At 40.3% G+C, this 57,671-nt stretch carries 57 protein-coding genes (2 of these 57 running past the window's edge); 17 read left to right on the forward strand and 40 right to left on the reverse strand.

The annotated features are described in order from the left end of the window. The 7 genes in view from GJS40_RS03680 to GJS40_RS03710 are tightly spaced (at most 47 nt apart) and all read right to left on the reverse strand, a layout consistent with a single transcriptional unit that may run on beyond the window. Positions 1-90 carry the start of a hypothetical protein gene (locus GJS40_RS03680; RefSeq protein ID WP_270896223.1) on the reverse strand. It extends 120 nt beyond the left edge of the window, so only the first 90 of its 210 coding nucleotides appear in the window; its start codon is at positions 88-90; its stop codon lies off the left edge, out of view. Between the two features lie 32 nt (positions 91-122). Continuing rightward, positions 123-1,064, reverse strand: coding sequence for a type II secretion system F family protein (locus GJS40_RS03685; protein WP_270896224.1), 942 nt, complete (start codon positions 1,062-1,064; stop codon positions 123-125). 3 nt (positions 1,065-1,067) lie between these two features. Next, complete coding sequence (locus GJS40_RS03690; RefSeq protein ID WP_270896225.1) at positions 1,068-2,000, reverse strand: type II secretion system F family protein; 933 nt, start codon at positions 1,998-2,000, stop codon at positions 1,068-1,070. Next, positions 1,997-3,334 (reverse strand): CpaF family protein, encoded by a 1,338-nt coding sequence (locus tag GJS40_RS03695; protein WP_270896226.1) that lies wholly within the window; start codon positions 3,332-3,334, stop codon positions 1,997-1,999. Before GJS40_RS03695 ends, GJS40_RS03690 begins: the two co-directional genes overlap by 4 nt. Before the next feature lie 16 nt (positions 3,335-3,350). Further along, the gene (locus GJS40_RS03700) at positions 3,351-4,463 is read right to left on the reverse strand and encodes an AAA family ATPase (RefSeq protein ID WP_270896227.1); all 1,113 of its coding nucleotides are present in this window, start codon (positions 4,461-4,463) and stop codon (positions 3,351-3,353) included. A gap of 47 nt (positions 4,464-4,510) precedes the next feature. Next, positions 4,511-5,311 carry an SAF domain-containing protein gene (locus tag GJS40_RS03705; RefSeq protein ID WP_270896229.1) on the reverse strand — a complete coding sequence of 267 codons (801 nt, stop codon included), beginning with the start codon at positions 5,309-5,311 and terminating at the stop codon, positions 4,511-4,513. Between the two features lie 38 nt (positions 5,312-5,349). Beyond that, positions 5,350-6,189, reverse strand: a complete 840-nt coding sequence (locus tag GJS40_RS03710; protein ID WP_270896231.1) for a hypothetical protein — start codon at positions 6,187-6,189, stop codon at positions 5,350-5,352. A gap of 589 nt (positions 6,190-6,778) precedes the next feature. Between GJS40_RS03710 and GJS40_RS03715 the strand changes: the two genes are divergently transcribed. Further along, on the forward strand, positions 6,779-7,768 hold the full coding sequence (locus GJS40_RS03715) for a sodium:calcium antiporter (protein ID WP_270896232.1): 990 nt from the start codon (positions 6,779-6,781) through the stop codon (positions 7,766-7,768). On the opposite strand, the gene GJS40_RS03720 is transcribed toward GJS40_RS03715, so the two are convergent. Together GJS40_RS03720 and GJS40_RS03725 are read right to left on the reverse strand one after the other, a co-directional pair. Further along, positions 7,746-8,291, reverse strand: coding sequence for a TlpA disulfide reductase family protein (locus GJS40_RS03720; protein WP_270896233.1), 546 nt, complete (start codon positions 8,289-8,291; stop codon positions 7,746-7,748). The two genes, GJS40_RS03715 and GJS40_RS03720, sit on opposite strands and share 23 nt — an antisense overlap. A 120-nt stretch (positions 8,292-8,411) precedes the next feature. After that, a complete protein-coding gene (locus tag GJS40_RS03725) occupies positions 8,412-9,542 on the reverse strand; it encodes an MGDG synthase family glycosyltransferase (RefSeq protein WP_270896235.1) in 1,131 nt (376 codons plus the stop codon). A 137-nt stretch (positions 9,543-9,679) separates the two neighbouring features. On the opposite strand from GJS40_RS03725, the gene trpS reads away from it, so the two are divergent. Next, complete coding sequence (trpS, locus tag GJS40_RS03730; protein WP_270896237.1) at positions 9,680-10,669, forward strand: tryptophan--tRNA ligase; 990 nt, start codon at positions 9,680-9,682, stop codon at positions 10,667-10,669. Positions 10,670-11,610: 941 nt separating this feature from the next. Here trpS and GJS40_RS03735 read toward each other — a convergent pair. Beyond that, positions 11,611-12,360 carry a DUF3603 family protein gene (locus GJS40_RS03735; protein WP_270896239.1) on the reverse strand — a complete coding sequence of 250 codons (750 nt, stop codon included), beginning with the start codon at positions 12,358-12,360 and terminating at the stop codon, positions 11,611-11,613. 293 nt (positions 12,361-12,653) lie between these two features. Here GJS40_RS03735 and GJS40_RS03740 point away from each other — a divergent pair, with 293 nt between their 5' ends. From GJS40_RS03740 to GJS40_RS03750, 3 genes are all read left to right on the forward strand, one after another. Next, positions 12,654-12,935, forward strand: a complete 282-nt coding sequence (locus GJS40_RS03740) for a hypothetical protein (RefSeq protein WP_270896241.1) — start codon at positions 12,654-12,656, stop codon at positions 12,933-12,935. A 21-nt stretch (positions 12,936-12,956) separates the two neighbouring features. After that, on the forward strand, positions 12,957-15,527 hold the full coding sequence (locus tag GJS40_RS03745; RefSeq protein WP_270896243.1) for a CBS domain-containing protein: 2,571 nt from the start codon (positions 12,957-12,959) through the stop codon (positions 15,525-15,527). An 87-nt stretch (positions 15,528-15,614) separates the two neighbouring features. Beyond that, positions 15,615-16,604 carry an LCP family protein gene (locus GJS40_RS03750; protein ID WP_270896244.1) on the forward strand — a complete coding sequence of 330 codons (990 nt, stop codon included), beginning with the start codon at positions 15,615-15,617 and terminating at the stop codon, positions 16,602-16,604. 47 nt (positions 16,605-16,651) lie between these two features. On the opposite strand, the gene fabF is transcribed toward GJS40_RS03750, so the two are convergent. The 12 genes from fabF to ctaG form a co-directional block, all read right to left on the reverse strand. Beyond that, a complete protein-coding gene (gene fabF / locus GJS40_RS03755) occupies positions 16,652-17,896 on the reverse strand; it encodes a beta-ketoacyl-ACP synthase II (RefSeq protein WP_270896246.1) in 1,245 nt (414 codons plus the stop codon). A 42-nt stretch (positions 17,897-17,938) separates the two neighbouring features. Then, entirely contained in the window at positions 17,939-18,874 is a 936-nt protein-coding gene (locus tag GJS40_RS03760) for a beta-ketoacyl-ACP synthase III (RefSeq protein ID WP_270896248.1), read from the reverse strand. Between the two features lie 195 nt (positions 18,875-19,069). Beyond that, on the reverse strand, positions 19,070-20,014 hold the full coding sequence (gene argF, locus GJS40_RS03765; RefSeq protein ID WP_270896250.1) for an ornithine carbamoyltransferase: 945 nt from the start codon (positions 20,012-20,014) through the stop codon (positions 19,070-19,072). Positions 20,015-20,020: 6 nt separating this feature from the next. Continuing rightward, a complete protein-coding gene (locus GJS40_RS03770; RefSeq protein WP_270896252.1) occupies positions 20,021-23,182 on the reverse strand; it encodes a carbamoyl phosphate synthase large subunit in 3,162 nt (1,053 codons plus the stop codon). Then, positions 23,175-24,230, reverse strand: a complete 1,056-nt coding sequence (locus tag GJS40_RS03775; protein ID WP_270896253.1) for a carbamoyl phosphate synthase small subunit — start codon at positions 24,228-24,230, stop codon at positions 23,175-23,177. Before GJS40_RS03775 ends, GJS40_RS03770 begins: the two co-directional genes overlap by 8 nt. 36 nt (positions 24,231-24,266) lie before the next feature. Beyond that, the gene (locus GJS40_RS03780; protein ID WP_270896255.1) at positions 24,267-25,418 is read right to left on the reverse strand and encodes an acetylornithine transaminase; all 1,152 of its coding nucleotides are present in this window, start codon (positions 25,416-25,418) and stop codon (positions 24,267-24,269) included. Further along, positions 25,418-26,206, reverse strand: coding sequence for an acetylglutamate kinase (argB, locus tag GJS40_RS03785; protein WP_270896257.1), 789 nt, complete (start codon positions 26,204-26,206; stop codon positions 25,418-25,420). Before argB ends, GJS40_RS03780 begins: the two co-directional genes overlap by 1 nt. A 21-nt stretch (positions 26,207-26,227) precedes the next feature. Beyond that, entirely contained in the window at positions 26,228-27,460 is a 1,233-nt protein-coding gene (gene argJ, locus GJS40_RS03790) for a bifunctional glutamate N-acetyltransferase/amino-acid acetyltransferase ArgJ (protein ID WP_377901832.1), read from the reverse strand. A 19-nt stretch (positions 27,461-27,479) separates the two neighbouring features. Beyond that, complete coding sequence (gene argC, locus GJS40_RS03795) at positions 27,480-28,511, reverse strand: N-acetyl-gamma-glutamyl-phosphate reductase (protein WP_270896260.1); 1,032 nt, start codon at positions 28,509-28,511, stop codon at positions 27,480-27,482. Between the two features lie 586 nt (positions 28,512-29,097). Next, positions 29,098-29,277: a hypothetical protein gene (locus GJS40_RS03800; protein ID WP_270896262.1), complete on the reverse strand. Its 180-nt coding sequence runs from the start codon at positions 29,275-29,277 to the stop codon at positions 29,098-29,100. A gap of 16 nt (positions 29,278-29,293) precedes the next feature. Continuing rightward, positions 29,294-29,905 carry an SCO family protein gene (locus GJS40_RS03805; RefSeq protein ID WP_270896264.1) on the reverse strand — a complete coding sequence of 204 codons (612 nt, stop codon included), beginning with the start codon at positions 29,903-29,905 and terminating at the stop codon, positions 29,294-29,296. Positions 29,906-29,946: 41 nt separating this feature from the next. Further along, on the reverse strand, positions 29,947-30,879 hold the full coding sequence (ctaG, locus tag GJS40_RS03810; protein ID WP_270896266.1) for a cytochrome c oxidase assembly factor CtaG: 933 nt from the start codon (positions 30,877-30,879) through the stop codon (positions 29,947-29,949). Positions 30,880-31,068: 189 nt separating this feature from the next. Here ctaG and GJS40_RS03815 point away from each other — a divergent pair, with 189 nt between their 5' ends. The 4 genes from GJS40_RS03815 to GJS40_RS03830 are packed head-to-tail and all read left to right on the forward strand — an operon-like array spanning position 31,069 to position 33,476. Then, complete coding sequence (locus GJS40_RS03815; RefSeq protein ID WP_270896268.1) at positions 31,069-31,890, forward strand: Cof-type HAD-IIB family hydrolase; 822 nt, start codon at positions 31,069-31,071, stop codon at positions 31,888-31,890. A gap of 38 nt (positions 31,891-31,928) precedes the next feature. Further along, complete coding sequence (locus GJS40_RS03820) at positions 31,929-32,381, forward strand: GNAT family N-acetyltransferase (RefSeq protein WP_270896269.1); 453 nt, start codon at positions 31,929-31,931, stop codon at positions 32,379-32,381. A gap of 60 nt (positions 32,382-32,441) precedes the next feature. Further along, positions 32,442-33,149: an AzlC family ABC transporter permease gene (locus GJS40_RS03825; protein ID WP_270896270.1), complete on the forward strand. Its 708-nt coding sequence runs from the start codon at positions 32,442-32,444 to the stop codon at positions 33,147-33,149. Positions 33,150-33,161: 12 nt separating this feature from the next. Then, complete coding sequence (locus tag GJS40_RS03830; protein ID WP_270896272.1) at positions 33,162-33,476, forward strand: AzlD domain-containing protein; 315 nt, start codon at positions 33,162-33,164, stop codon at positions 33,474-33,476. Between the two features lie 42 nt (positions 33,477-33,518). Here the strand turns inward: GJS40_RS03830 and GJS40_RS03835 are convergent, their stop codons facing one another. The 6 genes from GJS40_RS03835 to GJS40_RS03860 form a co-directional block, all read right to left on the reverse strand. Then, positions 33,519-33,974, reverse strand: coding sequence for a DUF5392 family protein (locus GJS40_RS03835; RefSeq protein ID WP_270896274.1), 456 nt, complete (start codon positions 33,972-33,974; stop codon positions 33,519-33,521). Positions 33,975-34,001: 27 nt separating this feature from the next. Then, complete coding sequence (locus GJS40_RS03840; protein WP_270896276.1) at positions 34,002-34,847, reverse strand: YitT family protein; 846 nt, start codon at positions 34,845-34,847, stop codon at positions 34,002-34,004. 21 nt (positions 34,848-34,868) lie between these two features. Beyond that, a complete protein-coding gene (locus tag GJS40_RS03845; protein ID WP_270896278.1) occupies positions 34,869-35,636 on the reverse strand; it encodes a serine aminopeptidase domain-containing protein in 768 nt (255 codons plus the stop codon). Positions 35,637-35,838: 202 nt separating this feature from the next. After that, entirely contained in the window at positions 35,839-36,711 is an 873-nt protein-coding gene (locus GJS40_RS03850) for a hypothetical protein (protein ID WP_270896280.1), read from the reverse strand. A 172-nt stretch (positions 36,712-36,883) separates the two neighbouring features. Beyond that, complete coding sequence (locus GJS40_RS03855) at positions 36,884-37,618, reverse strand: anti-sigma factor (protein WP_270896282.1); 735 nt, start codon at positions 37,616-37,618, stop codon at positions 36,884-36,886. After that, on the reverse strand, positions 37,615-38,190 hold the full coding sequence (locus GJS40_RS03860; RefSeq protein WP_270896283.1) for an RNA polymerase sigma factor: 576 nt from the start codon (positions 38,188-38,190) through the stop codon (positions 37,615-37,617). The genes GJS40_RS03855 and GJS40_RS03860 overlap by 4 nt, the downstream gene beginning before the upstream one ends. Before the next feature lie 134 nt (positions 38,191-38,324). On the opposite strand from GJS40_RS03860, the gene GJS40_RS03865 reads away from it, so the two are divergent. Genes GJS40_RS03865 through GJS40_RS03875 form a run of 3 tightly spaced genes read left to right on the forward strand, consistent with a single transcriptional unit; the run spans position 38,325 to position 41,442 of the window. Continuing rightward, positions 38,325-39,464 carry a COG1470 family protein gene (locus tag GJS40_RS03865; RefSeq protein ID WP_270896285.1) on the forward strand — a complete coding sequence of 380 codons (1,140 nt, stop codon included), beginning with the start codon at positions 38,325-38,327 and terminating at the stop codon, positions 39,462-39,464. Then, on the forward strand, positions 39,465-40,418 hold the full coding sequence (locus tag GJS40_RS03870) for an ABC transporter ATP-binding protein (protein WP_270896449.1): 954 nt from the start codon (positions 39,465-39,467) through the stop codon (positions 40,416-40,418). It begins immediately after the preceding gene. A gap of 19 nt (positions 40,419-40,437) precedes the next feature. Next, entirely contained in the window at positions 40,438-41,442 is a 1,005-nt protein-coding gene (locus tag GJS40_RS03875; protein WP_270896450.1) for an ABC transporter permease, read from the forward strand. A 131-nt stretch (positions 41,443-41,573) separates the two neighbouring features. Here GJS40_RS03875 and GJS40_RS03880 read toward each other — a convergent pair whose 3' ends face one another. From GJS40_RS03880 to GJS40_RS03895, 4 genes are all read right to left on the reverse strand, one after another. Beyond that, positions 41,574-42,056, reverse strand: coding sequence for a nucleoside deaminase (locus GJS40_RS03880; protein ID WP_270896287.1), 483 nt, complete (start codon positions 42,054-42,056; stop codon positions 41,574-41,576). A 149-nt stretch (positions 42,057-42,205) separates the two neighbouring features. Continuing rightward, on the reverse strand, positions 42,206-42,349 hold the full coding sequence (locus GJS40_RS03885) for a lmo0937 family membrane protein (protein WP_270896289.1): 144 nt from the start codon (positions 42,347-42,349) through the stop codon (positions 42,206-42,208). A 52-nt stretch (positions 42,350-42,401) separates the two neighbouring features. After that, positions 42,402-42,773 carry a rhodanese-like domain-containing protein gene (locus GJS40_RS03890; RefSeq protein WP_270896291.1) on the reverse strand — a complete coding sequence of 124 codons (372 nt, stop codon included), beginning with the start codon at positions 42,771-42,773 and terminating at the stop codon, positions 42,402-42,404. Between the two features lie 21 nt (positions 42,774-42,794). Next, positions 42,795-43,892, reverse strand: coding sequence for an AI-2E family transporter (locus tag GJS40_RS03895; protein ID WP_270896293.1), 1,098 nt, complete (start codon positions 43,890-43,892; stop codon positions 42,795-42,797). Positions 43,893-44,116: 224 nt separating this feature from the next. Here GJS40_RS03895 and GJS40_RS03900 point away from each other — a divergent pair, with 224 nt between their 5' ends. Together GJS40_RS03900 and GJS40_RS03905 are read left to right on the forward strand one after the other, a co-directional pair. Continuing rightward, a complete protein-coding gene (locus GJS40_RS03900; protein ID WP_270896295.1) occupies positions 44,117-45,241 on the forward strand; it encodes a TAXI family TRAP transporter solute-binding subunit in 1,125 nt (374 codons plus the stop codon). A 200-nt stretch (positions 45,242-45,441) separates the two neighbouring features. After that, positions 45,442-47,400 (forward strand): TRAP transporter permease, encoded by a 1,959-nt coding sequence (locus tag GJS40_RS03905; RefSeq protein ID WP_270896297.1) that lies wholly within the window; start codon positions 45,442-45,444, stop codon positions 47,398-47,400. Positions 47,401-47,449: 49 nt separating this feature from the next. Here GJS40_RS03905 and GJS40_RS03910 read toward each other — a convergent pair whose 3' ends face one another. Continuing rightward, positions 47,450-48,304 carry a MurR/RpiR family transcriptional regulator gene (locus GJS40_RS03910; protein ID WP_270896298.1) on the reverse strand — a complete coding sequence of 285 codons (855 nt, stop codon included), beginning with the start codon at positions 48,302-48,304 and terminating at the stop codon, positions 47,450-47,452. A gap of 27 nt (positions 48,305-48,331) precedes the next feature. Then, entirely contained in the window at positions 48,332-49,729 is a 1,398-nt protein-coding gene (locus GJS40_RS03915; RefSeq protein ID WP_270896300.1) for an aspartate aminotransferase family protein, read from the reverse strand. Between the two features lie 385 nt (positions 49,730-50,114). Between GJS40_RS03915 and GJS40_RS03920 the strand changes: the two genes are divergently transcribed. Next, positions 50,115-51,311, forward strand: coding sequence for a KamA family radical SAM protein (locus tag GJS40_RS03920; RefSeq protein ID WP_270896302.1), 1,197 nt, complete (start codon positions 50,115-50,117; stop codon positions 51,309-51,311). Positions 51,312-51,454: 143 nt separating this feature from the next. Next, complete coding sequence (locus tag GJS40_RS03925) at positions 51,455-52,192, forward strand: hypothetical protein (protein ID WP_270896303.1); 738 nt, start codon at positions 51,455-51,457, stop codon at positions 52,190-52,192. Between the two features lie 72 nt (positions 52,193-52,264). On the opposite strand, the gene GJS40_RS03930 is transcribed toward GJS40_RS03925, so the two are convergent. The 4 genes from GJS40_RS03930 to GJS40_RS03945 all read right to left on the reverse strand — a co-directional run bounded on the left by GJS40_RS03930 (position 52,265) and on the right by GJS40_RS03945 (position 55,986). Next, positions 52,265-53,059 carry an ABC transporter ATP-binding protein gene (locus GJS40_RS03930; protein ID WP_270896305.1) on the reverse strand — a complete coding sequence of 265 codons (795 nt, stop codon included), beginning with the start codon at positions 53,057-53,059 and terminating at the stop codon, positions 52,265-52,267. Then, on the reverse strand, positions 53,046-54,056 hold the full coding sequence (locus tag GJS40_RS03935) for an ABC transporter permease (protein WP_270896307.1): 1,011 nt from the start codon (positions 54,054-54,056) through the stop codon (positions 53,046-53,048). The genes GJS40_RS03930 and GJS40_RS03935 overlap by 14 nt, the downstream gene beginning before the upstream one ends. 189 nt (positions 54,057-54,245) lie before the next feature. Further along, entirely contained in the window at positions 54,246-55,304 is a 1,059-nt protein-coding gene (locus GJS40_RS03940; protein ID WP_270896309.1) for an ABC transporter substrate-binding protein, read from the reverse strand. Positions 55,305-55,443: 139 nt separating this feature from the next. After that, the gene (locus GJS40_RS03945; RefSeq protein ID WP_270896312.1) at positions 55,444-55,986 is read right to left on the reverse strand and encodes a hypothetical protein; all 543 of its coding nucleotides are present in this window, start codon (positions 55,984-55,986) and stop codon (positions 55,444-55,446) included. Between the two features lie 96 nt (positions 55,987-56,082). On the opposite strand from GJS40_RS03945, the gene GJS40_RS03950 reads away from it, so the two are divergent. Beyond that, the gene (locus GJS40_RS03950) at positions 56,083-56,412 is read left to right on the forward strand and encodes a tRNA-binding protein (RefSeq protein ID WP_270896313.1); all 330 of its coding nucleotides are present in this window, start codon (positions 56,083-56,085) and stop codon (positions 56,410-56,412) included. 40 nt (positions 56,413-56,452) lie between these two features. Here the strand turns inward: GJS40_RS03950 and GJS40_RS03955 are convergent, their stop codons facing one another. After that, on the reverse strand, positions 56,453-56,746 hold the full coding sequence (locus tag GJS40_RS03955) for a hypothetical protein (protein ID WP_270896314.1): 294 nt from the start codon (positions 56,744-56,746) through the stop codon (positions 56,453-56,455). A gap of 104 nt (positions 56,747-56,850) precedes the next feature. After that, positions 56,851-57,671 carry the final stretch of a B12-binding domain-containing radical SAM protein gene (locus GJS40_RS03960; protein WP_270896315.1) on the reverse strand. Its footprint extends 934 nt past the window's final position, so the window shows 821 of its 1,755 coding nt (coding positions 935-1,755); its start codon lies beyond the right edge, outside the window; it ends in the stop codon at positions 56,851-56,853.

The following is a 57,671-nucleotide window of genomic DNA, read 5'->3' on the forward strand; positions in this document are numbered from 1 at the left end:
AAGCATAATCCATTCCATAGAAACAGAACCTTTTTCATTGTTTACCATTTTTTCTACCATTGTTTTCAGTTGAACATATTGTTTCAGCATCATGAATCTCTCCTTTTATTTTTTTCATTTATTTACCTTAAAAAAATATCTAAGCCAAATGCTTCTGGGTTGTATATAAAATTGAGAAATAATAAACCAAGTACTAAAACAAAGACAGATGGTACGATGGTTAATGTCGTAATGGCGGTTACTTTCGGACTTGCTTTGGCAGCTTTTTCTTTTGCCCGAAATCCTCTTGTGCTTCGCAAATCATCTGCTTGGACACGAAATGTTCGTGAGACAGGGACGCCTAACTCACCCCCTTGTATTAGTGATTGAATCAGCATTTCCAGTTCGGGAGCATCGTTACGATAAAGCAAATTTTCATAGGCTTTCGTGCGCGGAACACCTAAATTAATTTCTCGATTAAAGCGTTCAATCTCTTCCCCAAGCGGACCGCCCATTTGTTTAGCGACTTGTACCATCGCGCCGTCTAACGATGCCCCGGCATTCAAGGACACACTGACCACATCTAAAAAATCTGGAATATCTAAACTGATCTTTTCTTGTCTTTCTTTCGCTTTAAAGTAAAGCCATATATCTGGTAAGAAAAAGGTGCTTACTGGGAATAATAGCAAGGCATACAGAGCGAAAGGAAGTCCTAAAATATAATACAGCCAGCCAAACACATATGCCGAAATTCCAATGATATACCTGAAACCATAAAAGTCTTGGAGCGTTAACTGATAAGGGTTTCCTGCTTTCAAAAGCATCCGTTCATATTGTTCATGGCGACGAACAATGGGATATTTGATAGCTGTCGGACCTAAGTAAACGGCACCTTTTAATAAAGGTATCATCATTCTTTCTTTGAAAGGCTTTTTCTTCTTTACTTTCTTCCTTCTTCCTCCCACGTATTGGTAAACGGTTTGTTTTCTTGCGATAAATAGCCAAATGTAGACAAAAGATATAAATAGACATAACAATATACACGCAATGAGTAAAATAATAATGGTAATCAGCGCTTCATTCATTTTTTACACCCTTATATCCGTTACTTTCTTGATGATGAAGGAACTGATGATTAACATCATTGCAAACACTCCTAATAAAATGAGGCCAAGCGGTGTAAAAAGCGGGTTTAAAAATCCCGGAATAAATACATTCAACATAATCGCTGTCGCAATAGGTAAAATCGGTAAAATAAAAGCAACATATTTCGACTCGGCCGTCACAGCACTCATTTCTTTATACACTCGCCCGCGCTCTTCTAACGTTTGCGCCATCATTTCCAATACTTCTGCTAAGTTTCCACCAATACGCCTTTGAATTAAGATAGTGTTCATCATGACTTTCACTTCCCGACTATCTACTCGTTCCATAAAACGATGAATGACGCGATCGAAATTGTCTCCCATGTTCAGTTGATGCGACATCGCAGTAAACTCAGGCCCTGCCGGTGCTTTTAATTCTTTCCCAGCCATCTCAATCCCTTGTTGCAACGTCAGTCCCGCTTTCACTGTATTGCTTAGCATGCGACAAATTTCCGGCAGCTGTTCATTAAAGGCAGCCGAACGTTTTTCTCTTCGTGATTTGAGATAAAAACCAGAGCCGAATCTTACAATTAAAAGAGACACTAACACATCCACCGGAAACATGAGCGCCAAAATCCAGTGACCAATCACCCACAACAATATGAAAGCAATGAATAAAATCGCCACGTATTCTGATGGTTTCAGCGGAACGGCGCTCACTTTTAATTTTTTATCAATTTCTTCTGCAAGCAATGAGTCATCAAACTGATCTCCTAATAGTAGAAAGACGCTGCGACGTTTCTGAATCGCTGGGTTCTCAAACCACTTTTCTATTCTCCTTTTAGGTTTGCGTGTTCGATAGACATTAAAAACATAATAAATGCTTAAAATGAAAGAAAAGAAAGACGCGCTGATGGTAATAAAAGAGAGTGTCAAGCGAGCTGTCCCTCCTTAAAAAATGATGGTGGCAATGTTTGTCCATAAGCAACCAAGCGTTCAGAAATTTTCGGTACATATCCGGTCGCTTGAAAGTAACCTTCGACGACTCCTTCTCTCGTCATTCCCGTTTTTTTGAATTGAAAGATGTCATTAATTTGGATTTTTCCATTTTCCTCACAAACTTCTGATATAGCTACAATTCGTCGTTTTCCGTCCATTAAACGTTCTGTTTGCACAATCATATCAATGGCACCAACAAAATAATCACGAATCACATCTACTGTTAACGATAACCCGGACATAATTACCATTGCTTCTAACCGACCTAACGCATCTTTCGGTGAGTTCGCATGTACCGTCGTCAACGACCCTTCGTGACCGGTGTTCATGGCTTGTAACATGTCTAATGCTTCTGAACCACGCACTTCTCCTACGATGATACGATCTGGTCTCATTCGAAGTGCATTCCTTACAAGATGGCGAATCGTGATTTCTCCTTCTCCTTCCATATTAGGGGGTCTTGCTTCCATTCGAACGAGGTTATCATAACTGAATTGAAGTTCAGCCATATCTTCAATCGTAACGATTCTCTCACCTTGTGGAATAGCAGAAGATAGCACATTTAATAGCGTCGTTTTACCACTTCCAGTCCCACCAGAGACGAGAATATTTGTTTTTGAAGCAACGAGTGCTTGTAAAAAATTTCCCATATCTTCTGTGAGCGTTCCGAATGTTATTAAATCTTGTAAAGAAAAAGGATCTTTATTAAACTTCCGAATCGATATGATCGGTCCGTCAATACTAACTGGTGGAATAGCAGCATTTACCCTGCTGCCATCCGGCAAACGGGCATCGACCATCGGGGAACTTTCGTCGATTCTTCGGCCAATCGGGGCAATTATTCGATCAATAATATGACGGATATGATCATCATCTTTAAAACGAACATTCGTTTTTTCTAAACGGCCATTCCTTTCGATGTAAATATCTTTCGGGCCATTGACCATAATTTCAGTAACATCATCTCTTTCGAGCAATGATTCCAACGGCCCAAACCCAACTGAATCGTAAATTAACTCTTGAATGATCCCTTCAATATCACTTCTTGGAATAATAACTTTCTCTTCATCAATCATTTGCATGACGAATCGTTCAATCGTTTTCTTTTTCTCTTGAGGCGACAAAGTAATAATTTCTTCTAAATTTGCTTCTTTAATTAAACGATCTTTGTAGTGTCTTACTAATCGATCAATATGTGTGTGATGAATGGATCTTTCCGTCTCCGTGTTCTCTTGTGAAGTGTTCATTTTTACTTGTTCTAACCAAGACACTACGACCACTTCCTTTTTATTTTGTTACGAGGGATTCGGCAAGTTGATACATGTCGATTGTCTGTTTTAGTTGTTTCGTACGACCTTTTTTCGTATAAAATGGCATCCCCATATTGATAAAAGATTGCAAACCGAAATAATCTTCTCTAATTTGTCCTATTATTTCCGCGTGAATAATGTTTTTAATGTCTTTCACAGTAAATTCATTTTTCGTATGTACTCGATTAATCAGCACATACAAATGATTGTTTGTAAGAAGTTGCAAGCGTTCAAGAAAAGCTTTTACTTGTTTAAATCCCCTGATTGCCAAAGCATCCGTCGTGAGGGGATAAAACACTTTCGAACTCATTTCTATTGCTGTATATGTATGAATGTTAAAAGAAGATGGCGCATCCACAATGACATAGTCATAGTACTCTTGGCATATTTGTAAAATTTTTCTCACTAACTCTTGAGAGACAATTTCTGCTTTCTCCGGATCTTTTGGACCGGTCAACACTTCTAGTTCTGTCTGTTCTTGCAACGTTGTTACATTTTGAATATGGTGGATGGACAATTCGTCGATAACCGGCAACAAATCGGCATAATTTCGCACGGGCTCTAATGCCATCAACGTTTCCACCCCACCAATTTGTGCATTGAAGTCAATCAGAATGACTTTTTTTTCAAACTGTGTCTTCAAACATTGCGCAAGCATCGATGAAAGGACCGTTTTTCCACTCCCCCCATTCGCGCTATAGAATGTGTATACTTTTCCGCCATGGAGAGTACTATCTGCTATTTTTCGTTTTTCTTCTTTTTGTTTGCGACCTTCCACAATGAGATATTCCAATTTATCTATTTCTTCAGGAAGAACGATGATATCTTTGATTCCTTGCTGCATCCACTGACGTGCAATATCAAAAGCACGTTCTTCTAAAATACCGATACAATTTGTTGTATGATCAATGAGCGAGTAATCCATCTTATCAGCGATATCTTGTCCAATAAAGACAAAGTGAGAAAATGGTATGTCTGTAATCGGGGAGCGTAATACCTCAACATGTATCTCATTTTTCTCAAGGAAAGGGATCAGTTGATGTTCAATGCTTTCTTTATCGGTTATAATCGTTGCATTCAATTGCTTCACGCATGGCTCTTCCTTTCTCATGGAAAAGGTAATCATTGACCTTTTTCTTATTCATCTTCCTTGTCATCATCATTACGTTCATCTTTCTTTGAGTTTTTCTCTTCTTCGTCTCGATCTTCCTTATCATCATCTCGGGAAGATTTTTCCTCTTTATTTTCTTCATCGGCATTTTTCTTCGATGAATCTTTTTCTTCTTTCGTTTCTTCTTTATCTTTCGTTACTTCTACTTCTGCCTGATTTGCGAGAAGTACACGAATTTGATTGGCTGTATTTTGAAAGTGAATAAGCTCTTCTGCTTCTTCAATCGGTAAAGATACTTTAATGCTTGCTTCCTTATCATCCTCGTCTTCCTCCGGTTCCACCCGTTGTACGACATCCACGCCATCGAACATACGAACAGTACGCGTTTCGGACCTTTTGCTTTGATAAGACACGATAATATCCACTTGGTCCCCTTCCACCACGGTTTGGTCCATCACGACATTTTCTGTCGCATTCAACCAAACAATGCGGTGATCTTCAGGTACGTCAACGGTGGAGCGTAAAATATTTTTTGTAATTAAATCTCCTTTTTTTACCGGAACAATGCTGACAGTAGACACTAATTCTTGCTCATCTTGTACATAAGAGGAGATTTCCGTAGAGGCTGGTATGTTTTCCCACGTAATCATACTTTCATCTAAAGGAGTGTACGTTTGGATATCTTCTTTTGCTACGGCAACTTGTATCGTTTCCCCTAAGGAAGCTTGAGCATTGCGTATTTCATTAAGTAAAAGGGTGGCCGCTAATATCGCCAATATAAAAGCTAATGCTAAAAAAATCATCGCTTTTCTTTTCGCGTCAAGCATGATTGTCATCTCCATTGATTATTCATTAATTTTGGCCTTTACAGTGGTACCATTTTTTCCTTTTGCGACAGGGTCGCTTGGAAAGAAGGGCTGGACGAGGCCGATGGAAGAAAAAGTTGAATGTAAGGGACGTGAGCAGGAAAACTGCTATCGTGTAAGATCACGTGCCGAATCAACCCATCTGGAGAGTGAGAGAACTCAACCCCTTTCGTGATCATCCAAATATATTTATTTTTCCCAATTTTCGAAAGTGTGTCTTTCCAAAGAACAGAGAATGAATCTTTTCCTTCCAGCACTATTTGACCGGATGGAGAAATATATACTTGGTGAAAAACATCTTTTCGTGGTTGTCGATAAATTTTGTGACGTTTTTTTCGGGATAACACGGACTTCACATTCGTTGAGATGAGCCAACTGGATGCATTTCTTAACCAAGACTTTACTACCTGTCTAAATCGTTCATACGTCATTTCAGGAGCTGTCACCACGTGTTGATGTTGGTCCAGTTGATCAATTAAGAAACATGTTTCCGCAAGATTCGTAGTTACTGGTAATGGGTACAGTCGGTTATCAGGTAATAACACATTGCGTAACCGTCGAATTTTTTCATAAGCAGTGCATGACGGATCATAAAAATAAACAATCAAATTCTCCGTATTCTGGTCATCGAACTGGGTAAAATAATCAATCTCTTCTTGCAGCGTCCTGTCGACAATGTTTACATCTTTATGAAAAAATAGACTGCGCCGCTTTTCTATATATTCATTTAATCGTTCTTTCCTTTTTTTCAATTTCGCTAATTTTATCGCAATTTTCAAATTCGTATGTAAAAAATGATCTTCCGTTAGACCCGTTGTTTCATCTATCACAAGCAACAATGTTACCCACTCCATCATTTATTCTGAGCAAAAATATACGCCCATCCACTTTACAATACATGTATATCATAGGATATTTTTCCTCACAACTTTTTCCTTTTCGCAAAATCCCCATCGTTTCCCACTTTCTGACCTTGGACCGAGATATGTTTTCCTACAAACTTACATTTATTTCTAACTACGTTTTTCAGCGCAAAACGCTTATTTTTCAAGAAATGTCCTTTTTACAACGCTATTTTTCCAAAAAAAGAAAACCAAAAGAAAGCGTTATCTTTGCTCACTTCCTAGGTCTTACGTATCTTTTTAAAAATGTGACTATTTTTTGTCGATTTTTTTTGAACACATGTCCCTACTTTTTTCATTTTTTATTGACCCCTTTTCTTTCCCATGATATGATTTGAGTGACAAAAAAGGGGAGTAGCGACCAATAGGACAAACGAGTCGTCATGACAGTGCGCTCGTGCACTCGGTTCGTTTGGCTTTTTAAAAAGCACGCAAGACCTTTTTATGAGAAAAATGCACGATGGTGTTTTTTTCTCATAAAAAGGTCTTTTTTTGTGCATACGATGATAGAAGGAGGATGTTATAGATGGTGTTCTTCATTTTTTTTATGGCAGCGCTAGTGACGGTATTTGCTGCGGTGAAACTGTCTACTTATGCCGATGTTATCAGCATGAAATCAACGTGGGGAGGCATGATGGTAGGAACGATTTTACTTGCTGGAGCGACATCGCTTCCAGAAGTGACGACCAGTTTGACAGCAGTCGTTATTGATAATCCGGACATTGCGATCGGAAATGTACTTGGCAGTTATTTATTTAATTTATTTATTCTTGCTGTTTTTGACGTATATTATCGCAAAAAAATGCTCTTTACGAAAACTCATTTCTCTCACATTTATTCCGCACTCCTAGGGATTTGTTTAGTGATTCTTGTCATTTTGAGCTTTATTCTTCCTCTGCAATGGTCACTATTTCGAGTTGGAATGGAATCATACCTTATTATCTTGTTTTACGGAATCGGTATATATATGTTAAATAAAACCGGTGGAGAACAATTGAACGATGAAAAGGAAGTTTTTTCGGATGCTGCGAAAAGTGTCTCTCTAAAAAGAGCGCAAATTGGCTTTGTGATCGCGGCAATCATCACTTTATTAGCCGGAAGTACGCTAGCCATTAGTGGGGATCAAATTGCGTTGCTAACAGGAATCGGTTCAACGTTTATCGGTAGTTTTCTTATCGCTGCTTCCACTTCTTTACCAGAAGCAGTAGCCGTACTCATTGCTCTCCAACTAAAAAATCCAAACCTTGCTGTCGGTTCGATTCTAGGTAGTAACGCATTTAATATGTTAATTATTTCCCTTTCCGATGCAGCTTATTTGCAAGGTGCAATCCTTCAATTCGTCGAAGAAAGTCATGTAGTCAGCGCTCTTTCTGTTTGTCTATTGGCTGTTATTGTTATGATTTCTATTTTACTCGGTCAAAAAAATGTGCTCAAACGCCTCTATATTCTTCCATCAATTATACTCATTATTTTATATTTTGTTACTTCCTATATCATTTTTGTTGGGTTGCCATAGCTGCATTTTTCAACCGATCGGGAGAAACGGGGCCATAGAACGTTTCGTGAATCGTTCCATCAGTATCAAGAATAAATGTGGCGGGAACACCAATCAATTCAAATGCAGCCATTGCTTCTCCCGTTTCATCATAAAAGACAGGAAAAGTTACTTTTGCAGATTGTACGAAAGATTGCACATCACTTTTTCTTCTTTCTTCGGTTGTCGCATTAATCGCAATCATTTGAAGCTGATCTTTTTCCTTATGATAAAATGCTGTCAATGTCGGCATCGTTTCTGCACAAACTTCACACCAACTTGCAAAGAAAGTAACAATAAGTGGGCGTTCCATCCATTGAGAAAGGGTGTATGTTTCTTCATCTAACCCAGTAAGTGTCAATTTTTCTATCGGTACGGTTTCATTGGAAGGAGTTGTTGTTGGCACAACATTTGTCGCTCTGTTTGCAGATTGATAAAATAAACCAGTAAGAACGATGAGACCACACATTGTTAAAAACATGAGTCTTCTTTTGAAATAGTGCATTGTTTGACTCCTTTCCTTGATATTGAGGTGCAAGTGATGATAAAGTTCCTTCAATACACGAGTTTAATGGGTGTTTTCATCATAGTTTGTTTTATTTTTTTATCAAGACAGTATCCTTTTCTAGCTGATTGGCCCTTGCTGGTAATTCTTTTTATCACTATCTGTCTTTGGGCGGGATATTTGGGGGTGAAACATCGCCAGTGAAGCATCATATTTCGACAAAGCAATAATACGTTCCGCTCCGTGAGAAGGGATGAAAACCTTCATTCGTTTTTTTAATTTCATACGCTCAGATGGATGGTGTAACAATCTTTCCGTCCAGTAGTACAATTCATTCACATTTTTGGCCCAATACGCTATTTTTTCCTGGCGCAACAATTGGGCATTTCCTTCTTCATGACCAGGTAATGGCTTGTAAAAAATGGTAGGTATTTCAGCAGCAATTGCTTCTGCAGCCGTCATTCCTCCTGCTTTACTAATTAATACATCCGCAATTTTTAAAAACTCTTTAAATTCTTTCATAAAAGGGTACAAATACATATCGTGCCCTTTTCTTGTTCGTTTCTCCATTTTTCTCCTTACTGCTCCTATGAATAAAACAGTGGATGGGATGGATAGCGTAGCAAGAACCCTCTCCACTTCTTGGAAAGGAAACATCTTTTCCCCTCCCCCACTGACAATAACAATCGGTTTAGATGGATTCCAACCGTATTTGAAACAATATTCTTTCTTGGACAGCGGTTTTTCTTTCATATCAATGGGCATTCCGGTGGAGTAAATGCGTGCTTGCTTGTGAAAAAAACTCATTGCATGATCGTTAGGAACAAAACGAACGTTGATGGCAGGATGATGTAATAGAGGAGATTGCCAAAAATCCGTAGCTACGTGGAATAATGGAACGGACGCATTCGTTATACTTTTAATTTCACCACCAATCGCACTAAGTAATGGATGAACAGAGAGAATCATATCAGCATCCATCACTTGTTCATACGTAGAGCGAAGGAGAAAAGGAAAATAGTCATACAAAAAAGGGTGTTTCTTTTTTATCAATTTACGCCAATAAGCGGGATGATAAAGAACCATCCATTTATACATCCGTTTTAATTGTTTGAACAATCGTTCCGAATACATTTCTAGTGGATGGTAAATGCGTACGTCATCCCCTTCTTTTACTGCATGTTTTGCCAATACGCGAGCTGCTTCATTATGTCCATTTCCGATGGACATCGAAACGATATGAATACGCATTATCATTCTCCTCTAGTTCCTTTTCCATGATTGTATGCAGAAAAAGCCTCGGACATGCTTTCGTGACCTTATTTTCAATCTTTGTTATTATGGGGTAACATAAGAGAAGAAGTGAAAAAGAAAGGAATGGGGATGCAATGAAAACTGTTTTTTCCGGTATTCAACCTAGTGGAACGTTAACGCTGGGAAACTATTTAGGAGCGCTGAAACATTTTGTAACTTTACAAGAAGAGCATGAATGTTTTTTCTGTATCGTCGACCAGCATGCCATTACGGTACCACAAGACAAAATGACGTTACGGAAAAATATTCGGAGCTTAGCTGCTCTTTATTTGGCTGCGGGAATTGACCCGGCAAAATCCACCTTATTTATTCAATCGGAGGTGCCAGCGCATGCACAACTTGGGTGGATGATGCAATGTATCTCTTACATTGGTGAATTAGAAAGAATGACTCAATTTAAAGATAAATCTTCTGGCAAAAAAGCAGTGTCAGCAGCTTTACTTACATATCCGCCTTTAATGGCCGCAGACATATTATTGTATAATGCAGATATTGTCCCTGTAGGAGAAGATCAAAAACAACATTTAGAATTAACGCGTGACTTGGCAGAACGATTTAACAGACAATATAATGACATTTTTACTGTCCCTACGCCAGAAATCCCAAAAGTAGGGGCTCGTATTATGTCCCTGCAACAACCGACAAAGAAAATGAGCAAGTCAGATGCTAATACGAAATCTTATATTTCCATGCTCGATGATGAAAAAACAATCTTGAAAAAGTTTAAAAGCGCAGTGACTGACTCTGAAAACGTCATTCGTTTTGATCGGGAAAATAAACCAGGGATTTCGAATTTAATGTCGATTTATTCACTGACGAGTGGCAAAAGCTTAACAGATATTGAAGAGGAATTTCGTGGCGTCGGTTACGGAGATTTTAAACAAGCTGTCGGTGAATCTGTAGTACGGGCGTTAGCGCCCGTCCAAGAACGATATTATGAACTGATTGATTCCGATGAATTAGATGATATTTTAGACGAAGGAAGAGAACGAGCTCAAAAAGTAGCGACAAAAACGTTAAAAAAAGCGGAACGAGCCATGGGACTCGGGCGAAAAAGAAGATAACATGTTACTAGCCAAAAAATGGTTCCAAGCTCTAAAATTTGCTTGGAACCATTTTTGTATAGTTTTTTCCTTTCCTCTATGGATGATTGTTTCTGACGGAATATTACCTTAAGTGGACCGCCAGAAGCGTATTTCTTTGTGCCTCTTATGGAAGAACGTGAGTAGCACAAATGAGCCTCCAAAAATCTGAACGCTATCCGCCGGTGATAAGCAGGACGGCAGGTTTGACGCAAGGGAAAGTTTCCGGGAGGAATTCCCGCATAAAACGTCATGGGACCGTTCGATGGGATTTTCATGCGAAGTTTAGTCGTATGGACCTTTATGCGACACTTCATTGCATCGTGTACGTGATAACTCGTCGTATGAAACATGATGCGGCCTGTTTTTGTCCTAATTTCTTCCATTTCCAGCCTTCATACGACCATTGCATCGCTGTTTGACAAAATGAAGCGTCGTATGAATCGTTCATGGGACGCTTTATCTTCTTTTTTAACGCGTCATTAGTCGTATGAAAGATACAATCGCTCCAAATCACCTAAATATTTTTTCGACCACTCCTGGTCAGATTGTACGAAAAAAAGTCGTATAAACTTGTCATGCGACACTTTTTTCATCCATATCATGAAAAATTGTTCTCTTCACTTTCACACAATAAAAAAAGAGACTCACCAAGTTTTGGTGAGTGCCTCTCTTTTGACTCTTTTATTTGTTACTATTTAGCAGTATTAATAACCTTTCTGCTTTCTCCACACTTTTCCTACAAAAACTGCAATTCCAATTGTACCTACCGCCCATACAATCGTCAAAATTTGCATTAACACGTGAATGAATCCATCAAGCATGTTGTCCACCTGCCCCATTTTCATTTACTCAATCCTATTATAGGTAAGTTTTTTCCTTGTGTAAAGAACGGTTCGTTACAATTTCAACAATTGTCACGATTATTTCACTTCTTCTTCATGGTGAAGATTCCAAATCTTTTCATAAAAAGGTTGTCCTTTAATCATTTTTTTACATAGTTCGTAATGGGAAGGGGTCCATCCTTCTTTCACATCTTCATACAATTTTTGCCATGCTGTTTCTTTATCCAATGATTGAATCGCTTCGTATTTTGCTGGGTTCCATTCGGTATACCAGTACCGGACTTCTGCAGCTTGACCTGAAGTTTTTAACTGATCAAGCACCATAAATAACAGTTGCTTCAATTTCCGTTCTTTTCTAGTTAAACCATACATATATTTCGGATGGGGCGAAAGGATATGGTATTCTTTCGGCGGTACCGCCTCTTCTAAATCAAATATGTTGTCGTCTGATTCTTCCTCCATCGTTTCTTGTACGAGTCGCTCATGTTTAGGGGAAAGCCGACTTTTTCTCGTTGGGGAAGTAAAACCTAATGTATCTACGGCAAGAATTCGCATACCATCATACATAATAAAGCAGTAATCTAACGTCACTTTCGTCATGTTTTTTCTTAATGAGCTTTTACGATACACATGAGTTAATAACGGTGCAGGAATTTCCTCCATTCGGTTTTCAATGTAGTCAAATAAACGCTCTGTCACTTGCACAATTTCCACTTCATCTAACACTTCTATGCGATCTTCTGATGTCCACTCATGAAAAGGACAAACATTGTACCCGTTTTCTTCTCCTTCAAACCAATTGATCCAAATATCACGAACCCGGGCCACGTTCTTACCCTCCTTCGTTAACCATTAGTATCCATCAGTATAGTCAGCCTCTAACTGTTTTATTCTTCCTCTCTTTGCATTTTTTCTCGAATCTCGCATGAAAACGATGTAAAAACAAAGCAATCCGTGTTTCTCACCTATTTTTTGTTATATACTGGAGAAGGAAGAAACCTTTTTACTTACTTAGGTGCGAAGACGTTGGAAGGAATTCGGACAGAAGCCCGGGTTTGCTTCTATGACATTCGCCATCGGACTCTTTTTCTAATGATCAATGTAGGTTGGTGTTATTCACGATGACAACACATCGAGAAAGAATGCAAAAGGAATTTTATCGTCAAATGGAATCCTATGACAAACTGGTCACTGCGTTAAACGAACAAGCTCGTCATTTAGGAAATGAAACGTATTTCACCCACTTACGACTGTATAAAGAGCAAAAAGATCAAATTGAAGACATCATGCGCTATTTTGATGAAATTGGCGTTGATGCGAAAAATAATACAACAGAAATGATTTTGACGATTGCTTTAAAAGAATTTCATCGTCAGATCATGCACATCAAAAACAGCGACTAGCTACTGGAAAGGAGTCTATCCATGGATATCATCCTTACCCATAACCATATGGATTTCGATGCTCTCAGTTCCCTCGTCGCTGCTTCTAAATTGCACGAGGAAGCAGCTATGGTTCTACCAAAACAACAAAACGACCAAGTGCAACAATTTTTAGCGATTTACCGGGATAGTTTCCCTTTTCTCACTGAAAATGAAGTAAATTGGGAAGATGTCCATCATGTCATATTAACGGACGTCAACACGTTAAGAAGAACCGTCGCTCATCAAAAGAACGTTTCTCCTACTACAATCACCGTATACGACCACCACCCTCTCTCTCAAGACGAACGGGACGATAACATTACCTATTTTATTGAACCCGTCGGTGCGGCAACGACCATTCTTTTAGAAAAAATCATCGAGCAAAATATTGAGATTACCGCCATTGAAGCGACTTTATTTGCACTTGGTTTATATAGTGATACCGGTTCTTTTACATACCCAAGTACGACGGCGCGGGATTTTCAAGCAGCTCTATTTTTAATGGAGCAAGGTATGCAATTGGAGATTGTTCAACGATTTTTTGATGAAACGTTGTCGGCATCTGCTCAAAGAATTTTTCAACATTATTTAGCAAACGCTAAGTCCATCGAATTGGATGGACTAGAGATTGTCATATCTACCCATTCCACGAATGAATTTGTAGGAAACCTAAATGTGATTACAAATCGTGTCTTGGAAACACTTGGAATAGACGCCATCTTTACTATTACTGAAATGAAAAACAAAGTGTTCATCATCGGTCGTTCCGCTTCCGAAAGAATAGACGTGTTACCGCTTATCAAACAAGTAGGAGGCGGAGGTCATCGAAAAGCTGCCAGTGCGTCGATCAAACAAGGAGATATGGAAACCATCATACGTGAATTAAAGCAACATATGAAAAAAATTATTCGTCCTTCCATCACTGCCGAACTGTTAATGTCTTCTCCTGTAAAAACGATTACTGATGACACAACCATTGATGATGCGAAAGAACTTATGTTGCGCTACGGACATAACGGCTTGCCCATCGTCAATCAGAAGGAAGAGATTGTGGGAATTATATCAAGACGAGACATTGATAAAGCGACTCGTCACGGTCTAGGACATGCCCCGGTCAAAGGGTATATGAGTCCAAAACCGATTACTGTCTCACGAACGACGCCTTTTGAAAAAATGCAACAGCTAATGATTCAATATAATATTGGTCGCTTACCGGTAGTTGAGGAACAAAAAGTCGTAGGAATTGTTTCTCGCACTGATATTATTGAAGAAATGCACCGTTTTACGTCAGAAGAAAAAGAAGGAACAAAAAACATTCGCAAAGAAATGGAAAAATGGCTCACTCCTGAGACCTTAGCAGTGGTAAAAAAAGCAGGGGAACTTGCAACCAAAAAAAATGTTAAAGCCTATATGATCGGTGGTATTGTACGAGATCTGCTCTTAAATAGACCCAATGAAGATATTGATGTCGTCATCGAGGGAGATGCTATTTCTTTTGCAATAGATTTTGCGAAACAAATTGATGGAACTGTCCATCAACATGAGTCTTTTCGAACAGCGACAGTAGAAACAAAAGAAGGAATTTCTATTGACTTTACGACTTCTCGAACAGAATATTATGAAAAACCTGCAGCGCTTCCAACCGTTCTGTATTCAAACATAAAAGAAGATCTATCCCGACGAGATTTTACGTTAAACGCCATTGCAGCATCCATTTTACCGGACACTTTTGGGGATGTTCTCGATTATTTTCACGGCGTAGAAGATATTGAAAATAAACGATTACAAGTGCTTCATAATCTCAGTTTTATTGAGGATCCGACGAGAATTTTACGAGGCATTCGCTTTGAAGCACGCTACTCTTTCCGTATGTCACAAGAAACAGAAGCACTCATTGAGAACTCGCTTTCTTCCATTGCGAGCCTATCCAAAGAACGAATACAATCAGAGTTAAAAATCGTCTTTCAAGAAACTGATCCGATATGGAGCATGAATCGATTAAACGAGTTAGGGGTACTACCTTACTTTTTACCACATAGCGCTTGGAATGAAAGAACACGCGCAACGTTACAGTACTATCTGGAAAAGGAAAGAGTCACAGATGCGGAAGACGATTTCTTTTATATTATCTGCTCTTTATACGTCCACGATGACAAACGGTTGTCGCAATTAAAAAACATTCTTTTAACAAAGAAACATCGCAGAGTCGTCCAAGAATTAATGACGTTATATAAAAACAGCACTTCGTTCCACGTAAAAAGCGCTGGAGCTTTTCATGATATGTGTCATTCATATGTAGATATTACGTTAATTATGGCAGTGATTGCTTTCATGACCGGAGATAAAGAACAACAGAGAATAGGATCATTGTTGCGTCAATATCATATAAAAAGAAAAAACTTGCAGCGATTTGTTACAGGTGAAGATTTAAAAAAAGCAGGCATTCCCCCCGGCCCGCTCTATAAGCACATATTTTTTGAATTAGAAAAAGCAATCATTGATGAAAAAGTATACGATCAATCCTCTGCTTTTCATTATATTCATGAGCATTTGTTACAAAATAGTAAATAAAGAACGGTCGATAACACTTCTTCCTTCTTTATCCACTCTTCATCTGGTATAATCGATTACGGGTCCATTGAAGGGGGTCAAGCACGGATGGAAAAAAAGAAAAAATCATCCGTATATAAATATACGTTACTTATTTTTGTGTTATTTATTCTTGGAAGTGCTGTTTCTTTCGCATTCTTTGATGTTACGAATAAAAATAAAGTAGAAATGAAACATACAAATGACGAAGCAGAAACGAAAGATGACTACTTACCTCTCGTCGATCCAAAGCAAGAAACGGATTCACAGGAGGGATATGTGAACTTTTTAATCGTTGGAGTGGATGATGAAGCGTCTGGTGCACAGCGTACCGATACAATTATGATAGTACAAACGTACCCGAAAAAAGGAGAAGTAAAACTTGCCTCCATTATGCGAGATAGTTATGTCGAAATACCAGGACACCAAAATAATAAAATCAATGCTTCTTTTGCCTATGGAGGAATCGATCTTTTAATCGAGACGATTCAAGAAAACTTCGACATTCCTATTCACTACTATCTGACGATTGACTTTGACGGTTTTATTCAACTTGTTGATACATTGGCTCCTGAAGGCTTAGAAATAGAAGTGAAGAATGATATGTATTATCAAGATCATTCAGGAAATGTCAATATTCAGTTGCCTTCAGGAACAAAACGATTGGATGGAGAAGATACGTTGAATTATCTTCGCTTTCGAAGCGATAAAGAAAATGATTTTGGACGCATTGAACGTCAACAAGAAGTTATTCAATTATTACAAGATGAGATTATGTCTTTATCTACCGTTCTGAAAGTACCGGATCTTATCAATATTATTCAGCCGCGAGTGGAAACGAATTTGTCAACGAGTAACATGTTACGTCTTGCCAAAGATTATTTCCTTCAACCAATAGACGAAATCGAGACCCTTCGGATTCCTGTAGATGACGCTTATACAAATGAAAAATATAGTCATGCAGGAATGGTATTAGAGTTGGACATGGAAGAAAACAAAAATGCGCTTCATCACTTTTTTCACACAGAATCGGCTCCAACCGCTTCCGCGAATGAATGAAAAAAGACTGTTCCTTCTCTATTCCAAGAGAAGGTGACAGTCTTTTTTTATTCCGTGAATTTTTTAAAGATAATCGTTGCATTATGTCCCCCAAATCCAAGGGAGTTACTGAGTGCGACGTCAATATTTGCTTTGCGATGTTCATTAGGCACATAGTCTAAATCACAAGCTGGATCTGCTTCCTTATAATTCATGGTAGGCGGCGCAATATTTTCTGCAATTGCTTTTACTGTAAAGATCGCTTCTACTGCACCGGCTGCTCCTAATAAATGTCCAGTCATCGATTTGGTCGAACTCACCATTAAATTGTACGCATGTTCCCCAAACACTTTTTTAATCGCAATCGTTTCATATTCATCATTATATGGAGTACTTGTTCCGTGGGCATTAATGTATTGTACTTCTTCCGGTTGGAGATTTGCGTCTTGTAATGCTTGTTTCATCGCTCTCACTGCTCCTTCTCCTTCTGGTGCAGGAGCGGTTAAATGATAAGCATCTCCAGTTGCTCCGTACCCAACAATTTCAGCATAAATATTGGCTCCTCTTTTTTGGGCAGACTCTAACGATTCTAAAATCATGATGCCGCAACCTTCTCCCATCACGAAGCCATCGCGATTTTTATCAAAAGGACGAGAAGCGCTGTGCGGATCTTTATTTGTTGTGATTGCCTTCGCGGAAGCAAATCCCGCTACTGCCATATTCGTAATAGGAGCTTCTGTACCACCTGTAATGATAGCGTCTGCATCGCCCCGCTGAATGGCTTTAAAAGCATCACCAATGGAATTTGTACCAGATGCACAAGCAGTGACAGTACAAGAATTAATCCCTTTTGCCCCTGTCGTAATGGAAACTTGACCTGCTGCCATATCTGGAATCATCATCGGAACAAAAAACGGACTCACACGACGATATCCTCTTTTTTGGAAACGATGAAACTGTTCTTCATACGTTTCCATGCCACCAATGCCTGAACCAATCCAAACTCCAGTCCGATGAGCATTTTCTTCCGTAATTTCATATTTTGCATCCTCTAATGCCATTAATGCAGAAGCAACCGCAAATTGAGTAAAACGATCCATTTTGCGCGCTTCCGTTTTTTCTACAAAAGCAGTCGGATCAAAATCTTTTACTTCTCCCGCCACATGAACCGGGAATTGCTCTTTGTCTACGCGGGTCAATTCTCCAATTCCTAATTTACCTGCAACTGCATTTTCCCAAGAAGTATCTACGTGAAGACCTAACGGATTGACTGTACCGAGTCCTGTCACAACGACACGTTTTTTATCATTCATTTCCTTTCTCTCCTTTGTAAAATGCGAGTACCTCAAAAAGAATTAACGCCCCCAGCGCATTGCGGTAGCCCCCCAAACGAGGCCGGATCCAAATCCTACCATCACGATAAGATCTCCATCTTTTATTTTACCATTTTTTAATTGTTCTACCACCGCTATTGGGATGGAAGAAGATGAAGTGTTGCCGTATTTATTCACCGTTACGGCCATCTTCTCTTTTGGTAATTCGAGACGCTCGCGAGACGCTTCCATAATACGGATATTCGCTTGGTGTGGAACGAGGAAATCTACATCTTCTTTTGTTAACCCTGCTTTTTCCACCACCCGTATGCTCGATTCTCCCATTTGCCTTACTGCAAATTTAAATACTTCCCGGCCATTCATAATAATTTTTGGATCTTGGCGAATATGCATGGCTCCTGCACCATCTGCCCCTAATTCAAAGGATAAAAATCCTTTTCCTTCCGAAACCGGACCAAGTACAGCTGCACCTGCTCCGTCGCCAAACAACACCGCTGTGTTGCGATCATTCATGTCGATGACGCGACTTAACTGTTCTACTCCAACAACTAACACTTTTTCATACGTCCCCGTTTTAATAAAAGCATCCCCAGTTGACAATCCATAAATAAACCCTGCACAAGCCGCACTTATATCCATTGCAGCGGCATTTTTTGCTCCCAATCGTTCTTGAATCAGACAAGATACGGAAGGAAAAGGGTAATCCGGTGTAACTGTTGCCACTAATATTAAATCAATCTCTTCCGGTTCCACTCCTGCATCTTTTAATGCGTCTACAGAAGCGTAGTAAGCCATATCTGACGTTTTGACGCCTTCTTCTGAAAAAATTCGTCGCTCAATTCCTGTCCGCGTGCGAATCCACTCATCAGATGTATCTAACGTTTTCTCAAAGTCTTTATTGGTAATTTCTTTCCCTTCGACAAATCGACCAATTCCTAAAATTCCTGCATTTCTCATTCGTTTCTAATTCCTCCTCTTATACCAGGAAAGTTAACGGTTCATATTATGACCTGGTTGTAATTTTATACGAAAGTTTTCTTTCTGTCCAGATAAAAAAGAAAGAATAGGAAGACGATTTCTAGCATGAAATATAAAAAACGAACAAACCAGCAAGGTCTGTTTCTCTCGCTGGTTTGTCTCCATGATTTTATTTTATTGGATGACGGATGCAAGGATCGCTTTTTGGACGTGGAGGCGGTTTTCTGCTTCGTCATAAACTACCGAATGAGGGCCATCGATCACTTCTGCAGCTACTTCTTCCCCGCGATGAGCCGGAAGACAGTGTAAAAATAAATAATCATCTTTGGCGTGGGAACATAAATCATTAGTGATTTGATAGTTTTGAAATGCTTTCATTCTTTTTTCTTGTTCTTCTTCATATCCCATACTCGCCCAAACGTCGGTATACACAACATCGGCATCTGTTACTGTTTCCACAGGATCGTGAGTTAGGGTAAATGTCGCTCCGTTGTCTTCAGCAATCTTTTTCGCTCTTTCCCAAATTTTATCATCGGGTTCATAACCTTCTGGTGTCGCAATTGAAAAATCAAGTCCTAACTTCGCACATGCAATAAACAACGAATGAGCGACATTGTTCCCGTCCCCGACATAGGTTACTTTCAGATTGTCAAGGCTTCCTTTATGCTCTTCAATAGTCAACATATCCGCAAGGGCCTGGCAAGGATGATACGAATCCGTAAGCGCATTAATCACTGGAATAGAAGCATGTTCACTTAATTCTGCTACTTTTTCATGAGAATTTGTGCGAATCATGATGGCATCGAGAAAACGAGAAAGTACTTTTGCCGTATCTTTTATCGGCTCTCCTCTGCCTATTTGCATATCCCGAGGGCTTAAAAAGAGCGCGTGTCCTCCTAGTTGTGTCATCCCGACTTCAAAAGAAACCCTTGTCCGTGTTGACGCGTTTTCAAAAATCATTCCTAATGACTTTCCTTGAAGGAGTGGTTCATAAGGGTTTTTCTTCAAATATGCAGCAAAACGAAGCAGTCCTTTTATTTCTTCTGTGGAATAGTCAAATAATGTAAGCATGTCTCTTCCTGTAATAGGTACGAGAGAGGCTTTTTCTTTTTGATTCATTATTTCCTACACTCCTTCATGTATTGATTTCATTGTTGATAACCATTCTTCAAGCGACCGAGTTTGTACGCTTTCTTCCTTCAAAGCTTCAACGATAACAGATAATGTTTGCGGGTTTGTTACAATTGTTTTTCGTTGTTTTAATGCTTCTTGACGACGTTTCTTTCCTGTTTGAAATCCAACTTTTGGTAAGCTGATATATAAAACGGCCTCATCCCTTTGGATCCATGTTGAAAAAGGATATTCTTCTTCCGTAACAAGCGTATAACCGAGAGCACGTAATTCCTGAAGTGGTCTTTCTGTTTCCTTTTGTAAGGTGTTATCTATATCACAAAACACCGAACCAGTTTTCTTAAAGAGAAGAGGCGTGTGACTTTCAGACCAAGCAAAAGCTTTTTTTAACGCTTCTTCTTTATTTCTTCCGATTCCAATTAATTCTCCTGTAGATTTCATTTCCGCTTCTAAAATTGGATCCATCCCAGCTAATTTCTCGTTAGAAAAAACCGGTGCTTTTACGGTATAATACGGTGTTTCTTCTCCAAGACCAACTTTTCCGTTCTTCCATTCTTTTAACGATCTTCCCAGCCACATATGAACGGCCCCTTCGATTAAGTTCGTTCCAGTCACTTTGGATAAAATCGGTACAGTGCGAGAGGCACGAGGATTTACTTCAATCACATACAATTCCCCATCCATCCAGACGAATTGTATGTTGAAAATACCGGTAAAATCCATTCCTCTGGCAATTCGTTTCGTATATGCAACCACTTTATCTTTCATTTCTTTTGTTAAAGAAAAAGGAGGGGTGACCGCCATCGAGTCCCCAGAATGGACACCTGCTCGCTCGATATGTTCCATGATACCTGGAATCCATATATCTTTTCCGTCTGTGACAACGTCTACTTCCAATTCTATTCCGGGGAAAAATGCGTCAATTAAAATCGGATACGTGACCATATCGCTCTGTAAATAAGTCGTTAATTCTTCTTCATCGGTTAAAATGGCCATTCCTTGACCACCAATGACATAAGACGGGCGCAGTAACACCGGAAAGCCGATGGAGCGAGCTTTTTCTATGACGTCTTCTTCATTTTCCCCTGTCACACCGGGAATATGAGGTACGTTCACGTCTTTCATAAAGGCATAAAAACGACCGCGATCTTCCAATTGATCAATCGTATCAGCAGAGGTTCCTAACACGTTAAGGCCTGCTTTCTCCAATGCCTCAGTAAGAGAAATACCCGTCTGACCGCCTAGTTGCACGATAACGGCTTCCACTTGTTCTCGCTTTGCCACATGGAGAACATCTTCTGCTGTTAATGGTTCAAAATATAAATGGTCGGCCATATGAAAATCAGTACTTACTGTTTCTGGATTGTTATTGATAATGACTGCTTCATATCCGTGCTTTTGCACTTCTAATGCTCCGTGGACGGAACAATAATCAAATTCAATCCCTTGTCCGATGCGAATCGGTCCGGAACCGATAATTAATATTTTCGGTTTCCCTGTCTGCTCCTTTTTTTCACTCATTTGTTGCCAGCTGGAATAAAAATAAGGTGTTTTGGCATGATATTCAGCAGCAGACGTATCCACCATATGATAGGAGGGAAACAAATCCCATTCCTTTCGTTTCTCGTATATCGTGTGCGTGGAAATATTCCATTGAGAAGCGAGCCACTCATCACTGAATCCGGCTTTTTTCCATTGGAAAAGTTGCTCTTTCGTGACATTGTGCCATGTCGTCTCTTGAATGTCTTTTTCGAGCTGAACGAGCGTAAGAAAAGCATGTAAGAAATAACGATTCATTTTTGTTTTTTCATGCAAGACATCAATGGATATATCCCGACGTAACAACTCTAACAAAATAAAAAAGCGTTGGTCATCTTGTTGATCTAGAAGAGTAAATAACGTTTCAACTGACTTATTTCGAAGCGAAGGAAGAGATAATCCTTCTACCTTCAACTCCAATGAACGGACCGCTTTTTGAATCGCTGCTATGAAATTTCTTTCAATTGCCATTACTTCCCCTGTGGCTTTCATTTGGGTGCCGAGAGTGCGGTCGGCTTCCACAAACTTATCAAATGGCCATCGTGGAAATTTCACAACAAGATAATCTAAAGCCGGTTCAAAGCTTGCAAACGTATATCCTGTCATTGGGTTTTTTAATTCATGCAACAGATAACCGATGCTTAGTTTCGCTGCAATTCTAGCAATCGGGTAACCTGTTGCTTTGGAAGCAAGGGCCGAAGAACGACTCACACGCGGATTGACCTCAATAAAATAATATTGTTTACTATGTGGATCAAGCGCAAACTGAACATTGCAACCGCCAACGATCTTTAAAGCACGAACGACTTTCATTGCGGCAGTGCGCAGCATTTGATATTCTTCGTCGGTTAATGTCTGTGCTGGAGCAACGACGATGGAATCTCCGGTGTGAATACCGACTGGATCGATATTTTCCATGCTGCATATCGTAATGCACGTATCATTTTCATCCCGCATCACTTCAAATTCTATCTCTTTAAAGCCGGCAATGCTTTTTTCTATCAAACATTGATGGATAGGACTTGCATCAAGACCACCTTTCACAATGTAACGCAGCTCTTCTTCTGTATTGGCAATACCACCCCCGCCTCCACCAAGGGTATATGCGGGTCGAACAATAATCGGATAGCCGGTTGCGTTCGCAAACATTACAGCCTCTTCTACATTTTCAACAATTTCACTTTCTGGCACTGGCTCCCCTAATTCATGCATCAGTGCACGAAACAACTCCCGATCTTCTCCTTGCTGTATGGAAGTAATCGGTGTTCCTAAAAGTTGGACGTTATATTTTTGTAAAATATTATTTTTGTGAAGCGCAAATGCAAGGTTTAAACCCGTCTGGCCCCCTAAAGTCGCTAACAATCCATCTGGATTTTCTCTTTCGATAATTTTTTCGATCGATGCTACCGTGAGCGGTTCAAAATATACCTTATCTGCACATGATTCATCGGTCATGACTGTCGCTGGATTATTGTTTACTAAAATGACTTCCAATCCTTCTTCGCGTAAAGCAAGACAAGCTTGCGTCCCGGAGTAATCAAACTCCGCTGCTTGCCCGATAACGATAGGACCAGAGCCAATGACGAGGACTTTTTTCATGGATGTTTGTTTAGGCATATGTTTTTTCTCTCCCTCTCTTCTTCAAGTCGTCTAAACATTCTAGGAAGACGTGTTCACTGTCCGCATTCAGTTCAAACTGCACCGTCCGAACCGGAAAAGTTTCGTGAGAGAGTCCTTCAATGGAGCGATCATTAATATTTCGATATTGAACGTGAAAAAAGGTCGGAATGCTTTCTTCGATCACTTGGTAGCTATGATGTTGTTTTGTCATCATGACACGATTTGTAGTCGTACAAAGCACCGGTTGATTCATTCCGTGATGTCCAACATGCATTTTTTCTGTTTTTGCACCAAATGAAAGGGCAATCACTTGATGCCCAAGCCCCATCCCAAACGTCGGGAATGCCTTCGCTACTTGTTGATACGTCTCAAAAAACGGCGCTAATTGGAGAGGATTTCCTGGACCATTGGAAAAGAAAATAACATCTGGCGCTAACTGTTGAATCTGTTGCTTCGTATAATGATAAGGGACGATGGTGACACGATGCCCATGTTCCACCAATTTTTCTACGACAGCCGATGTATACCCAAAATCTATCATGACGATATGAGGACCGCTTTCTCCAAAAGCAACTGGCTTTGTAACACTAATCTCTTCAATGAAATCTTCTGTTTTTTCCTCGTCTTTCGAGGTGAAAGTAGACGTAAAACCGATATGCGCTTCTGTTTCACCTTGTTCGCGAATGGTTCGAACGAGAGCACGAGTATCTACTCCCGTAATCATTGGAATACTGGCCTTTTCTATCGCTTCCAGAAATGTTTCACGTGCTTCAGCATGATAAGCTTCTGTCACCGTTTCATGCACAACAATCCCTGCTGGTTTCACTCTTCTCTCTTCAACATCCGGTCCACGCCAACCACAAGTGCCAATGAGCGGGAACGTAAACACAACAATTTGTCCGTGAAAAGAAGGATGTGTAATGATTTCTTCATATCCTGTCATACCAGTATAAAAAACAATATTTCCCGTCACTTCTTTTTGATTTTTGTTTCCGATTTGTCCTTGGAATGTTGCTCCATTTTTTAGTGTTACAAATCCTTTCATCGTTCTTCCTCCTTCTTTTCTCTAGCCAGTTGTGAATTACGAAGAGAGCACCTCTTTGATTCGATGTATCGCTTCTTGTAATACTTCCCTCTCCGTCGTAAGAGGTGGGAGTAGGCGAATGACACTCGGTCCGGCCCCAATTGTTAATACGCCTTTTTCCTGCAAAGCTAAAATATAAGGAGCTGCTTCTTCTTTCAATTCAATTCCAATCATCAGCCCTTTTCCCCGGACATCTTTCACTAAAGGGACGGAAGAAAAGACTTTTTTACATTCTTCCAGGAAAGATTCACCTTTTCTTTTTATCTCATGAAGCCAACCCGGAGCGAGCATCGTCGTTAACGTTGCTTCTGCTGCTGCCATAGCGAGCGGATTTCCACCAAAAGTAGAACCATGTGTTCCTGGACCGAAAGCATCTTTTAGAAATGCTTTTCCAATCACCGCTCCCGTCGGAATTCCGTTTCCCAGTGACTTGGCCGTCGTAATGATATCCGGATGAAGGGGCGTCTGTTCATAAGCGAAAAATGTGCCGGTTCGTCCTAATCCAGTTTGAATTTCATCGATAATAAGAAGCGCACCCGTTTTCTCGATCATTTCTTGCACTGCTTGAAAAAAGCGTTCTTCTCCGGGGTAAATGCCACCTTCCCCTTGAACAACTTCCAACATAATCGCCGCTGTATCTTTATCTACCGCTTGTTTGACCGCTTCCACATCGTTATACGGAATATGTTCAAATCCGGACAGCATCGAGCCAAATCCTTCGTGAATTTTCGTTTGCCCTGTTGCTGCCATACTTCCGAAAGTTCGACCGTGGAAAGATTGTAAAAAGCTCACCACTTTATTTTTGCCACGATATTTTCGGGCAAGTTTAATTGCTGCTTCATTCGCTTCCGTTCCACTGTTGACAAAAAAGACATACTCTCCCGTGGAATTCTCCGTAAGAATTTGTGCAACCCGTTCTTGCCCTTCATATTGGAAAAAGTTTGACCCGTGCCATCCTTTTTGAAGTTGCTCTTCGACCGCTTTTAATACGTTCGGATGTTTATGTCCTAAATTGACAACTCCGATTCCTGACATCATATCGATATATTCATTTCCATGTTGATCAATCACTGTCGATCCGTTTGCTTCTTGAAAGACGATATCCCATCTTTTATAGGTGGGAAATAAATGACTCGTTTCCTCACTCATTATGCATCCTCCTGCGCAATAAACTCTTCTTTCATAATTGTTGTTCCAATGAGCGCTCCGTTTTCATCCGTATTTTTTCCGTTCCCATTGGCGATCGTTACTTTTTTTATATCCCCGGTTAAACTTTCCCGTGCGGCGTTCACTTTTGGAATCATCCCGCCGTAAATTGTTCCGTCTTCAATGTAAGTGTCGATCTCTGAAACGGATAACGTCTCTTGTAATTGTCCATCTACTAGCACTCCATCGACATCGGTGACAAATACGAGTTCTTCCGCCTGAAGTGCAGAGGCAATCGCTCCCGCTGCTTCATCCGCGTTAATATTTAGTTTTTCGCCTCGTTCATCTAACGCAATCGGAGCAATGACTGGGATGTACCCCATCTCTAGTAGTTCTCGTAAGAAAGAAACATTCACCGCTTTAATTTTTCCAACAAGCCCTAACGTTTCTCTTTCGATGGCGGTTGCTGTTAATAGTTTTGCATCAACTCCTGAGAGTCCGATAGCTTTCTCGTTTACTGATTGTATTTGAGCAACGATTTGTTTATTTACTTTTCCAGATAGGACCATTTCTACCGTTTCCAACACTTTGGGGGTCGTTTTTCTCCGTCCATCTACAAATTCCGTCTCGATTTGCAATGCTTGTAACATCCCATTAATGGCCGGACCACCCCCATGGACAATCACCGGATGTTTCCCATTTTCTTTCATTTTGCATATACTTTCAAAAAAAGACGGAGAAAGTTCATCGACAGTAGAACCTCCGCACTTCACGACTACGATATATTCCATTCTCTCTATCTTCCTTTCTACTTACGTACGATACCCGGCATTAATGCGCACATATTCATATGTCAAATCGCAGCCCCACGCTTTTCCATATCCTTCGCCGCAATGAAGATCAACATGAATGACGACATGGTCTCCTTCTAAGTACGCTTTCGCTTCTTCTTCCGAAAACTCCACCGGCTTACTTTGCTTTAACGTTTGAATCGGTCCGAGAAAAATATCCACCGTTTCTGGGTTGACCTCAATCTCGCTATATCCAAGGGCAACAATCACTCTTCCCCAGTTTGCATCGGTACCATAAATCGCTGTTTTAACAAGACTAGACCCTGCAATTTTTTTCGCAGCAATTCCAGCTTCTTCATTTGTTTTCGCGCCTCTGACATTCACTTCTACGAGTTTCGTAGCTCCTTCTCCATCCCGTGCGATTTTTTTCGCTAACTCTTCCGCAACATATTGTAATGCTTTTACAAATTTGTGCCATTCCGGGTGAGCGGGTCCGAGGGAATCATTTTCAGCATGACCACTTGCCATCACAATAACCATATCGTTCGTGGACGTATCTCCGTCCACGGTAATACAGTTGAACGTCTTATCCGTCACTTCCTTTAGTGCTTGTTGCAACACGTCAGGTTCAATGACCGCATCGGTTGTAATAAAACTAAGCATCGTCGCCATGTTCGGGTGAATCATCCCTGAACCTTTTGCTGTACCACCAATGGTCACTTCTTTTCCATCAATGATTGTTTTCACACAAGCATGTTTTTTTACGGTATCCGTCGTCATGATTGCTTCATTAAATGCATCCGCTGCATTGTCATCATTCGTTGGTTGCAGTTTTTGAATGCCCGGAAAAATCTTGTCTACCGCCATTCTTTCCCCAATGATTCCAGTGGAAGCAACCGCCACTTGATGAGGGGGAACTTGAAACGTTTCTGCTGCCGTCTCTCTCATTTTATAAGCGTCTTGTAGTCCGACTTCTCCCGTACAAGCATTGGCGTTTCCACTATTGACGACAATGGCGCGCAATTTTCCTTCCTCCGCAATGCTTTCCTTCGTCACTTGGAGAGGAGCAGCTTGGATTTTGTTCATCGTATAAACAGCGGCACTTGATGCAGGAACGTCACATAAAATGGCACCGAGATCATTTCGTTTCCGTTTCACTTTCGTATGAATACCTGTCGCCTGAAATCCTTTTGGGGTTAAAATACTGCCGCTTAAAACGGGATAAATACCATCTGTCTCCTCTTGATAATTCATCATGTCCTCTCCTTTTCTTTTATGGATAAACGGGTACCATATTAAGACCCGCAGTTTCTTCAAATCCAAACATGAAGTTCATATTTTGTATCGCTTGACCGGAAGCTCCCTTAACGAGATTGTCAATGACAGAAACAATGGTGATGCGGTTCGTTCTGTCATCAATCGACCAACCAATATCACAATAGTTCGTTCCATATACTTCTTTTGTAAATGGGAACGCTCCTTCACCTCGCAATCGGACAAACGGTTTGTGCGCGTATGCTTTTTCATATAGCGCTTTGATTTGTTCCTTTGTCCAACCATCCTGCACAGGAGCATACATCGTTGCCATAATTCCTCGCGTCATCGGTACGAGATGAGGTGTAAAAGTAATCGTTAATTCTTTTTCTCCCCATGCCATTAACTGTTGTTCAATTTCCGGGGTATGTTTATGTTCATTGACTTTATAAATTTTAAAGTTGTCGTTCATTTCACTAAAATGAGTGATTGGGGATAAAGAACGTCCCGCCCCCGTCGTTCCTGACTTCGCATCGATAATAATATGGTTGGTATCGATCGCATTGGCTTGCACGAGCGGAGCTAACCCTAGCAACGCAGCCGTTGGATAGCATCCTGGATTAGATAAAATCGATGTATGTTTAATTTCTTCTTCATGCCATTCTGATAAACCATAAACTGCTTGCGTAAGAAGCGCTTCTGAGGCGCTCTCTCGTCCATACCATTTTTCATAGACATCGCCATCTTTTAACCGAAGATCTCCCGATAAGTCAATTACTTTCGTCTCACCGGCAATCTTTTCTGTCCATTCAGAGGAAACCCCTGGTGGAGTGGAGAAAAAGACAGCGTCAAAAGTTTTTAATCGTTCTGCATCTATCTTTTCAAGCGTTAAATCTACTATTTCAATGAAATGCGAATAGTTATCTACCATACTTTTTCCTTCTTGAGAAGAAGAGAATACAGAAATTTCATCTATGTGTGGGTGGTGATATAACAAGCGAATCAACTCCACCCCGCCGTATCCTGTTGCGCCGACAATTGCTACTTTCATAAATTTGCACCTCATTTAATGTTTATACATTTGCTATTACGTCCTATTATAAATGTGAATATATATTAATGCAACTGTATTTTTATTTTTTCTTACACGAGCAATTATAAACATTTTCACGTTCATCCCTATTCAAACTTTTGCATGGATATACAACCTTCTTTCAAGAAAGGATAAAAAAAGAGATGGGACATAACTAGCCAAAAAAGTATGGTTCCAAGCACTAACATTTGCTTGGAACCATTTTTGTAAGGTTTTTTCCTTTTTTCTAATGATTGGGTTACTATTTCTAACGGTATATTTCTTTAAGTTTCCCACCAGAAGCGCATGCACAAGAAGTATAAATGAGCCTCCAATAATTCTATGTCAGCAGTATGATGTACGCGGATCGTAAGCAGGACGGCCGAATGCACCACAAGCACCCAATCGAAGCTTCCCTAGAACGAGATTCCCCATTTGTAACACGTCATGAGACCATTCAGTAGGAATCAGGAGTATCATTGCTAATAGCATATACATTTGCATCTAAAGACGAAACTTCATCGATATACTGTTACAACTGCCCGAGTTGCATGACGCAATGCCCTCAGCCGGAACTTGTGAAATGAAAGAAAATGGTTGGACGCTCTCCATCAAAAGGATGCACTTCTTCCGACGATTCATTATACAAGGTCACGCTAGTAGAATCGTTTCCACAAGCAGCAAGCAGACCAAGAAGGAAAAAGAGAGGGAGGAGAAGCCATTCTCTTGCATCTATGTTTATCATGTATCTTCTCCTTTCCTTATTCATTCATCAATTCTTTTATTTCCTCGATAAATGGATCCGTATCATTGTTTGTTCCATCGAATGAGCGAATCACTTGACCATTTGGATCCACGAGGAAAAAGCTCGTTGCATGAATGATATCCTCTTGTTCCGGAGCTTTTTCTACAATGGAACGGAACGATTCTTCGGAAAACTGTTTGATTTCTTCAAAACTATATCCGGTTAAAAAGTGCCAGTTCGAGAAATCTGCCCCATAATTTTCACCGTAAATTTTTAATTGTTCCGGATCATCAAACTCAGGGTCCACCGTAAAAGAGACAAACTGAATGTCTAATCCTTCTTCCGCAGCTTTCCCTTGCATATTCAACATATTTGGTGTCATTAAATTACAAACAGTTGGGCAGCGAGTAAATACCATATTTGCAAGCCAATACTTGCCTTTTAAATCTTCATTCGTCACTGTTTCATTGTCTTGATTCGTATAAGAGAACGGTTGAACATACATGTTCGCTTCCGTTACATCCTTACCTGCTTCTTCCTCTGATGCGCCAAGTTGATACATCCAACCGCAACCACTTACCAACGTGATGAAAAAAAGAAATGTCCCTACAAACAAATGACGTCGCATACTTCCCCCTACTTTCTCCATACAATAACAGAACATCTTTTTTAAGAACGACTATTGATCGTGTCGGTTGTCGGAACATCACTAATCGTCACTTCACCGTCTTGTAATTTTTCTTTCGCCATCCATTGTCTAAAGACATATCCAATTGTACTTGTATACGTTAACTCTTGAGCCACTTTCATAATGACTCCTCCAAGCTGCTGATCTGGTTGTGGATCTAAAAATGCAAATCCTCCACCTGCTTCCGCTAATATTTCCGGCGGGAGGGAGCTGCCCGGTGGCAAACAATAAGCCATCACTTGTTGCCATACGGCCGGGTTCATATACGTTTCATACATTGGGTTTCCGGCAAATATAATTAAGGCACAGGCTGGTGTAATCAAAATTCCGTTTCCGAAAATATAGATGATGCGTCGTAATTCCGGCAGTTGAAAGCTGGTTGGAAGTGGCGCTAACATATGCCACCACATTAAAAAAGCTGCCACAAATAGTACCATTAAATAAGCGCTATGACCAAAAGGCGACTGCATTAACGCATCGAATACGCGAGGGATGTGATAAATAGAAAATAATCCATTAAAAAACAACATCGCAAAAATGGGAAACATCACCACTTTGTATGTTCGCGGCGATTTCTTTTCCCACCGATGAATCCATGTTCGAAACACCCATTTCGGTGTTGCTAAAATAAAGAGAGGGACTGAGACAAAATAGGCAAAAATCATCTGGACCATATGTAATGTCATCGAAATATGGCCAGCGACATAAAGTGGACTTCCCCACCCGAGGTAAAGAGCGAGTAATGCCAAACCAAAATACACTTTTTGGCGGAAAGGTACGTCTTCCGCGCCTATAAATTTATGTCGCTGTTTTACGGAAACCCAATAATAAATATATATAACCACAAGTAAGACAATGATTAATTCAGGTGTCCATAACGCACGAAAAGAAAATGTAGAAAAAAACTCTGACATCGATGACACTCCTTTCCATCGTATTCCAAGTTCTATCCTTTCAATTCCACCGAAGCTGAAGTAAAATAGGAAAGGGATAGATTCTTATTATCATCTTATCATAATTTATTCTCAGAACGACCGCAAACAAGCGAAAGATTCCTTGAGAATTATTACAATATGTTGAACAAGAAAGACGAGGTTCTGCCAATGACAAAACATTTAATTGTACTGGATTTAGACGGAACTTTGTTAAAAAATAATAAGACGATTTCCTATCGAACGTTACAGACGCTCCGTCGCTTAAGAGAAAAAGGCCATTTGGTCGCCATTGCCACAGGCCGGTCTTATCGAGCAAGCAAAATGTATTATCAACAACTAGGGCTGGATACTCCCATTGTGAATTTTAACGGTGCTTTCGTTCATCACCCGCTACATTCATTTTTTCCCACGTACCATTCCCCTTTGGATTTAGAAGTGGCGAAAATGATTATTGATACATGCCAACGATTTCAAGTAAATAACATTTTAGCCGAAGTACTTGATGAAATATACGTGCATTCGTATGATGAAACTTTTACCGATCTTTTTGCCGTGAAAATCCGGCCAAATGCTTACGGAAATTTGAAACAGTTATTAACAGAAGACCCTACTTCCCTTTTAGTCTATCCTCAAGAAGAAACCGCAGAACAGTTGAGACAATTGATTTCAGGAAAACACGCGAAATGGGTAGAGCAACGTTCCTGGGGCGCTCCGTACTACATGATCGAAATCATTCGAAGCGGCAACAATAAAGCAAACGGATTACGGAAAGTGGCAAGCTACTGTAATATTGAAATGGAAAACATCATTGCTTTTGGGGACGAAAACAATGATTTAGAAATGTTAGCGGAAGTTGGAGAAGGAGTGGCAATGGCCAACGGTTCCAAAGAAGCAAAACAAGCTGCTGATGCGATCACTTTATCTAATGAAGAAGATGGCGTCGCTGTTTATTTAGAAGAAAAATTCAATTTACCCGCACCTACTACTTAATCCAGTGTCAAAATTAGTAAATGAAAGAAGGAGAAAAAATGAAGATATACGAAATTCCAAAAGATGCGAGTGAAGAATTGCAAAAGAAAGTAGCAGATCTTCTCATGGGACAGATGGAATCCATCGGTCGGGAAAATGCCTATGAATTATTAATGGAATCGATTCGTCTCACCTTAGAACCTCATTCCAGTGCTCATATTTTTGTAGCAGAAGAAAAAGGAGATATTCTCGGTGCCGCCTTTTTAAATATCGGTATCAGTTTGACCCATGGCGGCCGCTACATATGGTTAAACGACTTGTATGTCCATCAAGAACATCGTCAACAAGGGATTGCAAAGAAATTACTTTTAAAAATTATTTATTGGGCAGAACATAACGGAATTAAAGGGATTGAATTAGAAACCGGAATCAGCAATGCAGCCACAAAAGCTCTGTATAACTCCCTCGGCTTTTACGATGTCGTCTCGAAACGATACGGCTTTCGCTTTTAAAAGATACTAGGAATAAAGGAATGAGAGGTACATCAACGACTTAGAAAGGAGGGGGTGAGTGTGCAAGCATCCTCTACTTCTCCTGCGGAACAAACCTTTTCTCTCGGTTTAAAAGAAGGCATATCGGTCGCACTTGGATATTTTCCAGCTGCAGTAACGTTTGGATTTTTGGCACAAACGACAGGACTTACTAGTTTGGAAGCGGTCATGATGAGCTTACTTGTTTTTACGGGAGCAGCGCAATTCATGGCATTAAGTCTTTTATCAATCGGAACCGGTGCGTTAGAAATTATTTTTACGACATTTATTTTAAATATACGTCATTTTTTAATGAGTGCTTCCTTAAATGAAAAAGCAGAACGTGACCACCCTTTAAAAAAAGCAGGGTATGCCTTTGGATTAACGGATGAAGTATTTGCTGTGACGTCCACAAAAGAAGGAACAGTCACCACATCTTATATTTATGGAGTCTTTCTAATCTCTTATGCAAGTTGGGTAATGAACACTGGCGTTGGCTATGCGATCGGGGGATTTTTACCTGAAACAATTCAACAAAGCATGACCTTTGCATTATATGCGCTGTTTATTGCACTGCTTGCTCCTTCTTTAAAAAAACATCGCAAAGTATTTTTTCTCGCTGCAGTAGCGGCCGTGCTCAATAGTCTCTTTTCTTTATTTATGCAAGAAGGATGGTCGATCATTTTAGCGACCCTTCTGTCTGCTTGTGCTATCGAATATATGGAACCTACAAAGAAACAGCCGTCATAAGGAGGAAAAGTCGTGTCCACGGAAATGTTTTTATTAATCATCGGAATGGCCATTGCTACATATATTACGAGAATGCCAGGGCTCGTTTTCTTCAATGGCGTAAACGTGTCCCCTCGCCTTGAAGGTATTTTAAAAAATGTTCCATATGCCGCTCTCGGCGCTTTGATTTTTCCAGGTGCTCTTTTTATTCATGACAATATGTTGTTTGGCATTGTTGGGATTGTCTCCGCCTTTATTATTTCTTTTCTTGGAGGCAGTTTAATCGTGGTGGTACTTGGGTCGATTGCCATTCTTACTTTATTAAGCTTCACTCCTTTTTTTGGATAATTCGTTCATGATAAAAAGAGCTGTCCGGTTTGGGCAGCTCTTTTAATCTTCGGAAGAAGCTTCTCGTTGGCGGATATGTTCTTCATGTTGAAGAAAACGTACGAATGTCTCATATGATTTTGCGGGATACATTTGTAATTGTTTGACATAGCGCAGTTTTGTTTCTTCTGGTAACCGTTCACTATTAGCGACACGTTCTTTCATATAGACGAGGCTTGTATGTCGCATTTCTTTTCCTTTATGAAGGGATTCGCGAAAAAGTGCCATGCCAAAAGCACCTGCCAACGCAAACAAACCGATACCAATTGCCATGTCACTACTAAAAGAAGTCATTACAAACAAAAAATACAACCCGATGAAAGAGAAAGTAATTAACGGGACAGAAAAAGCTCCTAAAAAAATCGTTTTTCTCATTAAAGGAACGAGACGCATATTCAATTTTTCAAATTCCCGTTTAATGTAAAGGGGTTCTTCTCGTTTTGAAGATGTTGGAGTCATATAATTCTCCTCTCTCCTCATATTCATTTAATCATTTTGACGGAATAATCCGTATATCTCTGTCGTATTGACAATGTTCGTAAAAGCTTTCTCATCAATTTCTTGAATCACTTGTTGTAAGGCATACAATTCATAACGAGTTACAACTATCATTAACATTTCTTTATCTGTCGCATCATATCCCCCTTTTGCCGGAATTCTTGTAATTCCCCGGGTGATATGTTGATGGATTGCTTTCCTTAATTCTTCAGGTTTTTTTGTAACAATAAAAGCGGTTAATTTTACGTGACGGGTATGAATCGCATCGATCACACGGGAGCCTACATATAACGACACTAACGTGTAAAGAGCGCTTTCCCAATTAAACACAATGCCAGCCGTTAACACAATGGCCGCATTAAGAATAAAGAAATATTGGCCAACGGGACGGTCACTCATCCGCGCTAACACAAGGGCGATAATATCCAAACCACCGGCAGACGCCCCCCATTTTAACGCAATCGCGGCACCAAATGCAGTAATCACACCGCCAAAAACACCGTTTAAAAGAATATCGCTTGACAATTCATATACTGGAATCACTTCCAAGAAAAATGTCGTTAACGCAACATGCAAAAAACTGTAAAAAGTAAATAATTTTCCTACTTTCACCCAACCTAATATAGCGATGGGGATATTTAGAAGAAAGAGAAAGACACCCGTGGATAGCGGAAAAATAGCGGCTAATATTTGGGCGATACCGGTTGCGCCACTCGAAAATACATTAGCTGGTATTAAAAAGAAATTCAAACCGATAGCTAGAATGAACGCACCAGCGATAATAACACCGACTTTTTGAATTTCTTGAAATATCGTCGTCTGACTTGTAATCACGGGACGCCCCCCTCAATTGTGTTAAATATGTTTCGCGATCCAATCCGCCATTAGAAGCATCGCCTTTCTAGTTACTTTATGACTCGCTTCCTGATCGAGGTGATAAACGAGGGTTTCATCATCGTTCAAACGAGTTCTCGCTTTCAATTGTTGATAAAAGGAAAAGGAATCAATATAAGGCACCACATCGTCTTGACGACCGTGCCAAAAAAAGAGGGGACGATGATTTACTGCTTCAATATGTTGCGACAAATCAAAAGGGATGAGCTGTTTCACTTGGTTTTCTCTTTCTTCTTCTGAAAGCGGTAACGCTCCTTGCTGTTCTAATAGCGTAATTTGGCGCCTCGCAAATGTTTCCCAGGCAGGGTTCCCCATTAAAACAGCCGCTCCTTTCACCCATGGATACTTCACAAGCGTACCGCAAGTAATGATTCCTCCCATCGACGTACCTGCTAAAAAAATGCGACTATTTTGTAACAAATGTCGTTCTTCTAATGAGCGATAAATATCTTCAGTCTCCGCGACACTTTGTAAGACGATGGGCCAAAATTGAAACGTTAATTCTTTTTCCGAAAGACGTTGAGAACGACTTCCGTGGTGATGTGCTTCCGGAAGAATGACCCGTATATTTCGCTTGACTAACTGATAAGCGATATGCAAATTATGCTCCATTCCACTCGTAAAACCGTGCCAAAAAAGAACCGTCGGAAGAGGCTCATTTTCCTTGGCCGATTGAACGATATGTAAAGCGGGAATTCCGCTGAATGTCTCTTCCTTCAGAATGATCATGAAAAAACTCCTTTACATGGAACGACCTCATCTCCATTGTACTGAAATTCCAAGTAATAAGAAAGAAAAGGACATCATGAAAGATCGGTTTTACAATCAGGAGAAAGAGCTGCCATTCTCCAAGATAGAGAGACAACTCTTCTCGATGAGGGACGAATGGATTATCTTTCATTTTTCCCTTTTCAATGATGAATAAACCTACCTATCTTTCATATCCTTCCAATTGTCCTTGCCAAAGAGCAATTCGTTCAATTTCTTGTCCCTCGGCGATAAACCAAATACTTCCCCCCTTCACATGATAAATATAAATGTTTTTCCCATCCACTTCTGCTCTTACAAAATCAGCGCCGTACTGACGAACTGTATCATATAAAGAATCGCCCACACGAATTCCTTTTGAAATTTCATAATCCGAATCACTGACAAATATGTAGGTCAAGCGATTGTCAATGATTTCAAATTGTAATTCAGGAACTTCCCCAGCGCGTGTTTTGCCGAAACGATCAGTATATGTATATTCATTCATTTCTCCATAAAAACCAATGTAATCAGCGGGTTGCCCGTACCCTGTGTTCCAATGGACATCGAAGCGTTCATTTACTTGTTGCAAAGTGTCTCCAACAGATATACCGTGAACGGTTAAAAGCTCTGTCGTTTCTAGATGGAGTCGCCCCGGCTGATCCAACCATTCGGCTCGAATTCCTTCATTTTGTAAATATTTCACACGAACAACCTCGCGCTGATTGATTTGTTCGATGTAGCCTTTTTCTGCGAAATAATCATACGTTGATAACGATATTTTCTCTGCCAGATCGACATCCGTTTTCATTTTTTCATGAAAAGCTGCAATCGCAACCGAGACAGGTACGTAGAGATTGCCACCATGAAAAATAGGTTCTCCGGGATACTTCTGTTCTTGTCCGTCAATATAAATGACATGTTCCGTCGTTTCCCTTTCCTCAGATGAAAACTGTTTTACTTCGATTTCGTCATCAACAGATGTTGCCCCAAAGGAAGGGGTTTGTAATAGAAAAAAGATGAAAATAACAGCCACACTTCCAAATATTTTTTTCACCAAAACGCTCCTCTCCCATTCTGTTTTCTATCATTATTATATCTTAATTTTTTAATACTCGGTGAAAAAATTACTGATAGATTCATGGACAAATAAGTAGGAAAGACGGTGATTTGTTTCCGCGTCACACCGCCCACACTGATGCCAATTACCAAGATGAGACTCCGTGAACTCATTCTTTTCTGTTCTCTTTATCATGATTATTCTCTAGCGGAACAATAAAGGTGTTCGGTCCCGTTAGTTTGCTGCTTCCCCCTTTTGGTTCGACGCTTGCTTTGATGAGCTTCAATTCATTTATCTCCGGTCCTTTAAAAAGTACCCTTGTCACTCCATCCTGAACGGATAACAATTCCCCTTGAATATCGTTGTTTTCATAAATAATCCATAACTGATAATCTTTCTCTTGCAACGGAATGAAGCCGTCCACTTCCAAGAGCATTTCCTCGGTCACATCGTTCATCCATAAATTTCCCCGGATATGGTTGAAATCGGACACAGGGATGACCGCTACTTGCTTCGTCTCGGGATAGAAGCGTAAGTTTTCTTCCTCGATACGATCATTTTGCGCTACTTCCACCGTCGGATGGACATGGGGTTTTGTGTGAAACAATCCGAAAACAAGGAGCGAAGCAGCTATGAAGGCAGAAGCAAAAGCAACCGTTGTTTTTGCTTTTTTCTTCCGTTCTTTCGGTTTCATTGTCGCTGACGCCTGTTTCCATATGTTTTCTTTGAGTTCGGCGGAAGGCTGGAGATTTGTTTCTGTCTCCATGACAATCTGCCATTTAGCTAATTTTTCTCGGCAATGGGGACAAATGGCCAAATGTTTTTTTATGTGCTCCCGCTCTTCCTCTGATTCAATCTTTTCCATCGCCATATCGATGAGTTTCATTTCCGGGATATGTATCACTCTTTCCACCCCCGTTCCGCTTCCATCCATTTTACTAATGATTTTTGTTTCCGTAAGTTTCTTAAACCATAGCGGATGAAAGATTTCACCGAGCCTAACGGTTTTTTCATATGCTTTGTAATTTGCTGGTGGGTTTCCCCTTGAAAGTAGGCACGATATATCGCTTCCCGTTGTTTTTCTGGAAGGTGATTTAGCGCATCGATCAGGACATGTCTTTCCATTTCGTTTAAAAATATTAAATCGAGAGGGCTTTCCTTTTCAGGGACGAGCGCTTCTAATTTATTCATTAAAAGCGGTTTCTTTTTTCTCAGCCGATCTAAAGAGCGACTTTTCGTTTTTACGGCAAGCCATGCTTTCACGCTCCCTTTTTCCGGTTGATATTGAAACGATTTTTGCAATAATTCCAAGAATACTTCCTGACAAACGTCCTCCGCTTCTTCCTTGTTCCCGATAATTTGATAAGCGATATGGAGAATAAAACGAATATATTTTTCATAAAACAGCTCAAAGGACTGTTGAGAGCCTTGTTGGATTTCCTCTAATAAGCGAATATCTTCCAAATTCCCATCCATCGCCATCCCCCCTTTTCTAAAGAAATAGACGCATGACTGGGAAAATAGTTTCACCTCGAAAAAAATTTTCGAAAATAAATCTATTTCCCATGTTGCTTCGTACTATATTCGAAAAAGATAAAGGGGGAATAGGAATGTATAAAAAATTACTAACCACCACTCTTATTTTTCTTTTATCCTTCATGGTGGCAACACCAGCTGTTGCACAAGTTACCTTATATACGCCATACACGGGAATGGCGGTGACACCAGGAGAAACGATCCATTACACCGTCGATGTGATGAATCATGATGCGGGAGTAAAACACGTTACTTTTGACATGCAAGGTTTGCCCGAAGGATGGTCTTATCAAATCACTTCCGGCGGGAATGCTATTAAACAGTTATCCGTTCGCGATGAACAGCAAGTGAACTTGGAAGTCACAGTGCCGTTAGAAATTGAGCAGGACGACTACCGCTTTTCTTTGATTGCAACGGACCAACATGGAGAAAGCGCATCATTGCCGTTTCTTGTGACGCTGACGGAAGAAGGGACCTTTGCGACAGAATGGAATGTCGATCAATCAAATTTACAAGGACAGACGGACTCTTCCTTTTCCTACTCAGCAACACTTCGAAACCGAACGGCAGAAGAACAAAACTATGCCTTAACTGCCAATGCACCAGATGGATGGTCTGTCCAGTTTCAGTCAGGAGGCGATAATGTCACCTCGGTATCGGTGGAACCAAACAGTGAAGCAAATCTTACCATTGACGTCACTCCGCCGGAAAATGCCAGCGCCGATACATACGAAATCGGAGTAACGGCCAATGGTAGCGGAACAAAAGCAGAAACAACACTGGAAGCGGTCATTACCGGTGCTTATGACATGGTATTAACGACACCAAACGGAAATTTACATGCGGACATTACGTCCGGGGGAGATCGGATCATCGATTTGGTCGTGGAAAATACAGGAACCGCCCCACTTACTAATGTGGAATTATCCGCACAAACTCCACCAGATTGGGAAACGGATTTCGACAAAAACACCATTCCGGAAATTAAACCGGGGGAATCTGCCACCGTCAAAGCGACGTTAAAAGCGTCCGATGAAGCCATTGCAGGAGACTATGTAACAACCTTTACCGCCTCGGCATCAGAAACCAGTGCCGAAGCAGATTTCCGCATTTCTGTGGAAACATCCACTTTATGGGGAATTGTCGGGATTGCAATAATTTTAGCCGTCGTTTGGGGACTGTATTACATCATTAAAAAATACGGGAGGAGGTAGATCATGGCTCCACTGATTCAATTGGACGGCGTTAGCAAAAAATACGATGACCAGTATGCAGTGAAAAATCTATCCCTTTCCATCGAAAAAGGAGAAATTTTTGGCTTACTCGGTCCCAACGGAGCGGGAAAAACGACGACAATATTAATGATGCTTGGCTTGAGTGAACCGACTTCAGGCAAGATAAAAGTATGCGGCATCGATTCCGTACGCAAGCCGATTGAAGTGAAAAAACGAGTCGGGTATTTGCCGGATAATCTCGGCTTCTACCAACAGATGACGGGAATGGAAAACTTAATTTACACGGCAGAATTAAATCAAATCCCCCGAAAAGAGGCGGAAAAACGAGCAAACTATTTGCTGGAAAAGGTGAACCTCGCCCACGCCGCCGATAAAAAGACAGGGAAATATTCCCGAGGGATGAAGCAACGACTAGGCCTTGCCGACGTGTTAATGAAAAATCCCGAAGTCATCATTTTAGATGAACCGACGTTGGGGATTGATCCAGAAGGTGTACGAGAACTGCTAGCACTTATAAAATCGCTAAGCGTGGAAGAAAAAATTACCGTGCTCCTATCGTCCCATCATCTCCATCAAGTGCAGCAAATTTGTGACCGAGTCGGTATTTTCGTCCAAGGAGAACTGTTGGCGGAAGGAACGATCGATCATTTGGCAAAACAGTTGTTTCAAGAAGATTCCTTTCTTGTTCGGGTGAAAGCCTCCCCGATTAGCGAAACGTTGCTTTCTGAACTGGAAAAGTTGGAGTCTGTGACAAATGTAAAGAAAACGATGAATGGATTAGAAATTTATAGCTCGGAAAACATGGCAGCGACAATCAGCCGACTGATTGTAAATCACGGAGCAGACTTGTATCAGATCAACAACGAACATTACGGATTAGACGAGATCTACCATCGCTATTTTGAAGGGCGTGATCACGTTGAATCTCGCTAGTATTCGCGAAAAAGTGAAAATGATCCCGAAAAAAACAGAGGAAGCAGCGAGAGAAAAAGGAATTCCGACCGCCTTTTTCGTTCTCGTGCGGAAGGAATTCACCGACTATATCCGTAGCTGGAGAATTATCATTTTGCTTGCTATTATTTTGCTCGCTTGTTTCGGATCCCTTTATACGGCAATGACAACCATTTCTGAAGCCATTGACAATAGTGAGGCCGAGGAACTTGGTAATAACCTCTATTTATTCCTTCAATTGTTTACTGTATCCGACGGCACTTTGCCATCTTTTATTACCTTTGTTGGTTTTCTCGGACCACTTTTTGGTATTGCCCTTGGCTTTGATGCCATTAATTCAGAACGGAATAGAGGCACGTTAAGCCGACTCATGTCTCAACCGATTCCGCGCGATGATGTCATCAATGCTAAATTTGTAGCATCGCTATTACTCAATGTCGTGCTATTCTTTTCGTTAGGATTTATCGTGATGGGGCTCGGTATTCTGTTGCTTGGAATTCCACCGACCGTGGAAGAATTTTTGCGTATTTTTTATTTTTTGATCGTTTGTATCGTCTATATCGCCTTTTGGCTTAATTTAGGGGTTCTTTTTTCCGTCGTGTTCAAAAACGCTGCTACATCCGCATTATCAAGCATTGCCATCTGGCTTTTCTTTCAAATATTTTATGGAATGATCATCCAGCTTCTCTCTCGACCAATTTTAAATCCGGAGACAATTACCGATATCTCCGATGCGATTAGCCGGCAAGGAGTCGTTATTAATTTAATGCGGCTTTCACCAAGCTATTTATTTGAAGAGTCAACGACCATTCTGCTTTCTCCAAGTACCCGTAGCCTCGGGCCTTTAACGGTGGAACAGGCAACCGGTGCGGTGGCAGGACCGCTTCCTTTAAGCCAAAGTCTGTTGCTCATCTGGCCGCAACTCACCGGGTTAATTGCCGCAACCCTCGTTTGTTTTGCTATCGCATATATCATTTTTATGCGTCAAGAAATTCGTTCGAATTAAGAGAAATGACTCTGTGATGATGTCATTGCTAGACTTGTCCCACCTACTTTTTGATTAGAGGATGTTTTGAATCATTGTCCATCACCATTTTCTTCTGACTACGTCAAAAAGAAAACAAAACATTTTGACGGTTAGCGTCTTTTTTCATGGAACTGTCGGTGCAGTTCACGAACTTGTTCTGCAAGCTCAGGTACAGGCCCATCCACTACGGTATCACGAATCACTTCTTGAATAGGAAGATTCCGAACACGGGATGGCGAGAGTCCCATCTCGTTCATCCATTGGGCTAGCTGTACAGATGAGCTTGCATACACAATCCGCCCTAAACCAACCCACCCATGAGCGGCAGCACACATCGGACAATGTTCACCGGAAGTATAGACTGTCGCTTTCCTTCTTTCTTCACGTGTCATGTGAGCCGCTGCCCAACGTGCGATAGCAAATTCCGGGTGTCTTGTATCGTCACCACATGCAACGTGGTTATGGTCTTCAAATAGTACTTCCCCATCTGCTGAAACAAGGACAGAGCCAAATGGCTCGTCACCTTTCTCCAGCGCCGTTTTTGCTAACTCAACACAACGTCGAAGGTGCTTCAAATCCGTTTCATTAATCATCTTGGAAACCTCCTCCTCATGAATGATCTGTTTTCAAAAGAATAACGGTATGTAAAGTTATTTAAACTATACCATATTGCATTTTCTAGGAATGGCTCTTTGATGCATCGGAAAAAAGCAAAAACAGGAGATGTTTCTTTTCCCCTGTTTTACGAGCTTTTACCAATGAGAAGCCGAGCGATCACAAGTACGATCGCGACAATGAATAAAGTATGTATTAAACCACCTGCGATTCCAAAGAAAAAGCCAATTGCCCACAGGATGAATAAAATGATAGCGAGCCTCGTGAGCATGTTTTCCTCCTCCTTTACCCATGATAAAGAGAACAGGCGCAACCTGTTCTCTTTATTTGCGATATAAATCCTTTGCGTCTTGTACTAATTTCTCCATCCCTGTTTCTACTTCACTATCCCAAGCAAGCATACCGCCGGCAAAGTTTTTGACATGTTGAATGCCGTGATCTTTGAAGTATAGGGCAGTATGTTGGCTGCGATTGCCACTACGACACACTAAAATGTAATTTTTCTCTTTATCTATCTCATCAATTAATTCCGGGACTTCTCGCATCGGTAAAAGCGGCACTCCTGGAATATGCCCTTCCGTATATTCCGAAGGTTCTCTCACATCAATCACGATTGTTGCATCGGATTCATCTTTTAAAATATTTTTTAATTCTTCCACGTTAATCTGTTCCACACCTTCCCGTTCATACGCCATCATTCAAAACCCCTTTTTCTGTTAGTTTTCCTTTGGACTGTTCCTTAATTTTAGCAAGCGATACGAGTGACTGACAACTACTTTTAATACGGCATAAGTCGGCACTGCTAACAAGAGGCCTAGAAGACCTGCGAACCGACCGGCGACAACGAGTAGTAATATAATCGTTAAAGGATGAATATCCAATTTTCTTCCCATGACTTGCGGGGAAATGAAGTTACTTTCAATTTGTTGCACAATGACAACTACAATCACGACTAAAAGAGCCATAAAAGGAGAATCGAGTAAACCAACAATCACCCCTGGAAACGTTCCAATCCACGGTCCCACAAATGGAATCACGTTTGTAAACATAGCAATTGCCGCTAATAGCAAAGGATAATCTAAGTCGATAATCACATATCCAATAAAAACGCACACACCGACGAAAAAACTGACGATTAATTGACCTTGGATATAAGAACTAAGCGCTTCATTCATGTCAGCCAATATTTTACGCCCTTCTTTTTCTTGCTTCGCAGGAAGGAGTCGCAAAATAAATTCCGGAGCTTTTTCCCCTTCTTTTAACATGTAAAAGAGGATAAACGGAATGATAATAATAATAATAAACACATTTGTAATCATACCGACCACGTTGGCGATATTGCTTCCAATCCCAGAGAGTACCTCATTTAAATACTGTGTCGCATTTCTCGTCCACTCATTCCAATCTAATCCTTCCATTTCTTCAATAAAGCGATTAAACCATTCTTGGTTTTGTAGTGAAGTTAACAGATGACGCGTTTCATTCACAATCCCTGGTATACTATCTACTAAACTCATGAATTGCCGTTGTAGTGGTGGTCCAATCAGTATCATCAGTAAAACAAAAAGTCCTGCGGCAATGAGATAAAGTAACAGAATGGCAAGACCTCTTGGTAATTTCAAATATTTTGTCATTAATTTAACTACTGGATTAAATAAGTAGAAAAGAACTCCTGCAATGACAATCGGAGCGAAAAGGGATGAGACGAGTACGACAATCGGTGCAAAAATAAAATCAACGAGCGTTCCTAAATAAATAATGAGTAACACGAGAATGAGCCCATAACAAATACGAAAAAATTTTCCTTGAGGCATTTGATCACCACGTCTATCCAACATTTTCATTTTATTATATCACATCGTTTGATTTCACATATGTCATTTTCGTCGACATAGTGAAAAACAAAACCATCTTAATAGGACAATGATTGACAAAAAGCGCATGACACCAATACTTTTTTGTTTTGACAATAGTATTCTTTTCTGGTTAAATATAACTGAACTATGAGAATTAACTAATAAATAAAGGGGGCAATGAAATGAAGAAAAAATGGTTATTTATCCTTGCCATGCTATTTACCTTTGGACTTCTTTTAGCTGCATGTGGTGGCGGTGATGGCGATGAGGGTGCTGACACCGGAGAAGACACCACACCACAAGAGGATGCAGGAGGAGATTCTGACCAAGAAGGTGTTGCTGGTGAAGGGATGCTAGAATTACAACTTGGTACCGGTTCCACTGGAGGTACATATTATCCTCTAGGTCAGGAAATTGCGAACACATTGAACGCAAATGTAGACATTGAAGGTTTTGACGTGAGTGCGGTTTCATCCGATGCGTCTGTCGACAACTTAGCACAAATCTTCCGCGGTGAAATGCAACTTGGTATGGCCGTACACATTACTGCTCTCGAAGCATTGGAAGGTGCGGGAGATTTTAGCGGTCAAGTCATTGATAACTTTGGCTTTATGGGGCATATTTATCCAGAAGTGATGCAAATAGTAACGACAGCAGACACAGGAATTACTTCCATTGAAGAATTAGAAGGAAAACGCGTGAACCTCGGTCCTCCAGGAAGCGCTACAAACTCTGCAGCGAGATTGATTTTAGAAGCGCATGGTCTTGAAGATGGAGACTACGAAGCATTTGAAGAAGGATTTGGCGATGCAGCATCTCGACTCCAAGATGGTAACTTAGACGCAAACTTCGGACTTCTTGGTCTTCCTGCCGGTAATATTGAAGAACTTGCGACTCAAAGAGATGTTGTATTCTTGCCAATCGAAGGGGAAGCGCTTGAATACGTTCAAGAAAACAGTGATTACGGTCACATCGAAATTGAACCAGGTACCTATAGTTTCCTTGAAGAACCTGTAAGTACCGTCACTGCTTATGCAATTCTAGTCGGATCCCTCGATCAAGTAGATGAAGATACCGCTTATGAAATTACGAAACAACTATATGAAAATTCCGATAGCATTACCCATGAACAAGGTCAATTTATGACATTAGAAAACGTCTTAAACGGTTCGGAAGGAATTCCATTCCATCCAGGTTCGGAGCGCTACTTTGAAGAGCAAGGTCTTTTAAACGGCAATGGCGCGGATACAGAAACTGCGGATGAAGAAGAAACAGAAGAAGAAACGGACACTGAAACCGAAGAATAATTCGTATGAAAATACCGGGACTGGCACATACGCCGGTGTCGGTATTTTTTCGTTTTCACAAGACTTTTCTGAATGCTCTGTAATATAATAGAGATATAGAAATAAGACAAAACATCATTTTTTTGTTATGATAGTCTCGGTCATTTTCCCGTCCATTCCTCCTTTAGATTTTTGAATACATGATAAGGTGGTGACTATCTATGGAGAAAAACAATCCAGCAGATGAAAACCTTACGAATGAAGAAATCATTAAAAAGTACGACAAAGAATCGAATTACCGGACGAACTTAGGAAAGTGGGCATTTTTAGTGACTGTTATTGGGATTGCGCTCACCGTGTTCCATTTATTAACGGCAAGCAACCCTTATCGATCTGTGATTCAAGGGGCAATTCACCTAGCCGGGGGGTTATCTCTCATTTACTTACTTTACCCTTTTAAAAAATCAATGACCGGTCGACGAGGAATTCCATGGTACGACATTGTTTTGGCCTTTCTCGCGTTGTTCTCAAATTTTTACATTGTCGTTAATTACGACTCCTTGTTCCGTGGTTCCGTCGTTCTCGGCTATACGACATTTGATAAATTGGTGGCCGGGGTATTTATTATCCTCTTACTGGAGGCGACAAGAAGAGCCGTAGGGACACCAATTGTTGTCATCGCGCTATTCGCAATGGCGTACGGTTTATGGGGAAATCAAATTCCATTGTTTGGTCACGCTGGTTTTGATCTCGATCAATTGATTACACGACTCGTCTATTCCAGTGAAGCAATATTTGGTACTCCAATTCAAATTTCATCCACATACATTTTCTTGTTTTTGTTCTTTGGTGTGATGCTTGTAAGGACGAATATAGGTCACTTTTTCAATGACCTTGCCTTCGGATTAACCGGACGCTTTACCGGTGGAACAGCAAAAGCAGCAGTTGTTGCTTCCGGTTTACAAGGAATGGTAACAGGAAGCTCGGTTGCCAACACGGTCAGTTCCGGTTCCTTTACTATTCCAATGATGAAACGAGCTGGTTTTAAACCGGAGTTCGCAGGAGCAACGGAAGCAGCTGCTTCTACGGGCGGACAAATTATGCCACCGATTATGGGTGCTGCTGCATTTATCATGATTGAAACAATCGGCGTTCCATATAATGAAATCATTCTCGTTGCAATCATTCCAGCACTATTATATTTTTCCGGTGTTTTCCTTGGAACTCATTTTGAAGCCCGCAAGCAAAAAATTTATGGTCTACCAAAAGATCAATTGCCACAATGGAAAAAGTTGTTGAAGCGGATTGATTTATTGTTACCTCTTGTTGCTATTTTATTTATGCTATATAGCGGATATACGCCAACGACCGCGGCATTATGGGGAATTTTCGCTGCTTTTGTCATTAGCTTCTTTAGAAAAGACACGCGTCTATCCATTAAAGGAATGTTACAAACGTTAGAACAAGGTGCTCGCATCGCCTTACCGGTAATCGCTGCCTGCGCGACTGCTGGTATTATTGTTGGTATTGTCGTGTTTACCGGACTCGGAGGAAAAATCGCTAGTGGGATTATTCAACTTGCAGGCGGTAATTTCTTCTTAGTGCTCTTTTTCACAATGATTGCGTGCATCATTCTCGGTATGGGGTTACCAACAACCGCGAACTATGTGGTGACAGCTTCTCTTGCAGCTCCTGCCATTATTGAATTTGGCGTTCCAGTCATCGCTGCACACTTTTTCGTCTTTTACTTTGGCATTGTTGCAGATATTACTCCGCCAGTGTGTCTCGCCGCTTATGCCGGTGCCGGCATTGCCCGTGGAAGACCGATGAAAACCGGAGTCACGGCAGTTCAGCTAGCCATTGCAGCGTTCGTCATTCCATATATATTTGCAAGTAATCCTGTTCTTCTCCTACAAGATACAACAGCAGGCACATTAATACCTGCAATCATTACAGCACTGCTTGGAATGACAGCCATTAGCGCAGGAATGATTAACTATTTCGTTGTAAAAAATACAATCATTGAACGAATCTTGCTTTTCGGAGGAGGTGTTTTGCTCCTGATTCCGGATATCTTCATTTCTGTCGGTGGACTCGTTGTTTGTGCGCTCGTTTACGTGTTACAAAAAGTACGTGAAAAAAAAGAGTCGAATCATAACATGCCAGCCACCGAATCTTAAAGAATATGTAGGTAGCCGATTCTGCTTAAAAGAATCGGCTCCTTTTTGTTTAATCATGAAACACGTCAAAAGTTTCCCATAACTCTTCTAATTGTTGTAAACGTGTCTCTACCTTATCGTGTTCTAACCGAGTCACTGCGGTGATTAACGCACTGACGATACTTAAAGGTGCCGAAAATGAGTTTATAAATGAGTTGATTTCTGTCACGGCAAGTAACTTTCGATCTCCGTAAGCCACCAATGGAGACATCAGATGGTCGGTAATGACAAGCGTCTTAGCTCCTTGTTGTTTGGCATACTTTAACACTTCCACTGTTCGTTTCGTGTACCGAGAAAAACCAAATCCGATCACTAAATCATCTTTTGTAATATCTAATAAATGTTCCGACACCCCGTCTGCTTCCCGAATCATTTCTGTGTTTTGTAACACTAAATCGAGATAAAATTCCAAAAAAGAGCCTACACTGACCGCACTGCGATAAGCAATGATGTAAATGCGATTGGCTTGCACGATATCTTTTACTGCCCCTTCAAACTCTTTCGCATTCACTTGTTGAATTGTTTCTTTTAAGTTTTGGACATCATCCATCAACACTTCCGTAATGGCGTTTTCCGGCGCGTCTTCTTTGTCTGTGGTCCGTACAAACACTTCGGCAGAGGTCCATTTCCGCTTTAATGCTTCTTGTAAATGTCGCTGTAAATCCGGATAGCCTTCGTAGTCTAAAAACATGGCAAAACGAATGACCGTTGCTTCGCCAACTCCTGCATTTTTTGCTAATTTGGAAGCGGTCAAGAAAGGAGCTGTTTCCGGATTGTTAATGATGTAATTTGCAATTTTCTTTTGCGACTTGCTCATCTCATCTTGAAGTGCAATCATTCGTTTGTAAACATCACTTTCTAACATGGCAATCCTCATTTCTACATTTGTACTTTAGAAACGAGAACCTCCATACACTTCTTTGATGGCTTCTTCATATGCTGTAAGGGTGGTACGAATATCTTCTTCCGTGTGAGCGGTTGATACACTGTAACGATTCAATGGCTTCAAGTAAATGCCCCTTTTTAACAGTGCGAAATCTATTTCTTTTCTCGTCGCTAAATCGGATTTTTGGAGGTCTCGATAGTTTCGTATTTTTCCCTTTGGTGATAATACTACACTAAAGATAGACCCCATGCCAATCACTTTACCATTTACTTGATAGCGATCGAATATCTCTTGAATCCCTTGTTTTAGTTGGTTGGTCCGTTGTAATAAAACATCCATTTCTTTTTCTAAAATATCTAACACAGCCATTCCTGCTGCTAATATCATCGGGTGTCCGTTATACGTTCCGCTATGAAATAAGACATCTTGAGCCGTTTTGTTTTTACTTTGGCTCGCATCAAATACGTCGGAACCATGGCTCGGTGCACTTTGCATTAAAATATCTCTTTTTCCACCGACAACTCCGAATGGAAATCCTCCTCCAACCGCTTTTCCAAGGGCTGTTAAATCCGGTGTCACCCCGTAAATACTTTGCACTCCTCCGAGGCAAGTACGATAACCCGTTTTCACTTCATCAAAAATAAGTACCATATTTAATTCTTTCGTGATTTGTCGTAAACCTTTCATGAAGGACAGATCTGGCGGAATAAAGCCAGATTGAATCGGTTCAATCATCACCGCGCCTATTTCATCACGATGTTCCGTCAAAATCCGCTCACATGCTTTTAAATCGTTAAAAGGAAGAACGACTGTATTTCTTAAATGAGAAGGATGGATCCCTTTCGATTCGGGTAATGAGTTTGGTTCTCTCTCTTCCCCGGCTTCTTTCATAGATGGACTAACACTGACGAGCATCTGGTCATATCCTCCGTGATAATGCCCTTCAAACTTTGCCACTTTATGCTTTCCGGTGTAAGCAGCTGCCATACGCAATGCAAGCAATGTTGCTTCTGTTCCGGAATTGGTATAACGAAGAAGCTCCATACTTGGAAAATGAGTTTGAATTCTTTTTCCCATTTCTATTTCTAAAGCGTGCGGAGTACCGAATAACCAGGTTCCATGATTTTCTATATACTCCGTCATCGCTTTTTTCACTCTTTCATCACCATGACCGGTAACAAGTGCCCCATATCCCATGACATAATCAATATATTCTCGGTCATCCATGTCAATTACTTTCGATCCTCTTGCTTCTTTCATGGCTAGCGGATGAGGATCAAAATATTTGATGTTTGCCGTGACACCTCCAGGCATTACAGCATTCGCTGCTTCCATAAAATTTTTGGAACGGATGGAGTCCTTTTGGTAATCCAACATCGGATGACTCGACTTTTTAATTGCCATCTTTTTGTTCATTCTCCTTTTTGTTATGAAGTAAAAACTTCATTTTTATATTATATGATTTATTGATTTCATTATACTCATTTATAGTCTCATTGTGAAGGGATAATTTCATTATTTTTTTATTTTGAAATTTTTCATTCCAAATGTATGTCGTTTTGGAGAATTTTATGAAAAAAACGCTTCATTCACACTTATTAAAGAAAGTCAAATTTCATTTATCTCTTATTTATTTAATATAAAGAAATTTTTACTTCATTTTCTCGTCATAATTAATTTTTTCTTTCTTTTTTGACTATTTTCAATGTTTATTGTTATACTTCTACTAGTTGATTGCCTAAGCGTTCATTTCTATGAAAATATCACATAGAAAGGTGTGGAAAAGATTATGGCACTACCGAAGTACATTACCAAAATTGATGAAATTGAACACATTCCAGAAGCAGAAAAAGAAAAATTAAGAAAAATTACGGACAAATTTGTGTTTCGAGTGAATGAATATTATTTAAGCCTCATCAATTGGGACGATCCGAACGACCCCATTAAAAAACTAGTGATTCCAAATGAAGGAGAATTAGCGGAATACGGCCGTTGGGACGCATCCGATGAAGACACGAACTACGTTGTCCCTGGATGCCAACATAAATATAAAACGACAGCTTTGCTTATCTGTTCGGAAGTTTGTGGTGCATATTGCCGCTATTGTTTTAGAAAACGACTCTTCCGTAATGACGTGCGCGAAGCGATGTCGGATGTCGATCCAGGCTTAGAATATATTCGTAATCATCCAGAAATCAATAATGTGTTGCTCACGGGGGGCGATCCGCTCATCCTTGCTACGAAAAAACTTCGTTACATCATTGAAGAATTACGAAAAATTCCACATGTTAAAATTATTCGTATAGGTTCCAAATTACCGGTATTTAATCCGATGCGTATTTATGAAGACGAAGAGTTGCATCAATTAATTAGTGAATATTCTACACCGGAAAAGCGCATTTATATCATGGCACATGTAAACCACCCTCGGGAAATTACAGAACAAGCACGGAAAGCATTCCAGGCGCTTCATAACGCCGGAGCAATCGTTGTTAACCAAACACCGGTACTAAAAGGAATAAATGACAATCCGGATGATTTAGGACTTCTTTTAGATAAATTGTCATGGGCTGGTGTCACCCCGTATTACTTTTTCGTCAACCGTCCTGTTGCCGGAAACAATGATTTCGTTCTTACCTTAAAAGAAGTGTACGATATCGTAGAAAAAGCAAAAGCAAAAACAAGCGGTCTCGGGAAGCGCGTTCGTCTTTCCATGAGTCACACTTCTGGAAAAATTGAAATTTTGGCGATTGAAAACGGAAAAGCGTACTTAAAATATCATCAATCTCGGGATGGAAATTACGGGAAGTTTATGGTGTTAGATTGTCCAGATGATGCCGCATGGTTCGATGACTTGCCTGGAAACGAACAATATTGGGAAAAACCGGAGAAAAAAGTAGAAGAAGTAGTTTCCGTCAACGAGCTTCCGGATATGCCGCAAAAAAGAAGAAGATGGAGAACAAGAACCACTTCTCCAACTAAATAATGAACATAAAATAAACTCTCCAAGCAAGGAGTCCTTACTTGGAGAGTTTTTGTTTCAAGAAAAGTCTTTTGACGTATATCATTTGGACTATTTTTCTAGTAAAATGGACATATTGAAGCACAAAATACGGAGGACTTTGTACGATGCGATTTGTTTATTTTTCATTCTTTCTACTCTTTTTTCTGGTGAGTTGTACTTCCATAGACGAAGAAAATAACGATGATGAAGAGGCGTTCGTAACAGCATTTTCCAACTCTCTTTATCACATTACCTTCGAGGAGTTAGAGAAAGTTAGAAATGGATGGTATTTTCATTTCTCCATTGAATCAACGGATGAATCCCGCAATATTTCCCCTGAGACAATGTACATAGACTTTCCTGAGGAAATTACGTTTGAAAATGTTTCCTTAGAGAAACAAAATGAAACCCAAATCGAAAAAAATGAAAACGAACCACACATTCTTTATGTGAAACAGCTATATACAGGCTCTATTGGAGAAAATGTCACCTCCATTTCCGTTCCTGCAATCGTACATATTGAACAACCTGCTCGCATCGTTTATTTTTACAATATCGATGAAGACAGCTTACCGGTAGTAAGGGAAGAATTGCTATTAGAGAGTATAGTAATGAACGACGGTGAAATAACCATTCAAGCAACAGATATATTTGATATCCGACGCACGAGTTGGAGTCTTATGGTGAATGATGAACGCATTTATCCGGTGACGTCGTACACCACCCATCAATCACGCCATCATTATCAAGGAAAGATGGAATTTGCTGTTTTTCCCGAACCACCTCTGACATTGGTTGCAGAAAGATTACAAAGCCATGATGTCGAATGGGAATTGGACTTCCTGTTACCGATCAAGGAATGATACGTTCACTTATTTCCAAGGAAATAAAAAGCTATCTATCCTTTGGGGACAAGGAAAGATAGCTTTTTATCCTTAACCTAATACCGTTTTATCACTCATTAATTGTTCTCCGCGAATACGCTGGAATTCATCTAACAATTTTTCCACCGTTAATGTCGGTTTCTCTTTTTCATCTACATCTAAAATGATTTGTCCTTTATCCATCATAATTAAGCGATTCCCTAAATCTAACGCTTGTTGCATATTATGAGTAACCATTAAAGTGGTCAATCCAAACTTTTCCACCACATTCGCAGTAATTTCCGTAATTAGTTCAGCTCGAGAAGGATCGAGGGCAGCAGTATGTTCGTCTAATAATAAAATTTTTGGTTCCGTAAACGTTGCCATTAAGAGGGACAAAGCTTGTCGTTCTCCCCCGGATAACAGGCCGACTTTTGCTGTAAGGCGATCTTCCAGCCCTAGATTCAAGGTGCTTAAATGTTCTTTAAAAAGCTGCTTCCGTTTTTTATTTACTCCCGGTTTGAGGGTACGATTTTTATTACGAGACCAAGCCATCGCTAAATTTTCTTCAATCGTCATGGATGGAGCAGTTCCTGCCATCGGATCTTGAAAAACTCTTCCAATAAAACGGGAACGACGAAACTCTTGTAAATGTGTCACCGACTTATCATCAATAATCACATTTCCGGTATCAGGAAGAAGAGATCCCGAAACGACGTTCATTAATGTGGACTTTCCCGCACCGTTACTTCCAATAATCGTGAGAAAATCCCCGCGTTTTAAATTTAAATTCACATGTTGCAATGCTTTTTTCTCATCCAAAGTGCCTTCATTAAAGGTGAGAGATACACGATTAAGTTGCAACATTTTTCTTCTCCCCTTCCTCTGACGCTAGCACTTGCTCTAGTTCTATTCTCTTTCGCTTACGACGACGGCGTTCGCGATTGGACTCGATCACTTTCGGTGCGATTAACGCTGCAATGACAATGACGCTCGTAATCAATTTCATATCGCTCGTATCAAGAAAGTCAACGCGAAGTGCTAAAGAAACGACGATACGGTAAACAATGGCTCCTCCGACAACCGCAAGGGTAGTACGGGCGATTGTTTTCGTTCCAAACAACGCTTCCCCGATGATCACAGATGCAAGACCGATAATGATCATTCCAATACCCATTCCCGCATCCGCAAATCCACCATGTTGTGCAATTAAAGCACCGGAAAAAGCGACAAATGCATTGGAAATGCCAAGACCGAGAATAATTAAAATATCGGTGTTTGCGGAAAAGCTACGAATCATTTTCTGATTATCTCCCGTTGCTCGTAACGCTAGGCCTACTTCTGTTTTTAAAAAATAGTCTGTTAAAAATTTTACGATAAGCGTAATAATTAAAGCAAAAAAGAGTATGGCCCATGTGCGAGGATTGGCTTGAATACCAATGAAAGAAAGCATTTGATTAAATGGGGTGCTTAACCCTAAATTTTCCCAAAAGGATGTAATAGAAGTGAATAATGTTGATTCATTCAATAGAGGAATATTTGATCTTCCCATAATTCTTAAATTAATGGAGTAAAGAGCAATCATCATTAAAATACCTGAAAGTAACGGATTAATTTTTCCTTTCGTGTGCAACAAGCCTGTAAAACAGCCTGCAACAAAACCTGCAACAATTGCCACAACTGTCGCCATTAACGGCGAAGAACCGTTCACAATCATGACTGCTGCCACTGCAGCTCCCGTAACAAAACTACCGTCCACCGTCAAGTCTGGAAAGTTTAAAACACGAAAGGATAGAAAAACTCCTAGAGCCATCAGTGCGTAAATAAGCCCGGATTCAATGGCGCCAAAAAAGGACAAAAACATTCTATTACTCCCCCCTTTGTATTTCTCTTGATGTACCATGAATAAACAGAACTTACAAATATATACTTTAAAGCATTAAAGTTATGAAGTTTCGCACATGTTCATGGGGATTTTTGTAAAAAAGTGATAAAAGAAGCACTTGACCTGTTTTTCCTTTCATAAGGAAAAGACAGGTCAAGCAAGAAACACTTATTCGTTAATAAATTCTGCTTCTGCATCCCAATCTTCGTGGATGTCCACTCCTTGGGCTTCTGCAGCTTCTCTATTAATGATCAGTTGCATATCTTCAGGGTATTCAACCGGAATATCTGCAGGTGTCTTTTCTCCACTTAATATTTCTGCTGCCATTTCTCCCGTACGGTAACCAATGGTGTAATAATCAATTCCAAATGTCGCAAAGCCTCCTCTTTCCAAAGAATCCGGCTCACCGACGACAAGAGGCATTTCTTGGTTGTTCGCTACATCCACCACGGATTCTAACGCAGAAACAACCGTGTTATCTGTAATAATATAAATAAGATCAGCATCACCAATCAACGATTCCGTTGCTTGCTGTACTTCCGCGGAGTTAGAAACGCTCCGTGTAATGATCTCTAAGTCTGTGTCCGCTGCCGCTTCTTCTACTGCCTCTATTTGAGATACCGAGTTTTGCTCTCCGGAGTTATAAACCATTCCGACGCTCGATCCAGGAAAATACTCGGCGATGAAGTCCACTGTCAATTCAATAGCATCAGGGTGAAGGTCCATGACTCCTGTGACGAGATCACTTGGTGTATCAATGTCTTCAATTAAACCGGCAGATACTGCATCGGTCACAGATGTAAATACGATCGGAATATCTGTGGAAGCTTGTAAAGCTGCTTGAGCACTTGGAGTTGAGTTCGCAAAAATTAAATCAACGCCTTCAGCGACAAAGTTATTTGCAATAGTAGTTGTATTATTTTGATCATTTTGAGCATTTTGGAAATCATAGGTGACGTTTTCGCCTTCTACAAACCCTTGATCCGCCAACGCATCTTTAAATCCTTGATATGCCGCGTCCAACGATGGATGTTCAACAATTTGTGTTGCGCCAATCACATATTGTTCTTGGTCTGTTGCTTGTTCTTCTGTATCTGTCGTTTCTGTTTCAGTTGCTTCTGGTTCTGTCTCTGTGTCACCAGTGGTTTCTTCACTACCTCCACAGGCTGAGAGAATAGTCACAGATAAAACACCGGTGAGAAGCAAGTGTAGCCACCTTTTTTTCATGTCCTTTCCCCCTTTATTTGTTATCAAAGTTTCATATAGATACTTTTATCTTATCGGATTCCTAGGAGCTTGTAAACTAAATTTTAAAAAAGCTTGGAAGATACAGAGTTGAAAAATAGTTTTAAATGGGTAGAAAGGCTCATTCTTTTTCCATCCGCACTTTCAATCCAGGCAGTTTTTCGTCATTTTCCACTGCCTTTTTCCACTCTTTTTCATATGCTTGTTGGAAGGAAAACCTCGCCTCATTGGACCACCAACGATCGCCGGTCACAAAGGTATCATACGTATCTAAAAACAATGGTCCGTTCTCGATTTGAAAAGTAAGCTGGTACACTTCATCATCTATCTGCTCTTTCCGGACATATCCGTATTCATATAAACGCTCTATCACGACATAACGAGAAAAAGGAATGATAACTACTTGCTCTTTTTGTATCGTTTCTTCACGATGTTTTGTAATGATTTTCTCTCCAAACGAAGCGCGATCTGTAAATGTTTCTGATACAAATAAGTAAAAAACAATCATGCCAATTGCTACAAAGAAAGCAAGGATTCCTTCCAACTTTTTCGTCATTTTATTTTTGAATAATCGATAAAGTCCCCAACCAATCACAAAGGATAATCCTAAAATGAATAGCGACAAAAAAAGATAAAAAGCCCAAGGTGCAACAGTAACTACCATAAAAGTCATCCTTTACCCATTCGCAAATTTAATCACAACTATGATACCATACTTTAAAGAATCACATTTTATTTTCATGAAAGAAGGGATGACGTGATGGCTACTTTGGAATATTTTAACAAATTAGATCTTCGAATTGGAACCATCGTGCAAGCAGAACCTTTTCCGGAAGCAAAAAAACCTGCCATCAAGCTTTTTATTGATTTCGGTCCACTCGGAATCAAGCAATCTTCCGCTCAAATTACAAAAAGATACACTCCGGATGATCTGATTGATAAGCAAGTCGTTGCTGTTGTCAATTTTCCACCTATGAATATTGCCGGGTTTCGTTCAGACGTATTGGTGTTAGGTGGAGTGGTGGAAGAAGGAGATGTTACACTTCTATCAGCAGATGATCATGTACCAAGCGGCACACCGGTGAGATGACATAAAAAAACCCTTCTTTTAGCGAAGGGTTCTTTTTATCCTATTGAGCTGTTTGCTTCTCTTCTTCTTGGCGCTTATTATAATAATTAACACTAGTCAATGCACCTTCAGAAACCATTTTTGCGTCTTGCGGATCTTTTGGCATTCCGAGTTCACTTTCGGGTTTATTCCTTCTTCTTAAAGCCTTATCCAACAGTTTAGTTGAATACCCTTTTGGGTCATTCATCGCTTGTTTCACTTCTTGTTTTACGATGTCCCTATTTTCCTTCTTGGAGAGCAACACACCAGCAGCAACTGCACCTGCAGCACCAACAATCTTCGTTAATTTCCCCATGAAAATCCCCCTCGTTTTCATTATTCATCTATCCTAGCTATACCCGCTTCTTCCATTTTTAAACCAATTAAATCGGGGGATTTGTCTTGCATCAAAGGGAATGATCACTTCGCGTTCACGGCGATGTCTTCTCGAGCAAAACTTCGCACGACTTTTGTTTGTCGTTTTACGTCATAATAGACAAGAACGAGTTCCTCTTCTTCTATCATATTTCCTTTTTTCAAATAAGAATCCAATGAGAAATTTAATTTTTCAATGATAGTATGTTTTTTCCATTGATGTTTCATCATATCTTCCGGGAGTTGTAGTTCGTCACGATGGTTTTCTATCCATTCAAAAAGCTCTGTCAGTTCTTGTTTAGTGAATGTCGCTTCTTTCCACAAATTACGCGGTTTATGGTTGTGATGAAGTAAATAGTCGTACGTCATCAAACTTTCTACGACTCGCAATGATGACGGCGCTTCTTGTTGTAAAAATAAATAGAGACGGTTATATAAATCATCTAACTGATGACCAATTTTCCGCCACCCTTGTTCGTACCAGAAATCGCCAAAAGACTGGAAGAAATCGAATGGCGTCGGAAAAACGTGTGTGACGAGATATTCCACCGTATGATCCGTGCGATGATCGTTCCAATATTTGTCAAGGATCACTTCCACTCGTTTAATGCGAGCAATATCCGCAAAAGACATCACTTTGTTCGATAGCATTTCATACGGTGCATGGTCCATATATACGTAACCGAACTGTTTTGCATTGATTCTTAATCCGGTTCCTCTTAGCATTTTTAAAAAACCGAGCTGTAATTCTTCCGGTCTCATATCAAACACGTCGTTAAATGTTTTTTTGAATCGGTCATAATCTTCTTCCGGAAGACCTGCAATTAAGTCTAAATGTTGGACGACCTTTCCACCTTCTTTTACCA

This window comes from Aliibacillus thermotolerans (assembly GCF_027853235.1).
In the GTDB taxonomy this organism is placed as follows: Bacteria; Bacillota; Bacilli; order Bacillales; family Marinococcaceae; genus Aliibacillus; species Aliibacillus thermotolerans.

Bases quoted from the DNA above. Each gene is read 5' to 3' on its own strand.
- GJS40_RS03685 (WP_270896224.1), bottom strand. From the start codon at position 1,064: ATGAATGAAGCGCTGATTACCATTATTATTTTACTCATTGCGTGTATA.
- GJS40_RS03705 (WP_270896229.1), bottom strand. From the start codon at position 5,311: ATGCTTGACGCGAAAAGAAAAGCGATGATTTTTTTAGCATTAGCTTTT.
- GJS40_RS03715 (WP_270896232.1), top strand. From the start codon at position 6,779: ATGGTGTTCTTCATTTTTTTTATGGCAGCGCTAGTGACGGTATTTGCT.
- GJS40_RS03720 (WP_270896233.1), bottom strand. From the start codon at position 8,291: ATGCACTATTTCAAAAGAAGACTCATGTTTTTAACAATGTGTGGTCTC.
- GJS40_RS03725 (WP_270896235.1), bottom strand. From the start codon at position 9,542: ATGCGTATTCATATCGTTTCGATGTCCATCGGAAATGGACATAATGAA.
- trpS (WP_270896237.1), top strand. From the start codon at position 9,680: ATGAAAACTGTTTTTTCCGGTATTCAACCTAGTGGAACGTTAACGCTG.
- GJS40_RS03740 (WP_270896241.1), top strand. From the start codon at position 12,654: ATGACAACACATCGAGAAAGAATGCAAAAGGAATTTTATCGTCAAATG.
- GJS40_RS03745 (WP_270896243.1), top strand. From the start codon at position 12,957: ATGGATATCATCCTTACCCATAACCATATGGATTTCGATGCTCTCAGT.
- GJS40_RS03750 (WP_270896244.1), top strand. From the start codon at position 15,615: ATGGAAAAAAAGAAAAAATCATCCGTATATAAATATACGTTACTTATT.
- fabF (WP_270896246.1), bottom strand. From the start codon at position 17,896: ATGAATGATAAAAAACGTGTCGTTGTGACAGGACTCGGTACAGTCAAT.
- GJS40_RS03760 (WP_270896248.1), bottom strand. From the start codon at position 18,874: ATGAGAAATGCAGGAATTTTAGGAATTGGTCGATTTGTCGAAGGGAAA.
- argF (WP_270896250.1), bottom strand. From the start codon at position 20,014: ATGAATCAAAAAGAAAAAGCCTCTCTCGTACCTATTACAGGAAGAGAC.
- GJS40_RS03770 (WP_270896252.1), bottom strand. From the start codon at position 23,182: ATGCCTAAACAAACATCCATGAAAAAAGTCCTCGTCATTGGCTCTGGT.
- GJS40_RS03775 (WP_270896253.1), bottom strand. From the start codon at position 24,230: ATGAAAGGATTTGTAACACTAAAAAATGGAGCAACATTCCAAGGACAA.
- GJS40_RS03780 (WP_270896255.1), bottom strand. From the start codon at position 25,418: ATGAGTGAGGAAACGAGTCATTTATTTCCCACCTATAAAAGATGGGAT.
- argB (WP_270896257.1), bottom strand. From the start codon at position 26,206: ATGGAATATATCGTAGTCGTGAAGTGCGGAGGTTCTACTGTCGATGAA.
- argJ (WP_377901832.1), bottom strand. From the start codon at position 27,460: ATGAATTATCAAGAGGAGACAGATGGTATTTATCCCGTTTTAAGCGGC.
- argC (WP_270896260.1), bottom strand. From the start codon at position 28,511: ATGAAAGTAGCAATTGTCGGCGCAACAGGATACGGCGGGGTGGAGTTG.
- GJS40_RS03800 (WP_270896262.1), bottom strand. From the start codon at position 29,277: ATGATAAACATAGATGCAAGAGAATGGCTTCTCCTCCCTCTCTTTTTC.
- GJS40_RS03805 (WP_270896264.1), bottom strand. From the start codon at position 29,905: ATGCGACGTCATTTGTTTGTAGGGACATTTCTTTTTTTCATCACGTTG.
- ctaG (WP_270896266.1), bottom strand. From the start codon at position 30,879: ATGTCAGAGTTTTTTTCTACATTTTCTTTTCGTGCGTTATGGACACCT.
- GJS40_RS03815 (WP_270896268.1), top strand. From the start codon at position 31,069: ATGACAAAACATTTAATTGTACTGGATTTAGACGGAACTTTGTTAAAA.
- GJS40_RS03820 (WP_270896269.1), top strand. From the start codon at position 31,929: ATGAAGATATACGAAATTCCAAAAGATGCGAGTGAAGAATTGCAAAAG.
- GJS40_RS03835 (WP_270896274.1), bottom strand. From the start codon at position 33,974: ATGACTCCAACATCTTCAAAACGAGAAGAACCCCTTTACATTAAACGG.
- GJS40_RS03845 (WP_270896278.1), bottom strand. From the start codon at position 35,636: ATGATCATTCTGAAGGAAGAGACATTCAGCGGAATTCCCGCTTTACAT.
- GJS40_RS03860 (WP_270896283.1), bottom strand. From the start codon at position 38,190: ATGGATGGGAATTTGGAAGATATTCGCTTATTAGAGGAAATCCAACAA.
- GJS40_RS03865 (WP_270896285.1), top strand. From the start codon at position 38,325: ATGTATAAAAAATTACTAACCACCACTCTTATTTTTCTTTTATCCTTC.
- GJS40_RS03875 (WP_270896450.1), top strand. From the start codon at position 40,438: ATGATCCCGAAAAAAACAGAGGAAGCAGCGAGAGAAAAAGGAATTCCG.
- GJS40_RS03880 (WP_270896287.1), bottom strand. From the start codon at position 42,056: ATGATTAATGAAACGGATTTGAAGCACCTTCGACGTTGTGTTGAGTTA.
- GJS40_RS03885 (WP_270896289.1), bottom strand. From the start codon at position 42,349: ATGCTCACGAGGCTCGCTATCATTTTATTCATCCTGTGGGCAATTGGC.
- GJS40_RS03890 (WP_270896291.1), bottom strand. From the start codon at position 42,773: ATGGCGTATGAACGGGAAGGTGTGGAACAGATTAACGTGGAAGAATTA.
- GJS40_RS03895 (WP_270896293.1), bottom strand. From the start codon at position 43,892: ATGCCTCAAGGAAAATTTTTTCGTATTTGTTATGGGCTCATTCTCGTG.
- GJS40_RS03900 (WP_270896295.1), top strand. From the start codon at position 44,117: ATGAAGAAAAAATGGTTATTTATCCTTGCCATGCTATTTACCTTTGGA.
- GJS40_RS03905 (WP_270896297.1), top strand. From the start codon at position 45,442: ATGGAGAAAAACAATCCAGCAGATGAAAACCTTACGAATGAAGAAATC.
- GJS40_RS03910 (WP_270896298.1), bottom strand. From the start codon at position 48,304: ATGTTAGAAAGTGATGTTTACAAACGAATGATTGCACTTCAAGATGAG.
- GJS40_RS03915 (WP_270896300.1), bottom strand. From the start codon at position 49,729: ATGGCAATTAAAAAGTCGAGTCATCCGATGTTGGATTACCAAAAGGAC.
- GJS40_RS03920 (WP_270896302.1), top strand. From the start codon at position 50,115: ATGGCACTACCGAAGTACATTACCAAAATTGATGAAATTGAACACATT.
- GJS40_RS03925 (WP_270896303.1), top strand. From the start codon at position 51,455: ATGCGATTTGTTTATTTTTCATTCTTTCTACTCTTTTTTCTGGTGAGT.
- GJS40_RS03930 (WP_270896305.1), bottom strand. From the start codon at position 53,059: ATGTTGCAACTTAATCGTGTATCTCTCACCTTTAATGAAGGCACTTTG.
- GJS40_RS03935 (WP_270896307.1), bottom strand. From the start codon at position 54,056: ATGTTTTTGTCCTTTTTTGGCGCCATTGAATCCGGGCTTATTTACGCA.
- GJS40_RS03940 (WP_270896309.1), bottom strand. From the start codon at position 55,304: ATGAAAAAAAGGTGGCTACACTTGCTTCTCACCGGTGTTTTATCTGTG.
- GJS40_RS03945 (WP_270896312.1), bottom strand. From the start codon at position 55,986: ATGGTAGTTACTGTTGCACCTTGGGCTTTTTATCTTTTTTTGTCGCTA.
- GJS40_RS03950 (WP_270896313.1), top strand. From the start codon at position 56,083: ATGGCTACTTTGGAATATTTTAACAAATTAGATCTTCGAATTGGAACC.
- GJS40_RS03955 (WP_270896314.1), bottom strand. From the start codon at position 56,746: ATGGGGAAATTAACGAAGATTGTTGGTGCTGCAGGTGCAGTTGCTGCT.